Origin of the sequence: Flavobacterium macacae, assembly GCF_003865365.1 — a bacterium.
Lineage (GTDB): Bacteria > Bacteroidota > Bacteroidia > Flavobacteriales > Flavobacteriaceae > Flavobacterium > Flavobacterium macacae.
In genome coordinates this window covers 1-57671 of the sequence record NZ_RQVR01000013.1, presented here as the reverse complement: position 1 = coordinate 57671, position 57671 = coordinate 1, and the positions used below count along the sequence as shown (strand labels likewise).

Genomic DNA, 57671 nt, shown 5'->3' with positions numbered 1-57671 from the left:
TCAAGTAGCCTGCGTAAATAGCTCAACAACAATATCATTTAGTTACAGTGATGGTACAGAATATACCTATCAATGGAAAAAACTTGACGCAAGTGGAGTTTGGTTGCCCTTAGCAAATGGAGCCATGTATTCTGGTGTAGATACAAATACCTTGACAATAAATCAGGTTTCAGTTGACCTTGACGCATCGCAGTTTTATTGCGAATTAGTTGCAGCTCAAGCCACAATTGTTACGAATGCCGCACAGATAAGAATAAGTGACGGAATGCTCCCGATTACAGATTTCTCATATTTTCCTATAATCTGTCAAAACAGCACCACAATAGTTCCCACGACAGTTACTGGTTTTACAATTGGGGGAGTTTTTTCATCTGATTCAGGATTAGTTATAAATCCAAATTCAGGAGCGATTAATCCTTCTTTAAGTTCGCTGGGATTGCATGTCATTGAGTATTCATATGGTCAAGGAGCTGAAGATTGCAACGGAGCTGGTACAAGTTCTTTTGAAATTTTTATTGAAAATTCGAATGAATACATTACAGATTTTTCATATCAGACTCCTATTTGTATAACAGAAGGGAATAGTTAGATTTCGCCAAATTTAATTACAGGTTTTAATTCAGGAGGAACTTTTTCATCTGATTCAGGATTAGTAATTGATTCCATTACGGGCGAAATTTCTGTAGCATTGAGTTCACTTGGCGTTCATGTTGTAACTTATACAGTTGCTGAAACAATTCCTAATTGTGATGTTGGAGGCACAACGTTTTTTGAAATTTTAATCGAAGAAATGCCCGATTTAACGCCAAATCAAGGTGATGATTCTGTTTGCGTTGGAGAAACAATTGCATTTTCTAACGCAGCAGCTGGTGGAACATGGTCAACTTCTGATGTCACAATTGCAACAGTTGAGATGAATGGTGTTGTTACAGGAATTTCTTCCGGAAATGTAAATATAATATATACGTTAAATAGTTCGTGTACGGCTGTTGAAACCAGTTCCATTACGGTAGGCGAAAAGCCAAATCCAGAGTTTGAAGACACTTATTTGTGTGTGAATAATGCAACTGGAGAAATTGAAAATTTTGTAACGTTACATAGCGGGATTTCAAATTCTGGTTTTGTTTTTGAATGGCGACTTAATGGGAATTTACTGGTAACAACCGGCAATTCTCATAATGTTATTCAGGCAGGACTTTATGAAGTTGTCGCAACAAATACAGTAACAGGATGTTCAGAATCTACTTCATGTACGGTTTATCCTTCGGCAACAGCTGTTGCGACTGCAATTACAACTGATTTTAGCGCTAATCAATCGGTGACAGTGGTGGTTGCGCAAGGATCCGGAAATTATTTGTATGCTATTGATAATGGGCAATTTCAAGAAAGTAATTTATTTGAAAACGTGAGTTCTGGGGAACATGTGATCACGATAAAAGACCCTAATGGTTGTAATGATTTATTCTTGAATGTTTATCTATTAAACTATCCTAATTTCTTTACTCCAAACGGGGATGGTGTAAATGATTTTTGGAGAATTAATGGGCTGAGTGGGCGAGATGCTAAGATCTACATTGATGATAGATTTGGAAAACTGTTGAAATATCTAAACGGGAGTGCGGATGGATGGGATGGAACTTTTGAAGGTCAGCCCGTCTTTTCATCTGATTATTGGTTCAGAATTTTATATAAGTGAGAAGATGGAACGAACAAAGAATTCAAATCACATTTTTCTTTAGTTAGGTAATTATTTATAAATATTTCAGAGGCTTTAAGTTTGCAAAAACAAGAAACCCGATAACTTTCGTGATCGGGTTTCAATATTTTAATCTTTACTTTTTTTAATCATTTAATTTAAGAACCGCCATAAAAGCTTCTTGCGGAATCTCAACATTACCAACCTGTCTCATACGTTTTTTACCTTTTTTCTGTTTCTCCAAAAGTTTACGCTTTCGAGAAATATCTCCACCATAACATTTTGCAGTAACGTCTTTTCGCAACGCCTTAATGGTTTCACGAGCAATAATTTTTGCTCCAATTGCCGCTTGAATCGGAATGTCAAACTGTTGTCTCGGGATCAATTCTCTTAATTTTTCGGTCATTTTCTTACCGATGTTGTAAGCGTTATCTTCGTGAATCAAAGCCGAAAGTGCATCAACACCTTGAGCATTCAGCAGAATATCTAATTTTACCAATTTTGAAGTTCGCATTCCGATTGGAGAATAATCAAATGAAGCATACCCTTTAGAAACAGTTTTTAATCTATCATAAAAGTCAAATACAATTTCAGCCAAAGGCATGTCAAAAGTCAATTCAACTCTGTCGGTAGTCAAATAAGTCTGGTTGGTAATTACACCGCGTTTTTCAATACAAAGTGACATTACGTTTCCTACAAAATCAGATTTTGTGATGATAGTTGCCTTGATAAAAGGCTCTTCCACACGGTCTAATTTTGATGGTTCTGGCAAGTCAGAAGGGTTGTTTACTATAAAAGCCGTTTCTGGATCTTTTTTAGTGTAAGCCAAATACGAAACGTTGGGAACTGTAGTAATCACGGTCATATCAAATTCACGTTCCAATCTTTCTTGGATGATTTCCATGTGCAACATTCCCAAGAAGCCGCAACGGAAACCAAAACCTAAAGCGGCTGAACTTTCTGGAGCAAAAACCAACGACGCATCGTTCAATTGCAATTTCTCCATCGAAGCTCTTAAATCTTCGTAATCTTCAGTATCAACCGGATAAATTCCAGCAAAAACCATTGGTTTTACGTCTTCAAAACCAGTAATCATATTGGTTGTCGGTACTTTTGCATCTGTTACCGTATCACCCACTTTTACTTCTTTTGCTTCTTTAATTCCAGAAATCAAATAGCCAACATCTCCGGCAGAAATCACTTGTTTCGGAACTTGGTTCAATTTCAAGGTACCAATTTCATCTGCAAAATATTCATTTCCGGTAGCCATGAATTTAATTTTTTGGCCTTTTTTGATTTGTCCGTTGATTACTCTAAAAATAACCTCAATTCCTCTAAAAGGATTGTAAACTGAGTCAAAAATCAAAGCTTGAAGCGGTTCATTTGGATCTCCTTTTGGTGCAGGAATTTTTTCAATTACGGCGGCCAAAATATTCTCTACACCAAAACCAGTTTTACCTGATGCATGGATGATGTCTTCTAATTTGCAACCTAATAAATCGATAATGTCATCGCTAACTTCTTCTGGATTAGCACTTGGTAAATCCACTTTGTTTAAAACGGGAATAATTTCCAAGTCATTTTCTAAAGCCAAATACAAGTTAGAAATCGTTTGTGCTTGAATACTTTGTGCCGCATCAACGATTAAAAGCGCGCCTTCACAAGCGGCAATCGAACGAGAAACTTCATAAGAAAAATCCACGTGTCCAGGAGTATCAATTAAATTTAAGATGTAATCTTCACCTTTATATTTGTATTCCATTTGAATCGCGTGGCTCTTGATGGTGATTCCACGTTCTCTTTCAAGATCCATGTTGTCAAGCAATTGTGCTTTTTCTTCACGAGCCGTTACGGTTTGCGTAGCGCCAAGCAAACGGTCAGCAAGCGTGCTTTTTCCGTGGTCAATATGTGCAATAATGCAAAAATTCCTAATATGTTTCATCTTCGTTTTGTATCAATTTTTTACGCGTTCACGACCGATCTGTTTCCAAAGTTGCCGCTTTCCCCATTATCTCCTTTAAAGGTAAGGATTTAATCCGCAAATATAGTTTTTTAGTTGCTAAGTTGAAAGAGGAAAAAAAGTCGTGGAATTTATTTTTTTTTTAAGATAAACCGAACAACTGCATCACTAATTTTCTTGTTAAAATTTTATTAAAAAATCTTATAAATTATCAAATGATTTTCTTATCCTTGCATGTCGAATTAAAATCCCCGATAAAATGAAAAAAAAAATACTTAGTAGTATCTTGTTTTTAATGGCTTTCACTGCTTTTGCGCAGAAAGAACTTTCTAAAGATTATAGTTACACGGTTAGTGAGCCTTACAAAGTTTTTGACGCTGATGAAAAACATTACTTTGCAAAAGACGGTGAATTGATGACCGTTAAATTAGACAAAAGAGATGTATTGATTCAAAAATTTAGAAATGAATCAGAGAAACCAGCCTTTACTGGAGAAAAACTGTATGAAGATTTCCCAAAGAATATCCAATTCGAAGATATTATCGAATTTAATGATAAATTTTATTTTTTCTATTCTTCTTGGGATGGAGGCAATGTTGAAAAAGAACAGCTTTTTGCAAGAGAAATTAACTTTAAGACAGGAGAATTCGTTGGAGAAGGAAAATTGCTTTTTAAAGTTGATGGAAAAGTAACAGGTTCTCCTTTATCGCAAATTTTTATTGGGTTTGCACCGGGAATCAATATAGGTGTTAAAGACAAGTTTGATTTCTTGGTGTCGTATGACAAAAAAAGAATGTTGATCCAATACCGTAAAAAGCCTGAAGTAAAAAGTGACGTAAAAAGTTATGACATCATCGGAATGAATGCTTTTGAAGGAGATCTTAAAATGACTTATTCTAACGAGGTGAAAATGCCTTATACCGAAAGAAGAATGGATAATTTAGATTATTCAATTGACAAAGAAGGTAATGCGTATATCTTGGCAAAAGTGTATCACGATGATAGCAATGATGACAAGAAAAAAAGAAAAGATAAAGAAGCAAATTATCACGTAGAACTTTTAAGGATTAAGGCAGGTTCTAAAGAGATTGTAAAAACAAAAATCGAGATCAAAGACAAATTTATTAATGAAATTTGGCTGTTCGAAAGTTCAGAAAATTATATGGTATGTGCTGGTTTTTACAACAAAGGAAAAACGGCAAGTAATGCGGATGGAATAATGGTGTTTAAAGTTAAAAAGGATGGAGATGTTTATGATAAATATACACATGAAATTCCGGTTGAAGTCTTAAACGATTATGTGAAAGAAAAGACTAAAAAGAAAAATATTGAAAAAGACGAAGACGAAGATGGCATTGAATTTAAAAATCTGGTTTTAAGAGATTTGTTTATTGGCGAAGACGGGAGTATTGTTTTAACAGGAGAGCAATACTTTAGTAAAGTGCATTATAACGGAAAAACAACTTATACTACTTACCACTACAATGATATCTTAATTACTAAAATTGATAATAAAGGCGGTCTGGCTTGGATGAAAAAATTACCAAAACGCCAAGTTGGAACAAAAGGTCAAGGCGGTATGTCGTTTAAACACATTGCGGCAAACGACAACCATTACCTTCTTTTCTTAGACAATGTAAAAAATTATGAATTGCCTTTAGATAAAACGCCAGCACTTCACTCTGACGGGAAAGGCGGTTATTTTACTTCTTATAAAATCAGTGATACAGACGGTTCGTCAACAAACAGTTCGGTTTTTAATGTTCGAGATGTTGAAGATATGACTATCTATCAATTTGGAATTGGTAGAATTGTTCAAAGTAGCGAAGATGAATTTGTGGTAGAGGTTTACAAAAAGAAAAAAGAAGACGTAATGATCAAGATTAAAATCAAATAAAGCACTCTATTTCTTAAAATTCCTAAAACCCGATTTCCATAATTTGGAATCGGGTTTTGTGTTTCCAAATGTTAAAAAAATATTAGATGTTTGTGGTGTTTTTTAAGATGTTGCTTTTAATTGGTATATTTATTAAAAACAAAAACAATCCTATGAAAAGAATATTTTTAATTTTATTGATCTCCCTGATGGCTTCTCTTTCGGTGGTTTCTTGTAAAAAGAAAGAAAAAGATTTGTCAGATATTGAGGTAAATCCCGAAGACAGGGTCATTCAGTTTGACAGTACCGAAGTGGCTGGTTTTTTTACTAAATATCCTGATTACAAAGAATTCGAATCAGATATTAGGCAGCTTTACAAAAAGCACGATTATCATTATTTGTGGTTTGACAAAGGCGGCGTGATCGAATTTGCTGAAGCCGTTTTTAATCAGGTAAATCAAATTGATGCGGAAGGAGTTCCGGTAAAAGTGCCTTACAAAGACCAAATTGACACTATTTTCTACGAAAACTCAAATAAAAAACCAAATGCAAATTCTGAACTTTTGGTTTCGGCCATGTATTTTTTTTACGCTAAAAATGTGTACCAAGGTTTGGATACAAAAGAAAGCAAGCAAACCGGATGGTATCTACCTCGAGAAAAAACATCTTTTGTAGCCTACTTGGATACGTTGATGAAAGATCCGACGCTTTTGAGAAAAGATGATTCAGAGATGATTCCGCAATATTACAACTTAAAAAAGGGATTGCAGAAATACAGAGAAATTGAGAAAAAAGGCGGTTGGGGAACAATTGCGTTAGAAGAAGGGGTGAAATCTTTAAAGCCCGGCGACAGTTCTGCCACAATTTTGCAAGTCAGAAAACGGCTTGTTGCTTCGGGTGACTTGAGCAAAGATTCGGGTTCCAACGTTTATGACGAAGAATTAGTAAAAGCAATCACAGCTTATCAGTTGAAAAACAATCAAGTTCCGGATCAATTGATCGGGTCCAACTTGGTCAAAGATTTGAATATTTCGGTACAAGAAAGAATCAAAACAATTGTGGTTAATATGGAACGTTGCCGATGGATTTCTCCAAATTTCATCAAAGGAGGAAATTATATTGCGGTAAACATTCCTTCGTATAAAATGCGCTACATTAAAGACGGAAAATTGAAATTAGAATCAAATGTGGTGGTCGGAAAAGAACTGCATCAAACCGTTGTTTTCAGCGGCCAGATGAGTTATTTGGTATTCAGTCCGTACTGGAATATTCCGAAAAGTATTTTGGAAAACGAAATCAAGCCCGCAATTGCCAAAAACAGCAATTATTTGGCGCAGCACAATATGGAATGGAACGGAAACACGGTTCGCCAAAAGCCTGGGCCTACCAACTCTTTAGGTTTGGTAAAATTTATGTTCCCCAATTCAAATAATATTTACCTGCACGATTCGCCGGCAAAAGGGCTGTATGAAAAAGAAAGCCGCGCATTCAGCCATGGTTGCGTTCGCGTGGAGAAAGCAAAAGAATTGGCGAACGCGATTTTAGAAGATGACAAAAACTGGAATTCTAAAAAAATTGACGAAGCGATGAGCGCCGGAACAGAGAAAAATTATGGATTGAAGAAAAAAATCCCGGTATATATTGCCTACTTTACTGCTGGAGCTGATGAAAACGGAAATGTAAGCTTTTTTGAAGATGTTTACAAAAGAGACGGCAGATTGGCATCGCTATTATATAAATAAAAATTTTGATAATTATAGAGTAAAAAAGCGACTGTTTATTGCAGTCGCTTTTTTTTGGTATTAGTTTTTGATAAACTTTTTTGTGGTGCTGAAATTGTTTCCGTCTAATTTCAAGATGTAAAATCCGTCCGAAAGATGATTAACCGGAATGATGTTATTTTCAGAAGTAATAGTTTGCTCTGCCAAAACTTTTCCTGAAATGTCAATAATGCTGTAAGAAGTAAATTCTGAAGAGTTTCCTAATTCTAAATTCAAGAAATTTTTTGCAGGATTTGGATACAGTTTTATAGTTGAAGCCAATTCAGGATTGTCAATACTTAAATTACATTCTGAATTCATATCCACAACAATCGGCTGGCCAACATTAGAGTTAGAATTCTGAGGGCAAACACCCGCATATCCAACGGCATGATAAGAACCGGGGCCTGTAATCAAATAAGTGTTTCCAGTTTCTCCAGGAAGTAATACTCCGTCTTTGTACCATTCCATATTGATAAAAAATTCGTTGGTAGAAAGTAAAACAGTTGCACCCTCACAAAGAAAAAAACCTTCTGTATCCGGATTGTAAGTCATTGTGTCATTGTCAATCGGGTAATTAACGCTAAAGCCCATCCAGTTATAGCTATCAATTTGAATGGCATTTGACTCAAAAGTTTCATTGTTTAGGGTAACCACCACTTTAAATAACGATTGGTCATAAGTAAACCAGTCATAAGTAAAGGACGCCGCAGTTGCTCCTTCAATCGCAACATACTCATCCTCTGTAAACCAAAATTTAGAAAACCACTGGTAAGAATCATAGGTGATTCCGTTGGTAATTGTTGCCGTTCCATCCGTGTAAGGACACATCATGGTATCTCCCGTAATTGTTGGAGCTTGAGCCAAAGCTGCTTGTAAGCCGCCAAGACATAAAAGCAATAGTAAAATTCTTTTCATAAGTGCTGTTTTAATGTAATTTGTTTGTCATCTGATTTGCATCATAATAAGAGTACAATTTTACTCCAAAATAAACAAAGGTCAGTCTTTTCAACCATTACAAAGTGTGACAGAAAGTGTGACAAAGTGTGACACCTCTAAATTTGCTGCAATTTATCAAAGTATTTCAGTGCAGGCTGCGAGGCAATTAAGGTTTTCTTAAATCTAAATTTTGTAATTTTGCACCAAAATAATTGAAGATGGTCAAGATTGGCAACATAGAATTACCCGATTTCCCTTTGCTTTTAGCTCCGATGGAAGACGTCAGCGACCCGCCTTTCCGCAGGTTGTGCAAGCTTCACGGTGCTGATATGATGTATAGCGAATTTATTTCTTCCGAAGGGCTGATTCGCGATGCCATGAAAAGCCGCCAAAAGTTAGACATTTTTGATTATGAACGCCCAATCGGAATCCAGATTTTTGGAGGCGATGAAGAAGCGATGGCGCTTTCTGCAAAAATTGTTGAAACCGTTCGCCCTGATATAGTAGACATCAATTACGGCTGTCCCGTAAAAAAAGTAGTTTGCAAAGGAGCCGGGGCTGGCGTATTGAAAGATGTGGATTTGATGGTTCGCTTGACAAAAGCGGTTATCAAAAGCACGCATCTTCCGGTAACAGTAAAAACCAGATTGGGTTGGGACGAAGATTCTATAAATATTGATGAGGTTGCCGAAAGATTGCAAGACATCGGAGTTCAAGCTTTGACCGTCCATGCACGCACGAGAGCGCAGATGTATAAAGGTCATTCAGACTGGACGCACATCGAAAGAGTGAAAAATAATCCGAGAATCACGATGCCGATTTTTGGAAACGGAGATATTGATTCACCAGAAAAAGCATTAGAATATAAAAATCGTTTTGGCCTTGACGGAATGATGATTGGCCGTGCGGCAATTGGTTATCCGTGGATTTTTAATGAAATCAAGCATTATTTTAAAACCGGAGAAAAATTAGCGCCGCCAACAATGGAAGATAGAGTGGAAGCAGCCAGAAATCACCTGACTTGGTCAATGGACTGGAAAGGCGAACACATCGGGATTGTGGAAATGAGAAGGCATTATACCAATTATTTCAAAGGAATTCCAGGTTTTAAAGAATACAAACAACGCTTGGTTACAACAAATGATGCCGACGGATTGTACAAAACTTTAGAAGAAATCACTGAAGTTTTCGGAAGCTTTCAGTTTGTGCAGCAATAAATAAATTTTTAAAATATAATGATATTAGAAAAAGATTCTAAGAGGTGAAGTGCTAAACTTTGCAACTTAGAATTTTTTTTAATTTATAACTTTTTAAACCTCAATCGTCTTCCATTTTCCTTTCTTGAACAAAATATATCCGGCAATGGTTATCGCTGTTTCCGCAATCGGTATGGCCAAGAAAACGCCAGTCGGTCCCATATTTAAAACCTTCGCCAAGACATAAGCCATTGGAATTTGGAACAGCCAAAATCCGAAGAAATTAATCCAGGTCGGTGTCCACGTATCGCCGGCTCCGTTAAAAGTGCTGATTAACACCATCCCGATTCCGTAGAAAATATAACCTAAGCTCATAATTCGAATCGCTTCCACAGCAATGCTTTGCACCAAAACATCGTTCGTGAAAAAAGCGGCAATATATTCAGCGCCAATTAAAGTGATGACCATAATGGTTGCCATAAAAATCACATTGTATTTTGCGGTCTGCATTACTGATTTCACGGCTCTGTCGACTTGTTTTGCACCTAAATTTTGCCCCACCAAAGTTGCTGCGGCATTGCTCAATCCCCAAGCGGGCAAAATGAAAAACATCATGATCCGCAGGGCGGTTTGGTAACCTGCCGAACCGTGGTCACCACCAGTTTCGGCCACTAATTTCGCCAAGAAAATCCAACTGCAAGACGCAATTACAAATTGTAAAATCCCCGGTGCGGCCACTTTTACAATTGCTTTAATTTGGTTAAAATCTGGAATAAAATAGCTTCCGATAATTTTTAAAACGCCTTTTCCGTTGAATAAATGATAGGCTTGATATAAAACGCCGATCGTTCTTCCGGTCGTCGTTGCCATTGCGGCGCCAGTCAGCCCAAAAGCAGGAATCGGTCCGAAACCATTAATTAAAATCGGACATAAAATAATATTGCAGATGTTGGCAATCCACAAGCTTTTCATGGCGATGGCAGCGTTTCCGGCACCACGAAAAATTCCGTTGATCAAAAACAACAATACGATCGAACTGCTTCCGGCCATCATGATCTGCATAAAAGCGGTTCCGTGCAGGGCGGCTTCTTCCGAAGCGCCCATCAACATTAGGATTTCTGTTGCATAAATGAATCCGAAGAAACTGATTACTGCATTTAATACTAATGAAATTACAACTGCCTGCATTCCGGCTTTTGCTGCTTTTATTGGATCTTTCTCGCCAATTCTTCGGGCAACCACTGCTGTTGCAGCCATGCTTAATCCGATGGCAAGTGAATAGATGATGGTCAGGACGGATTCGGTCAGGCCAACGGTCTGTATGGCGAAACTGCTGTTTTCTAAATGGCCTACGAAATATAAATCGACCAAGGCAAAAACCGATTCCATCATCATCTCTAAAACCATCGGAATCGCTAATAAAATAACGGCTTTTCTGATGTTTCCGGATGTGTAATCAAAGTCGGCTTCTCCGCGAAGCGATTGTTTGGTAACAGTAATTATTCTGGATAAAAAATTGGGTTTTTCTGTCTTTGTCATAATTTGATAATAAAAAGTGAACGCCGCCAGAAGTTGTTTTGGCAACAATAAGAGCTAATCAAATGACCTAAAAAGGGCTAGGCCTGGACAAAAACAATCATAAGGCAGTAATTTTGTGTACAAATGTAGAATTATTTTTTGAGTAAAAGATTACTCCAAGAGTTTTTTAGTGACTCTGCTTGAGGCGATTAACGAAGAAATAAATCCTAAAGTGAAAATCGTGGCCAAAACAAGCAGCACATTTTCAATATTAAAAATCACAGGATAAGGCATGCTGCTGGTAATCATTACGAGCAAAAATTCTTGCTGCAGCAAAACGATTCCAATTCCTAAAGCCAATCCTATGGAGCCGCCTACAACAGTCAAGATGGTGCCCTGAAGTAAAAATATTTTTCTCAAATTTTTGACTTCCACACCCAAATTGTAAAGTGTTTTTAAGTTTTTCTGCTTGTCAATGATCAGCATGATTATGGCTCCGGCCAAAGTGAAAAGCGTCAGAATAATCACCAAGGTAAAAATCAAATACAGCGCGGTTTGCTCGGTATTCAGCATTTTATAAAGCGAATCATTCATCTGCTCCCGGTTTTTAATCGTGATTTTATGGGCAAAAATCGTTTGGAGCTGATCTGAAATTGCGCCTTGGTTTGCACCAGATTTTAATTTAAATTCAATTCCCGATACTTGATTGGGCTTAAACTGAAGCAATTCTTGCGCCAGGCCTAAATCGGCAAAAACATATTTATTGTCTAATTCTTCGCTCACTGCGTAAATTCCAGTAGGCAAAATTTTCGAAACATTAAAAGCCTGTTTCGGGTCAATTGCGCCTTTTCCAGGTTTTGGAACATATACTTCCAACGGAATGCTATAATCAAAACTCAGCGAAAGTTTTTGGAAAATGCCGTGGCCAATCACCACTTCAGGCGAATTTGGTTGCAACCAATTTCCCAAATAAAGGCTTTTTTCAACATTATTTACTTTTGAATACAAGCTGTCAACGCCTTTTAAATAAGTGACAACTTCCTTTCCGTTGTATAAAAAAAGCACGCGTTCTTCAATGGTTTTGCTGTAAGAAACAACGCCATCAATCGCTTTGATTTCCTTTTCTTGCTGGTCAGAAACCACCAAAGATTTGCCCAGCGTATTCGTGATTTTCAAGTCGGGGTCAAAATCATTTGAGAACGAAAGGCTGAAATCGCGCAAGCCGCTAAAGACTGAAAGCACCACAAACAAAGCGCACGCACCCACAATAATCCCCAGCGAAGCAATTCCAGTAATGATATTAATGGCGCTGCTTTTGCTGAAACTGACGGTGTAACGTTTTGCTATGTAAAATGGAAAATTCAATTAGGCTTTTCTTCTTTTTTCTAACAAGTCACGGTTCTCAATCGGGTTTTCTTTCCCTTTCAACGCATTGTTGATCTTCTCGATATAATCCAAAGAATCGTCAATATAAAACGTCAAATTCGGAACTTTGCGCAATTGCAAGCGAACTCTTTGCGATAAATCGTGCTTGATCAAAGGCGTATTTGTCTTGATTGCAGCTAAAATTTCTGCAGCCCTTTCCGTCGGAAAAATGCTTAAATGCACTGAAGCCACTGATAAATCTGAAGTCACATTCACTTTAGAAACCGAAATTATCAAATTTGAAATTCCGTTTTTTCTCACCTCTCCCTGAAGAATATCTACCAAATCATTTTGCAGTACGCTTCCAATTTTTTTCTGTCTATTTGTTTCCATTTTGCAAAAATACGATTTTAAGTCGAAAGTCTTAAAGTCAAAAGATTGAAACTCTCTTAACCAATAAAATTTTATATTTGTTTCAAGATCAGAAGCCCAACTAAAGGCGTTTTTTAAATGAAATTCCCGCTGCTTTTCCAAAGCTTTTATGGCTGACAGCGCCACAAAAGGCTTTTCCCTTGCATCGGGGCTATTTCCAGACGTTCAGGCTTCTTTTAAACTTTTGCAACCGTTGGCGAAAAACTTTTAGACTTTGTAACTTCGCCACACAGAAACTAAAACCATGAGAAAAATAGAACACATCGGCATTGCCGTCAAAAATTTAGAAATATCAAATGATCTCTTCGAAAAACTCTTCGGAGCACCGCCCTACAAGCAGGAAGAAGTGGCCAGCGAAGGCGTAAAAACCTCTTTTTTCATGAACGGCCCAAACAAAATCGAACTATTGGAAGCTACAACTCCCGATAGCCCGATTGCCAAATTCCTGGAAAAAAAAGGCGAAGGGATCCACCACATCGCCTTTGACGTTGAAGACATTGTTTCAGAAATCGAAAGATTAAAATCAGAAGGCTTCACCGTTTTAAACGAAATTCCTAAAAAAGGAGCCGATAACAAACTCGTAGCCTTCTTGCATCCAAAGGGAACTAACGGGGTTTTGATTGAATTGTGCCAAGAAATCAAATAGATAGGTTTTCTAAACGCAATTATTTTTAGCTTTCCCATAAATCAATCAGAAAAACATTTGGAGTGAACAAAAAATAGTGGTAATATTGCATCCTCTAAACCGGTCCTATAGCTCAGCTGGTTAGAGCACCTGACTCATAATCAGGTGGTCCCTGGTTCGAGCCCAGGTGGGACCACATTTTTAGAATAAAAAGCCTTTACAGCAATGTAGAGGCTTTTTTTTATTTATAAATAATTTAGTAAAAGCTAAGCAACGCATTTTAATTAAAAAAAGACGGCATTTACATCAGGTTCAGGTTAAAGGGCAAATCAATATCGCCAGAGATTTCTCCTGCATTTTTGCCGTGCTTTACAACTTATGCAACTTTAGAGCGTGTGGTTCATCCGTTTTTCAAAGCGGTTCCAGAACTGCTTTTGATTTTAAGAGACAAGAAAAAAATAGAAAAAATTATTTGCAGTCAGGACAGATTCCGGTAACGATGCACTGAATTTCTTGAACTTGGTATTCTTTTGGAAGATGAATTGTGGGTTCGCTATTTTCAACACACGAAACTTTTTGGCATTTCACGCAGTTGAAATGGATGTGGTCGTGGCGGTGTTTGTCCATGCATTGTTTGCAGAGCGCATATTGAACCACGCCTTCAATGCCTGTAATTTTATGGATTTTTCCTTCTTCGTGCAACCGGTCAAGTGCTCTGTAAATCGTCACCCGGTCACAAGAATCTTTCAGAATCGCTTGAAAATCTTTGTGCGCTAAAGCTTCCTTTTTTTCGGATAAGATTTTTAAAATCTGGTTTCTGACAGCAGAACTTCTTTCTCGAACAACTTTCTTTTCCATTATACAAAGGTATAAAAATAGAATTGCAATTGTGTTGCGTTTAAGATTTAAGTTTATATATTTGCAACAGCATTTCGTTTAATAAATTTAAAACTATGAAAAACAAATCCGCCTTTTTAGATATTTTAGGGATTTCAAGTGCCACACTTTGCCTCATCCATTGCATTGTCTTTCCGATGTTGACCATAATTCCGTTGGGATTAAGCCATAATCATTGGATTGATTTAGTATTTGCCTTAATCGGATTGTATGCCGTGATCCGAATAGGGCAGAAGCAGGCTAACCGCTATACTATGCTACTTTTTTGGGTGTCAATTGTTCTTATTATCGGATGCGTGATTTTTGAAATCGTTTCACATCATCATAGTAATTTGATTTATTTCGGCGCTTTTGGTTTGATTACGGCACACTTTTTAAACTATAAAAAACACAGAGAAAATGAATCCAAATCTTAATCCAGAAACGTTTGAAAATCCTACTTTTTTCGACGTAATTATAGTTGGAGGTAGTTATTCTGGACTTTCATCGGCAATGGCACTGGGTCGTTCGCTTCGCAAAGTATTGATTATCGACAGCGGTAAACCGTGCAATATCCAAACGCCATATTCTCATAATTTTTTAACCCAAGACGGAAAATCTCCGAAAGAAATTTCAGAAATAGCCAAATCGCAAGTTTCTAAATATGAAAACGTAAAATTTCAAAACGGAATTGCGGTCAATGCCGAAGAAACAACTTTCGGTTTTGCCGTTGAAACCGATTCTGGTGCGATTTTCAATGCGAAAAAACTCATTTTTGCGACAGGTTTGAAAGATATTTTCCCGGAAACTGAAGGTTTTGCGGAGTGTTGGGGTATTTCGATTTTGCATTGTCCGTATTGTCATGGTTATGAAGTACGTAATTTAGAAACCGGAATTATAGCCCATGGAGAAATTGGCTTTGAATTTTCTAAAATGATTTCAAATTGGACTAATAAGCTGACCTTATTCACCAATGGAAAAGCCACTTTTACCGAAGAGCAATTTGAAAAGCTTTGTGAAAAGAATATAAAGGTTAACGAGAAAGAAATTTCAATGGTACTTCACGTTCACGGAAAAATTAGCGCTATCGAATTTAAGGATGGTTCGCAAGCAAAGGTGGAAGCGGTTTATCCCAAAATAGATTTTGAACAGCATTGTAAAATACCAGAAAAATTAGGGTGTGAAATTAATGAACAAGGATTGCTTCAAGTGGATCAATTTCAAAAAACAACCGTTCCAGGGATTTATGCTTGTGGGGATAATTCAGCAATGCGATCTGTGGCATTTGCTGTTTCAAACGGGTCAATGTCTGGAGTTATGGCTAATAAAGATTTAATTTTTGAAAGTTTTTAAGCTATTTTTTCTCTTGTTTAATCGGCAACAAAAGAACAAATTTGGCTCCAAAGCTATCACTTCCTTCGGCAAAAATGGTTCCGTAATGGTTTTGGGCAATTTTTTTGCACATTGCCAATCCAATTCCGGTTCCTTCGTAGTCGGTTTTTCCGTGCAGACGTTGAAAAATGGCAAAGATTTTTTCGGCATATTCTTGCTTGAAACCGATTCCGTTGTCAGTAAAGGTGATTTTAACATATTTGGTTTTCGCAAAAGGTAAATTGTGTTTGATAACTTCTTCTTGCGATGCGTTTTCAGAGGTCAGCGTAATTTCTGGAGCAATTCCTTCGCGACTGTATTTGATTGAATTTGAAATCAAATTACTCAAAAGTTGAGAAATCTGCAACGGAATTGCTTCAATAACGGGCAGTTCCGTCCAATCCAGGCTTACATTTTTCTGCTCGATAATAAGTTCATAATCGGTAATTATTCTTTTTAAAGATTTGTTTAAATCCACTTTTCTGAAAACATCAGTGTCTTTTGAAAGTTGTGAATAGCCCAAAATATCTTTAATCAAATTCGACATTCTTTGCGTCGAACGGTTAATTTTGTTCATATAATTTAAAGAACGGTCGCTCACATTTTCCAAGCTTTCTTCTAACATTTTTCCGAAAATCGAAATCTTTCGCAACGGTTCTTGAAGGTCGTGTGACGCGATGTATGCAAATTGCTCTAATTCAGCGTTGGATTCTTTCAGGCTTTTGTTGGCTTCGGCTAAATCTTTTGTTCTGGCCGAAACAACTTCTTCAATTTTTCTGCGTGCCAGAACTTGTTGCGTAGTGTCGCTTGCTACCACAACAATACTTTTTACTTTTCCCGAAGCATCTTTTATAGGTTCATAAATGTAACTCGTATAGATGGTTTCTTGGGAATCTCCACGAGGCAAAATGAATTTCTGCTCTTCTGATTTATAAGAAGTTCCATGAATCATAATCTCGTCTAGAATTGGTTTTAACCCGTCATTTATCATCTCGGGCATGGCTTCAAAAAAAGGTTTTCCTTCTAAAAAAGAAGCCTTTCGTCCAAGAATTCTTTCCATTAAAGAGTTTATTATTCCAAATTTATAGTCTTCTCCATGGAAAATGCAGATGGCTACAGGGGCTTGAAGAATTATCATTCTAAAATTATTTTCACTCTTTTCGAGTTCTTTTTTTATGAGTACTTGTGCCGTAACATCAACAGCCATATGGTGGATTCCATAAATATGGCCATCTTGATTTCTGAGCGGTTTGTAAGTGAAGTTAAAGTAGGAATCTTTAAGTTCTCCGTCAATTAAAAGGGTTGCCATTTGTTCAAATCCGGTGTATTCTTCTCCGGTTTCATAAACCGCTTTCATCAATTTTGGAAAATCCTGATTTAGAAGTTCTGGAACGGCATTATACAGCGATTTTCCAATTGCTGAAGCGTCTTTTCCCCAAAAATTAAGCATGATATTGTTGGCATATTGCAAAATCAAATCCTCCCCTCGATACAGCGCAGCAGCAACAGTTGAATTTTCAATGAGCGTTCGATAGCGGTCTTCGCTTTCGGCTACTTTTTGTAGTGCAACATTAAGGTCAGTAACGTTTGCGGCGGTATTCATCACGCCATACACGTTTCCAGATACATCAAATAAAGGGGTAAAACTATAGTTGAAATAAAAAGTCTTGAGTTTCTTTTTGTGTTCTAAATCAATTCTTTGGTTTTTACTGTGGAAAGCTTTTCCGGTAGTGAAAACGGTATCAAGTTGTTGAAAAATTTCTTGATTTTCAAGTTCAGGTAAAATTTCAGAATAGGTTTTTCCGACTACCTCTTTTTTACCCCAAACGTCAATTATAGCTTGGTTTGCAAATGCAATTCTCATTTCTTTTCCAATGTAAATGCCAATCGGAAAAGGAGCACTTTCAATAAAACTCTGCAGTCTTTCGTCTTTTTGTGTGGCTTGAAAATTGTTTTTTTCTAAAATTTCTTCAGTGATATCTTCTAAGGTGAGAAGAATCATTTGTACTTGATTGTCTTTTAAAATGGGTTTGTTTGTAATCTTCCAATATTTTTCAATAGATTTTCCGGAAACATCGATGGTATCGTGACGATATCGGGTAAGTTTTGAAGTACTTTTTTTTGAAATACAGCGTTGAAATGCTTCTTTAAGTTTTTGTGAACTTTCTGTAAAGTTTGGATTTCCAATAAAATTTTTAAAAATGCTAATTCCAATTAGTTCTTCGCGAGATGTTGTAGTGAGTTGAACATAAGTTTCAGTTATTGAAATTAGTTCAAAACTATCATTTAGCGCATTTAACAACGCACATTTTTTTGGCATTGATTCAAAGATATTTTGGTAATCAATTGTAGGATGTTGCAATTTTATTAGATTTTGGAAAGGTATTGAGAATCAATATTAAAAATAATGTTTTTTTAAGCGACTCACAAATTATTTTTGATAGTTTAAGATAAAAAACTGAATTGTAAGGACTTTGAGGTTTTTGTTAACATATTAAGCTGTATTTAAATAGTTTTTTTTAAATAAATGACAAAATGTGATTTTCCTACAAAATTTATTTTTTGACAATGCTTTCATTTATATTTGGAATAGGTAGAAATAAAATCACATCTTTAAAAAAAGGATCTCTTTTTTAAGAACGAAGATGGTTTTTAGTTTAAGTTAATAGTTGTAGTTAAAGACCTATGGCATTAAAAAAGCTGTAGGTTTTTTTATTTATAAGAAATCAAATTACTATTGATTTTACCTTGTAATCTTGTGTGAAAATAAAGGATGTAAAAGCTGATGTTTGTATCTTTGTTGCATAATTTACGAATATGACTTCTTCTGATACAACAGTTCATCCCATTTATAATATTCAATTTGGACTGGTTTGTTTGAGCTCCCTTTTATTTTCGGCTAGTTTTAATATGCTGATTCCAGAATTGCCTGAATATTTGAGCAAAATGGGTGGCGCGGAATATAAAGGTTTGATTATTGCTTTGTTTACTTTGACGGCTGGAATCTCAAGACCTTTTAGTGGAAGACTGACCGACACTTTAGGTCGTGTTCCTGTAATGGCTGTTGGTTCGATAGTTTGTTTTGTGTGTGGTATGCTTTATCCGGTTTTGACAACTGTTTCTGGATTTTTGTTTTTAAGATTGATTCACGGATTTTCTACAGGTTTTAAGCCCACGGCAACTGCGGCTTATGTTGCTGACATTATTCCAAGAGAAAGATGGGGCGAAGCACTCGGCATCCACGGATTGTGTTTTAGTACCGGAATGGCCATTGGTCCCGCAATTGGGAGTACGATTAAAATTTATTCTTCAATGAATATGCTTTTTTATGCTTCCTCTGTTTTTGCTCTGCTTTCTATTCTAATTTTGATGAATATGAAGGAAACCTTAAAATACAAGCAACGTTTTAGTCTTCATATTTTAAAAATCTCTAGAAAAGATATTATTGCCGTTGAAGTTTTGCCAGCAGCTGTTGTGACGTTTCTTTCGTATATGGCTTATGGCGTTATTCTGACTTTGATTCCAGATTGGAGCCAGCATCTGGGAATTGCAAATAAAGGAATGTTTTTTATGGTATTTACCATTGCTTCGCTTTTGGTTCGTTTTGTTGCAGGAAAAGCTTCGGATAAATATGGAAGGCTCAAATTAATTAATGTCGGATTGGTTTTTTTAATTTTTTCACTCGTAATTACCGGATTTTCCACAACCGCAACAGGGCTGCTTTTTGGAGCTTTTGTATATGGAATTGCTACGGGAATCGTTTCTCCTGCCTTGAATGCCTGGACTGTGGATATGAGTTTTCCAGAGCATCGCGGCAAGGCGATGGCTACCATGTATATTGCTCTTGAAGCAGGAATTGGTCTTGGAGCCTTGTTTTCGGGTTGGGTATATCAAGATGCAATCTCAAAAATCCCGATGTTGATGTACTTTTCTGCCGGAGTTACTTTATTAGCGCTGCTTTATGTTTGGTATCGATTAAAATATAAAGAAGCCACACTATAAAATGCGGATTTAACTTTGATGGTGATGAGATAAATTTCTCTATTAATTTAATAGGGTAAACTTAAAACTATTTAAAATTTTTTTACGATTTTCCTTAAAATGTTTTGGCAATATTATTTTTAAACAATTCATTATCGCAAGCATTTAAAGCTTTTTCATAATAAAACAAGTGCTTTCATAATGGCTCTTGTGATTAAAAGACAAACCAATCATGTTGTTAAGTGCGAAACGTACTCAGGATTAGCATTGTGTTTTAAATACGACAAAGCTTCTGTCGCAAGACTTTGTGTCAAATCAAAATCATAATTTTCCATCGCAATCTCAGACAATTTTAGTAAAACATTAGGGCCCGTGTGCTGTCTCTTGTTTTTGTATAATAATTCTTTCGCCTTTTCAAAATAGAGATAGCTACTGTCAAGACTTGCTGAGGTTGCTGCTTTTTAAAGCGAAATTTTTTAATTCGTTTAAAATTAAATGGAGACTGTCTTTTTCAATGTCTTCGGAAACTTTTAAGTAAAGTGAACTATAAAGAAAATCATCTTTATTTGAGGTTTTTGAAGAGGTACTGGTTTTGTGCTTTCATTCATTTTGTTTCTGGCAAGAAAGGCAAAAAAGAAAAAGTAACTAAAAGTACAATCGAGGAGCATTGCTTCATGAAAGAATGTTTCCCTGAAAGCACTAAATATTTTATGATTTGCTGGCTGGTGGTATAGACGAAGATTAAATGATTCATTACGTTATGTTTCTTTAGATGAGCTATTTAATAACTTGAAAATTGTGAATAATGAAGATGGTAAAAAATACGTAAGAATTTTAATTCAAAATTAATTTTATTATAATTAATTTGAATTAGAAATGAATTTGCTACGTATTTATTTTTTAAAATTGATTTTTTACTTACTTTTACAGCCATGAAAAATGCTCCAAAACTATTTTTTATCGTATTGTTTTTATTAATGCAGACTGGATTGGCATTTGCTCTGGATCCGCCTGTGCCACCAGGTGAAGACTGTTGTGTTGAATTTGAAGATGATGTAGCAGCATATAACCAATGTTTGATGGATCCTGAGTCATATTGTAGTGCTCCGCTTCCTGCAAATAATTCAATTGATATATTAATGTACGTAGGATTGCTTTTTGGCACTTTTGTAATATTCAAAAAAATAAATCATAAAAAAACTCCGATGTAAATCGGAGTTTTTTGTTTTATAAAGGTTTTGCTTATCGCAATTGATTCAATCTCGTTACATATTTACCGATGACATCAAACTCTAAATTGATTTTTGTCCCGACTTTAAAAGTATTAAAATTGGTGTGTTCGTGTGTGTAAGGAATTATCGCTACGCTAAATTCATTTTTCTTTGAATTTACAACGGTCAAACTCACACCGTTAACGGTAATCGAGCCTTTTTCAATGGTAATGTTGTTAAGATCGGCGTCATATTCAAACGTATACTGCCAGCTTCCGCCATTTTCTTCCACACTTTTGCAGATTCCGGTTTGATCTACGTGACCTTGAACGATATGTCCGTCTAATCGGTCACCGAGTTTCATCGCTCTTTCTAAATTAACAGAATCGCCGAGTTTCCAATCTCCAATATTCGTCTTGTCAATCGATTCTTTAATGGCAGTTACCGTAAAATCATCGCCCGAAATGGCGACAACTGTTAAGCATACGCCGTTGTGCGAAACGCTCTGGTCAATTTTTAATTCATTTGTAATTGATGAAGAAACAGTGATATGTAGATTTTCCTGCTCTTTTTGTATGTTTTTTATCGTCCCGAGGGTTTCAATTATTCCTGTAAACATTGTGGTTTTATTTTACTAAATTTGCACTTCAAAATTAAGCAATAATAAGGAGCCAGTAGTATGAAAAAAGCAGAAAATATAATTATTGGAATTTCAATCGGAGATTTAAACGGTATTGGAAGCGAGGTCGTTTTAAAGACTTTCGAAGATTCTCGTATGCTTGAGCTTTGCACTCCAGTAATTTTTGCCAACGTGAAAATTCTTTCTTTTGCCAAAAAAAGCCTTGATGCAGAAATGCAATTGCACGGTATCGATGGCTTGGATCAAATCATTACAGGAAAAATAAACGTCCTGAATGTTTGGAAAGAAAGTGTAAATATTGAATATGGCGTCAATGATGAAAATGTTGGTAAATATGCCATCAAATCGTTTGTTGCGGCTACAAAAGCGTTAAAAGAAGGTTTGGTAGATGTTTTGGTAACAGCTCCAGTCAATAAATATAATATACAGGCAGAAGATTTTAAATTTCCGGGCCATACTGATTATTTGGACCAAGAATTAGAAGGTGATGCCTTGATGTTTATGGTTCAGGATAATTTGAGAGTAGGTTTGATTACAGACCATATTCCGGTAAATGAAGTTTCGTCGCATTTGACAGAGGCTTTGATCAAGAAGAAAATTGAAACCATACAAAAGTCTTTGATTCAAGATTTTAGCATCAATAAACCAAGAATTGCAGTGTTAGGATTGAATCCACACGCTGGCGATGGTGGCGTAATCGGAAAAGAAGACGACGAAATTATCAAACCTGTAATAAAAAAAATGTTCGAAAGCGGGACATTGGTTTTCGGGCCTTATCCGGCGGATGGCTTTTTCGGAAGCAATCAATATGAGAAATATGATGCCGTAATTGCGACCTATCACGACCAAGGATTGATTCCGTTTAAAACGCTTTCGTTTGGCAACGGAGTGAACTATACTGCGGGGTTGAATAAAATCAGAACCTCGCCCGATCACGGAACGGCTTATGATATTGCAGGAAAAGGAGTGGCAGATCACAACTCATTTAAAGAGGCCGTTTATTTGGCAATTGACATTTATCACTCTCGAAATGAGTATCAGATTATTAGCCAGAATCCCTTGAAAATAAAAGAAAAACAGTTATAAACAAAAAAATGTTTATAACGCTTTTGGATTTGCAATTATTTTATATCTTTGCACTCCCGAAGTTTAGGGCAAATTGTTGTGAAGATGAAAGTAACCAATGCATTTTTAATTCCTTTTATAGGATTAAAGTTAGGAAAACATCAGTTTGAATATCAAATAAATAAGGAGTTCTTTGAAGACTACCAATATGACGAGTTTGAAAGCTGTGATATTAAAGTCAACATAATTTTAGAGAAAAAAAGCACCATGCTTGAACTTCACTTTAAGCACAAAGGTACGATTCACGTTCCTTGTGACCTGACAAGTGAGATGTTTGATCTTCCGATAAAAGGAAATATCAAGCTTATCGTTCAATTTGCAGAAGCTTTTAATGATGATAATGAGGAATTGCTCATTTTGCCTTTCGGGGAACATCAGATTGATGTGAAGCAGTACATTTATGAAATGATAGCGCTTTCCATTCCTCTAAAAAGAATTCATCCAGGCATCAAGGACGGAACGTTGAAAACCGAAGCTCTTGACAAACTGAATGAATTGCAAATAAATGGCAAGGAACAAATAACTGATGTAAAAGAAGAAGAGACGACAGATCCACGCTGGGATCAATTAAAAAAACTATTAACGGATAAATAATATAGTAAAATGGCACATCCAAAGAGAAAAATCTCGAAAACAAGAAGAGATAAGAGAAGAACACATTATAAAGCGACTGTTGCTCAAATTGCTACATGTCCTATAACTGGCGAAGCACACTTATACCACAGAGCTTACTGGCATGAAGGTAAAATGTACTACAGAGGTCAAGTTGTAATCGACAAGCAAGAAGCTGTTGCTTAATACAATTTTGTAGATAAAAAACTTAACTCTCACGTTGTGGGAGTTTTTTTGTTATTTGTAATTTGTTGGTAAATAACAACTTGCAACAAGTTATGTTTTAGAAATTTTTTGTAATTTCCACCTCTTATTGAATTTAGTGATTCGGTAAGAAAATTATTAAAAACTTATGAATACAATCACAGCCGCAATTACCGCTGTTGGAGCTTACGTGCCAGATTTTGTGCTTTCAAACCAGGTTTTAGAAACTTTGGTAGATACCAATGACGAGTGGATTACTTCTCGAACAGGGATCAAAGAAAGACGCATGCTGAAAGATGATTCAAAAGGAACGTCTTATCTGGCAATCAAAGCGGCAGAAGATTTAATTGCTAAAAGCAATATCGACCCAGCAGAAATAGATTTAGTTTTGCTTGGTACCACAACCCCAGACATGCCAGTAGCAGCAACAGCAGTTTATGTTGCATCTCAAATTGGTGCTGTCAACGCTTTCGCCTATGATTTGCAAGCTGCATGTTCCAGCTTTTTATTTGGAATGTCAACAGCATCAGCTTACATCGAATCAGGCAGATACAAAAAGATTTTACTGATTGGAGCAGATAAAATGTCTTCAATAATTGATTACACAGATAGAGCCACTTGCATCATCTTCGGAGATGGGGCAGGAGCCGTTTTATTTGAGCCAAATTATGAAGGTTTAGGTTTTCAAAACGAAATCCTTCGCAGTGATGGAATCGGAAGAGAATTTTTAAAAATTGATGCAGGAGGTTCTTTGCTTCCGGCAACACACGAAACAGTTGATAAAAAGCAACACTATGTTTTTCAAGACGGAAAAACTGTTTTCAAATATGCTGTTTCAGGAATGGCAGACGTGAGCGAAAAAATCATGCAGCGCAACAATCTTAAACAAGAAGATGTAAATTGGCTGATCGCACACCAAGCAAACAAAAGAATTATTGATGCCACTGCCAATAGAATGGGAGTGGATGAATCAAAAGTTCTCGTTAACATTCAAAAATATGGCAATACCACTTCAGCCACATTGCCCTTGCTTCTAAACGACTTTGAGAAGCAATTCAAAAAAGGAGATAATTTAATTTTTGCCGCATTCGGAGGTGGATTCACTTGGGGATCTATTTATATGAAATGGGCTTACGATAAACAATAAAACTAAAACCTAAATTCGAATATCATGGATATTAGAGAAATTCAAAACTTAATCAAATTTGTAGCAAAATCAGGAGCTACTGAAGTAAAATTGGAGATGGATGATATCAAGATCACTATCAAAACTACTGATGGAGGTTCATCTGAAACTACAACTTACATTCAGCAAGCGCCAATGAGCCAGGCTCTGCCACAAGCTGCAGCTCCTCAGCCAACTAGTCCATCTGCTCCAGCAGAAGTTGCTCCGGCCGCTGATGATAATGCAAAATACATTACTATCAAATCTCCAATTATCGGAACTTTATACAGAAAACCATCTCCAGACAAAGCGCCTTTCGTAGAAGTTGGAACTACAATTTCTAAAGGTGACGTAGTTTGTGTGATCGAAGCAATGAAACTTTTCAACGAAATCGAATCTGAAATTTCAGGTAAAATTGTGAAAGTTTTAGTGGATGATTCGTCTCCGGTAGAATTTGACCAACCTTTATTCTTGGTTGACCCGTCTTAATTTAGATCATTAGATTGTTAGGTTTTTAGAACGCTTGAAGTGTCTCAAATCTAATTATCCAATTATCCAATTGTCTAATTATCTAATTAAAATAAGATGTTTAAAAAAATATTAATCGCAAACAGAGGAGAAATCGCACTTCGCGTGATCAGAACCTGTAGAGAAATGGGGATCAAAACGGTAGCTGTTTATTCAACTGCAGATGCTGAAAGCTTGCACGTTCGCTTTGCGGATGAAGCAGTTTGCATTGGCCCGCCGCCAAGTAACTTGTCTTACTTGAAAATGTCAAATATCATTGCCGCTGCAGAAATTACAAATGCAGATGCAATCCACCCAGGTTATGGTTTCCTTTCTGAAAATGCTAAATTTTCAAAAATCTGTCAAGAACACGGTATCAAGTTCATCGGAGCTTCGCCAGAAATGATTGACAGAATGGGAGACAAAGCTTCTGCAAAAGCAACAATGAAAGCGGCAGGAGTTCCAACAATTCCGGGTTCGGAAGGTTTGTTAGAATCTTATGAGCAAACCAAAAAATTAGCTAAAGAATTCGGATATCCTGTAATGCTGAAGGCAACTGCCGGAGGCGGAGGAAAAGGAATGAGAGCGGTTTGGAAAGAAGAAGAGCTTTTAAAAGCTTGGGAAAGTGCGCGTCAAGAAGCAGCTGCATCGTTCGGAAACGACGGAATGTACCTTGAAAAATTGATTGAAGAGCCTCGTCACATCGAAATCCAAGTGGTTGGAGATGCATATGGAAAAGCCTGCCACCTTTCTGAAAGAGACTGTTCGGTTCAAAGACGCCACCAAAAATTAACGGAAGAAACGCCTTCTCCATTCATGACAGACGAACTGCGTTTGAAAATGGGAGAAGCTGCTGTGAAAGCGGCAGAATTTATCAAATATGAAGGTGCTGGAACCGTAGAATTTTTGGTTGACAAACACAGAAATTTCTACTTCATGGAAATGAATACCCGTATCCAGGTAGAGCACCCAATTACAGAGCAAGTTATTGATTATGACTTGATCCGCGAGCAAATTTTAGTAGCGGCTGGCGTGCCAATTTCAGGTAAAAACTATTTGCCAGAATTGCACGCAATCGAATGCCGAATCAACGCTGAAGATCCTTACAATGATTTCCGCCCTTCACCAGGAAAAATCACTACGTTGCACACGCCAGGTGGGCACGGAGTACGTTTGGACACGCACGTTTATTCAGGATACACGATTCCGCCAAACTACGATTCAATGATTGCCAAGTTGATCACAACAGCGCAGACTCGTGAAGAAGCCATCAGCAAAATGAAACGTGCCTTAGATGAATTCGTGATCGAAGGTGTAAAAACCACGATTCCTTTCCACAGGCAGTTGATGGACGATCCAGCTTATGTAGCAGGAGATTACACCACAAAATTCATGGAAAGCTTCAAAATGAACGACCCAAAATAAATAGAAAATCCCAATCGAAAGGTTGGGATTTTTTTTTGGAGCAAAAAATATTGTTTTTGTTTTTAAAAATTAATTTTAAGAAATAATTAATATATTTGATATTAATAAACTTAAAAATGTGATATTATGAAACAAATTTACAAAATTGAAAATCCTCTAAAATTTTTTAAGAGAGGATTTATTGTAGCATCGTTTGCTCTCGCTTTTACAGGAGCGAATGCGCAAGTCACAACTTTTCCTTGGACGGAAACATTTGAAGACGCTTCCCCAACAAGAGCAGCTTGGACACAAATTTATGAAGTCAATACTATGGCTTGGACTTATGTTACATCGCCAACAACAGGGGGAACCGGAATTACGGCCTATGAAGGGACAAAATTTGCCAACTATCCTGGAACGTCTCATCTTTTTGATAAAACTAAATTGGTGAGCCCAGTTTTAGACTTGTCAAATCACGAAAATGTGAGCGTAAGTTTCTATTTTAGAAATCCATATTGGAATCCTGACCAAAACTGGTTGCGAATTTTCTACCGAACTTCATCAACTTCTGCTTGGGTTCAAGTTGCAGAATACCATTCGAATGTTACAGCGTGGACGACGTCAGGAACAATTGTACTTCCAAATCCGTCTGCAACATATCAAATTGCTGTGGAGTGCGAGACCGATTATGGATATTCTACAACTGTCGACGCATTGACGGTAACAGCAACACAGCTTGGAGTCAATGAATTTGCAAAAGCGCAAGTGAAATATTATCCAAATCCTGCTGGAAACGTATTGAATTTTTCAAGCCTGGAAACAGTTTCTGAAATTCAAATTTTTAATCTTTTGGGACAAAAAGTTTTAGATCGAAAATTAAACGCGACTGAAGGTCAAATTGACTTATCGGGTTTATCATCAGGGAATTATGTTGTTCAGACAATAACTGCAATTGGAACCGAAAGTTTCAAGTTAGCGAAGAAATAATTTATTTTTAAGCATAGAAAAAATCCCGCAAGTTGATTCTTGCGGGATTTTATATTTTAAAATTTTCTACAATGTCTCTTTCAACCATCTAAAAAATTCTTTCTGCCAAACCTGAGCATTTTGAGGTTTCAAAACCCAGTGATTTTCTTCTGGCAAAAGCACAAATCTACTTTTGATGCCACGCAATTGCGCTGCCTGAAAAGCTTCTTGGCCCTGCCCAATCGGAACGCGGTAATCTTTTCCGCCTTGAAAAATTAAAATAGGAGTGTCCCATTTCGCCACATTATTTATCGGATTAAATTCTGTGAACGTTTTTTGTGCCACCGCATTGTCTTTTTCCCAATAAGCGCCACCGTGGTCCCAGTTGTTGAAGAAAACTTCTTCAGTGGTTCCATACATACTTTGTAAGTTGTAAACGCCACAGTGCGAAATAAATGTCTTGAATCTTTTTTGGTGGATTCCGGCCAAATAAAACACAGAATAACCGCCATAACTTGCTCCAACAGCACCTAATCGTGCTTTGTCAATATAACTTTCTTTTGAAACATCGTCAATCGCAGAAAGATAATCGTCCATCACTTGTCCGCCCCAATCTTTACTGATCTGTTCGTTCCATTCCACGCCATGGCCTTGCATTCCTCTGCGGTTTGGTGCTACAATAATGTACCCTTGCGCCGCCATTACTTGAAAATTCCATCTAAAAGAATAAAATTGTGTCAACGCAGATTGCGGACCGCCTTGGCAATACAGCAGGGTCGGGTATTTTTTAGTCTTGTCAAAATTTGGAGGAAGCACCACCCAAACCAGCATTTTCTTTCCGTCAGTTGTGGTTACATATCGTTTTTCAAATTTGCTCAACGCAATTTTAGAATAGGCAGCGTCATTTACTTTCGTAATTTGATTGAAACTTTTTTTCTTGAAATCATACGAATAAATCTCCGTAGCGTGATTGAAGTCAGTTCGCGTCACGATGACTTTATCGCTAGAAAAACCTACGATTCCGGTTACGTCAAAATCGCCCTCCGTAATTTGTCTTACAGTTACAGCAATTCTTGTCATCCCCGGAAAGTTTACTTCAAACAATTGTTTTGTTCCGTTAATCGGAGCCAAGAAATATACTTTCTTGCCGTCAGCGCTCCAATTAAAACTGTCCACAGTTCCGTCCCAGGCGCCGGTTAGATTCATGTCCATTCCTTTGAAACGAACAATGATGTCGTTTTTATCGGCTTCATAACCGTCGCGTTTCATCTGCAGCCAAGTCAAATCGCCATTCGGAGAAAATTGTGGTGCGGTGTCATAACCCAAGTTTTTTTCAGTTAAATTTTTAGTCGTTTTTGTAGCCAGATCATATTGGTACAAATCCGTATTTGTGGAAGTCGCATATTTTGTTCCTTCTAATTTCTTTGAAACATAAACAATGCTTTTTCCGTCAGGCGACCAAATATAATCTTCATCACCGCCAAAAGGTTTTTGGGGCGAATCAAACGGTTCGTCTTTCATAATGTCGATGAAATTCTCTTTGTCAGTCGCGTTTGAATACACCACGTGATTGTGCGTTCCATCGTTCCAAGTGTCCCAATGCCTGTAATCCAAACCGTCATAAACTTGAACGTTTGATTGGTCCAAATTTGGATAATAATCTTTTCCTAAAACTTTTCCGACCTTGATTTCTTTGCTTGCCAGCAAAAGTTTTCCGTCAGGAGAAAGATTTTTGTCATTTAATAAAGCTTCATAATCTGTAATCTCAGTGGCTTTTCCGCCAGAAACGGATACAGAATATACTTTTGAATCAGACTTGTTTTCCTCCACCGAAGGAATCGAAACTTTGTAAATAATATTTTTGCCGTCTTTTGTAATTCCTAAAGGGCTCACGCGGCCCAATTGCCAAAGCAGTTCAGGTGTCATTACGTTTTGTGCTGATGCGGATAATCCAATCATACCAATTGTTAAGAGAAGAATTTTTTTCATTATATGTATTTGTAAAGAAGCCCTAAATGTAAGCATTTTTTAGAAACTGATTTTAGACTTAAAAAAACGATATCTTTTAAAAAAGGGGGAATTTATTCGTTTTAATTCTCAAATAATTAATTTATTTACGGCTTTTTTAAAAAATATGACTATTTTCACGCACTAAAGATTTTTAATATATATGAAAAAATTGGCACTGCATTGGCAGATAATATTGGGGATGGTTTTTGGGGTAATTTTTGCCTATGTTTTGATACAATTTGATTGGGGAAAACTCTTTATATCCAATTGGATTAAGCCTTTTGGTACCATTTTTATAAATTCCTTAAAGCTGATTGCCGTTCCTTTGATTTTGGCTTCTTTAATCAAAGGGGTTTCTGATTTAAAAGACATCTCAAAGCTTTCTAAAATGGGAGGCAGAACCATCGGTATCTATATTTTAACCACTGTTTTAGCGGTTTCAATAGGTTTGGTAATTGTTAATTTAATCAAGCCGGGAAATTTTATTACAGAAGAAATACGAACCGAACTTTTAGGAAATTATACTGCAGAAGCAAATTTAAAAATTGCAGATGCTGAAAAACAAAATCAGTCAAGTCCGCTTCAAGCTTTGGAAGATATTGTTCCAAGCAATATTATTTCAGCAGCAGCAGACAACGGAAATATGCTTCAAGTAATTTTCTTTGCCATCTTCTTTGGAATAGCTATGATTTTGATTCCTGAAGAAAAATCACGTCCGGTAAAGGCCTTTTTTGATAGTTTTAATGATGTCATTTTAAAAATGATTGATTTAATTATGCTGGCAGCTCCTTTCGGAGTTTTTGCACTTCTTGCCGCATTGGTTGCCGAAGCGCCAAGTCTTGATTTGTTTAAAGCGTTAGGAATGTATGGATTGACAGTTTTAATTGGTTTGGCCTTAGTGATGATGGTTTATTTGCTATTGGTAAAAGTCTTTGCGAAAAAATCACCTTCTTTTTTTATAAAAGGAATTTCGCCAGCACAGCTTTTGGCTTTTTCAACAAGCTCTAGTGCAGCAACACTTCCTTTAACAATGGAACGAACAGTTGAAAATCTTGGAGTGGATGATGAAGTTGCCAGTTTTGTTCTTCCCATTGGTGCAACTATAAATATGGATGGAACCAGTCTTTATCAAGCAGTCGCAGCAGTATTTATTGCTCAGGCTTTTGGGATGGAATTAAGTCTCGGGGTCCAATTAGGAATAATTGTAACAGCGACTTTAGCATCAATCGGAAGCGCAGCTGTTCCAGGAGCCGGAATGGTAATGCTAGTAATTGTGCTTGCTCAAGCCGGAATTCCAGAAGCAGGTTTAGCCTTGATTTTTGCTATTGACCGACCTTTAGATATGTGCAGAACAACAATAAACGTAACCGGAGATGCAGCAGTTTCAATGATTGTAGCAAAATCTGTTAATAAATTAGCCTAAAATGGAAAGTTTCGATTGGATGCAATTATTGAATCCAGAATTTTATATCAACTTAAAAATCAGTGGCGTTCCCATCGGTATCTACGTGGTTTTATTCATCGTTTTCGCAGAAACCGGACTTTTTGCAGGATTTTTTCTGCCTGGAGACACGTTACTTTTTTTAGCGGGAATCTACAGCACAGAACTTATGTCCACCATCGTTACCATAGAAAACGATTTTGCCAATCTTGCCCTTTTAGCAGCACTGGTCGCTCTAGCCGGAATCATCGGAAACACCTTTGGTTACTGGTTTGGCGCAAAAAGCGGCTACTATCTTTACAACAAAGAAGATACTTTTTGGTTCAAGAAAAAATACTTAGTCGAGTCTCGGATCTTCTTCGAAAAACACGGCGGAAGAGCCATTATCTTCGCCCGATTCGTTCCGATCATTAGAACTTTTGCGCCAATCATCGCAGGAATAGTCGGAATGGAAAAGAAAAAATTTATGTTTTTCAACATTCTCAGCTCGATCCTTTGGTCGTTTTCGCTCATCTTTGCAGGCCATTATCTGAACGACCTGTTTATGCTGGAGTTCGGAATCAACTTAAAAGACCATATTGAAATTATCGTTTTGGTTATTGTTGCCATTACCACCGTGCCGCTTTTGCTGAATTATTTGAAGAAAAAAACAGCAATAAAAGAAGGCGAAAAAGAACTTTAGTTTTTTTAGAAGTAAAGGGACAGTGATTTTAGCCGTCCCTTTTCCCGCTTTCCGATACAATCTTTTTCATTTTTCAACCTGAAATAAATTCAGGTTCTAGAAAAAATTGAAAAAGGATTTCCCCTGCAATCGGGGCTATGAAACCAACCGTTTCAACTTTTTAAACTTCAGGCTATGAAAGCAGACCTAAGCTACTGGGAAATAAAAAATTGGTTTTCAAACGTCAATTATACCATCGTCGGCAGTGGAATTGTCGGTTTGCACACGGCTTTGCGCTTGCGGGAAAAATTTCCGGAAAGCAAAATTCTCATCCTCGAAAAAGGATTTTTGCCTCAAGGCGCAAGTACCAAAAACGCAGGATTCGCCTGTTTTGGAAGCATTTCTGAAATCATCGATGACCTAAACAATCACTCTGAAGAAGAAGTACTCCAACTGATTCAAAAGCGCTGGCAAGGAGTGCAGTTGCTTAGAAAACGTCTTGGCGACCAAACCCTAGATTTTAAACAATACGGCGGTTATGAACTTTTTTTGAAAGATTCTGAAACCCATTACAGCGAATGCTTGCAAAAAATTCCGTTTATCAATGACGTTCTTCGTCCGCTTTTTAAAGCCGATGTTTTCGCCAAAGAAATAGACCGTTTCAACTTTGGAAACATCCAAGAAAATTTAATTTTCAATCCGTTTGAAGGCCAGATTGACACCGGCAATATGATGGAAGCCTTGCTGAAATTAGCCATTGCAAATAATATTCTGCTTTTAAATCAGCAAACCGTTACTGAATACCAAGAAAATTCGAACGGCGTTCGCGTTGCCACCAACGACTTTGACTTCCAGACCAAAAAACTCTTTTTTGCCACAAACGGTTTTGCCTCCCATATTGCAAGCGGAGCTGTAAAACCGGCAAGAGCGCAAGTTTTAATCACTGAACCAATCCCGAATTTAGATATTAAAGGTACTTTTCATATTGACAAAGGCTATTATTATTTCAGAAATTTTGGTAACAGAATCCTTTTTGGCGGTGCCAGAAACGAAGATTTTGAAAATGAAACCACCACGGAATTCGGCCAGACAGATTTAATACAAAATAAATTGGAACAAATTTTAAAAGAAGTAATTTTGCCAAACCAAGATTTTAAAATCGAGCACCGCTGGAGTGGCATCATGGGAATGGGTTCGAGCAAAAAGCCAATTGTCGAGAAACTTTCAGAAAATGTGTTTTGCGGTGTCAGGTTAGGTGGCATGGGCGTTGCCATCGGCAGTTTGATTGGCCAAGAATTGGCAGATTTAGTAGATTAGTTTTTTTGTTTTCAATTTTTATGGGTAAAAAAATACTTCAGTTTTTAATAAAATGTGCACTTTGGTTCTTCGGAGTTTCGGTGTTTTTTGTCATACTTTTCAAATTTGTTCCGGTACCGTTTACGCCATTGATGGCCATTCGTGCGTTGGAACAAAAAGAAGCAGGAAAAGAAATGACCTGCAGTCACGATTGGGTTTCGCTTGATAAAATGGCTCCGAATCTTCAAAAAGCGGTAATTGCCAGTGAAGACGCCACCTTTTTAAGCCACAACGGTTTTGATTTTGGAGCGATGCAAAAAGCGTTTAAAAACAATTCAAAAGGGAAAAGACTGAAAGGCGGAAGCACTATTTCACAGCAAACGGCTAAAAATGTCTTTTTGTGGCAGGGAAGAAGCTACCTCAGAAAAGGTTTGGAAGCTTATTTTACGGTTTTAATCGAAATTTTTTGGGGCAAGGAACGCATTATGGAAGTCTATTTGAATAGCATTGAAATGGGCGACGGCGTTTATGGTGTAGAAGCGGCCTCGCAGCATTGGTATGGAAAAAGTGCCAATTCTGTTTCAAAAAGAGAAGCCGCCGGAATCGCTGCAATCCTTCCAAATCCTCGAAAATTCAAGGCAAGCAATTCTTCTGCCTATACGGAACGAAGAAAAGGACGGATTATGAAACATATGAATTATGTGAAATTAGACTATTGAAAATAAATGCTTAAGAAAATTTCCCCGCTTTTTTTCTTGCTTTTTTCTAATGCAATTTTTAGCCAGAATACTTCCGTAGAATTAGGTATTTTAGTGGATAACGATCTTTTTTCATCCACCGTAAACGATCAATATTATACCAATGGGATTGAAATTTTCTACCGTTTTTTAAACCAAAATGAAAATCAGAAGCTCAATAAAAAAATAACCGAATTCAAATTCGGGCAATATATTTACAATCCGCATACCGTGGAAGCCCGAAGAATTACCAAGCACGACAGGCCTTTTGCCGGCTATCTTTTTTTGGAAGCGGGAATGAATCGGTATTATCAAAGTGAATCGGTTTTGAAAACGAATCTTCAGATTGGAGTTGTCGGACCTTCTTCTCAAGCAGAAGAATTTCAGAAATTGTTTCACAAAGCTTTTGGGTACAAACCCGTTGAAGGTTGGAATTTTCAGATCCAAGATGCTTTTGCCTTGCAAGGAAACATGTTGTATTCAAAGAAATTATTTCCAACTCAACCTGCTGAAAAGATGGATTTCAATGTTCAGGCTGAAGTTAATTTCGGTACGGTTTTAAACGGAATTTCTTTTGGTCCTCTGACTCGAATTGCGCTTTGGGAAAAACTGGTTCCAATGTATGATTCCAATCTCCACGGCGCTTCCTTACATTCTGATAAGGAAAAATATAGAGAACAAAGCGAGTTTTATTTCTACGTAAATCCGAGTGTGAATTACCAGATATATGATGCCACCATTCAAGGAAGCATGTTTGGAGGCAATAATCCGGTGACGTATGACTTGGTGCCAATTCGATTTAACGGAGAAGCCGGTTTCAAATACCGAAAAAACCACTGGAACTTTCACTATGTTTTTGTGTACCGAGGCAAAGAAGTAGATAATTCTCGAAATGAAGGTTACTTTTATGGTTCGATCGGCGCTTCTTACCTGCTGTATTAAAATTTAAAATCAATATTTTTCCGTAACTTTAGTACTCTTAAAATAAAAATTATGGGTGCGAATTATAAATATGCTACGGTTTTAGAAGCCATAAAACAATTGCGTGATGCGGGTTTTATGGTTGATTTTAATATTGCTGGAAACGCTTTGACTGTTCATGACGCTGCTTATGAGTGCGATGATTTTGAAATTACCGAAATTTACAGATATGAAGGCGACTCCAATCCAGATGAGGAATCAACCGTTTATGGAATTGAATCAAAAGATGGCGTGAAAGGAATTTTAGTCACGTCTTACGGAATGTATATCGAAGAGGCTTCCGAAGATTTATTGAAGAAATTATCTTTGAAATAACAACAAAAAAAAGCCGCAGTTTCAAATTTAGAAACTGCGGCTTTTTAATTAAAGATAGAATTACTTCTTGCTCGGCAATTCTCTGTAACCCATATTGAATAAGGTAAATGCCATAATATCGGCTGCTTCTTCAATGGTTTTTGAAACTGGTTTTCCAGCGCCATGGCCTGCATTGGTTTCAATTCGAATCAAAACCGGATTGTCTCCTGTTTGTTTTGCTTGCAATTCTGCAGCGAATTTAAAACTGTGTGCCGGAACAACTCTGTCATCGTGGTCGCCTGTTGTTACTAACGTTGCTGGATATTTTGTTCCTTTTTTTACATTGTGAACTGGAGAATACGCTTTTAGATAATCAAACATTTCTTTTGAATCTTCGGCAGTTCCATAATCATAGGCCCAACCCGCACCAGCAGTGAACGTGTGGTAACGAAGCATGTCTAAAACGCCAACAGCTGGCAGAGCTACTTTCATCAAATCTGGGCGTTGCGTCATTGTTGCACCCACTAACAAGCCTCCGTTTGAACCGCCGCGAACCGCCAAGAAATCAGACGAAGTATATTTTTCTTTAATCAAATATTCTCCCGCTGCGATGAAATCGTCAAACACATTTTGTTTCTTTTGCTGAATACCGCCTTCGTGCCATTTTTTTCCATATTCGCCACCACCGCGAAGATTTGGTACGGCATAAACACCGCCTTGCTCTAGCCAAACGGCATTTGCGATGCTAAAAGCTGGTGTCAAACTCACATTAAAACCGCCATAAGCATAAAGAATTGTTGGGTTGTTGCCGTCTAATTTCAGGCCTTTTTTGTGCGTGATGATCATTGGCACTTTTGTACCGTCTTTTGAAGTATAAAAAACTTGTTTGCTTTCATACTCTTCAGATTTGAAATCCACTTTTGGTTTTTGATATTCTTTCGAGATTCCGGCTTTTGGGTTGAACGCATAAATGGTTCCTGGAGTGATGTAATTTGTAAACGAATAATACAATTCTGTATCTTCTTTTTTACCGCTAAAACCTCCGGCAGAACCAACTCCTGGCAATTTAATTTCGCGAAGCATTTTTCCGTCATAATCAAATTGTTTGATTTGAGAAACGGCATCTTTCATGTAATTTGCAAAAATATATCCGGCACCAGTGTTTACTGAAAGCACATTTTCAGTTTCTGGAATGAAATCTTTCCAGTTTTCAGGTTTTGGGTTTGCGGCGTCAACAGTAACCACTCTTTGGTTTGGAGCATTTAAATCTGTTGCGATGTATAATTTTGAGCCAACATTGTCAATCACGTTGTTATCGCTATTGAAATTGTTTACAACGTTTACAATTTTACTATTCGGAACACTTAAATCTTTGATGTAAAGTTCGTTTCCGTACGTAGAATTAGCTGCGGAAATAACCAAATATTTGTCGTCTTCAGTTACATAACCGCCAACATAACGGCGTTTTTCATTTTGTCCGAAAATAACTTTATCTTCTTTTTGTGCCGTTCCAAGTTTATGGAAGTACAATTTGTGCTGGTCTGTTTTTGCAGAAAGCTGGCTTCCTGTTGGCTTGTCATAACTTGAATAATAAAATCCTTCGTTGCCAATCCAAGCAATACCGCTGAATTTTACATCCACCAATTCAGTTTCTAATTTTTGTTTGGTAACCGCATTTAAAATAACTATTTTGTTCCAATCGCTTCCGGCTTCAGAAATCGAATAAGCAACTAAAGAACCGTCTTTTGAGAATTCTACAGAAGATAGTGAAGTCGTTCCGTCAGCAGAAAAAGTATTTGGATCTAAGAACAATTCTTCTTTGCTACTTTTGTCTTTTCTGTATAAGACAGATTGGTTTTGAAGGCCGTTATTTTTGAAATAATACGTAAAATCTCCTTCTTTAAACGGAGCAGAAATTTTCTCGTAGTTCCACACTTTTTCCAATCGTTCCTTTAATTCTTTTCGGAATGGAATTTTTTCTAAATAGCCAAACGTAACTTCGTTTTCTGCTTTTACCCACGCCGCAGTTTCAGCAGATTTATCATCTTCTAGCCAGCGGTAAGGATCTTTTACTTCGGTTCCAAAGTACGTGTCAGTCGTGTCGACTTGTTTTGTTTCAGGATATTTCAGCACGATTTTCTCTTCTTTAGTGGTTTCTTCTTTACAAGATAAAAAAGCAGCTGCCACAATCACTGTCAATACTAATTTTTTCATTAAAATGTTTTTTGATTCTTACAAAAATAAGCAATTGAAATGTATTACTTAGTTAAATAGCGGACGGTATTGTGGCCAATGTTTATAAATCAAAATGATATTTAAAACGGAAACTAAAATGGCGCCACCGATGCTTGGCAAATCTAAAAAGAAATGAAAAAGTAAAATATTTATAGATATCGGAACCAATACTATTAATGCAAAAGCAATCCAGTTTTTAGTCAAAAGCATTAAGGCAATAAAAATTTCAAGAATACCAACAATTGGTAAAACATAACCTGTTGCCACAAGTGAATTCATAAATTCTGAAGCGCTTTCTGGCAATTGAGGTGCTGGTAAAAAAGGCAATGGATAAAATTTGTTGAGGCCAAAAACCAGCAAAATAATTCCTAATAGTATTCTAACAATGGAGGTAAATTTTGAATTCATAGTTTGATAATTTATTGGTTGTTAAATGTTTATTAAATTTCCTAAATTACTAAAAATAGGTTAACAAAATTACATTCTCAATAAATTAATCAGATTGTATGGGTGTAACAATTAAATTATTTCCGATTTTAGAATAAAAAAACCGCTTTTTATAGCGGTTTTTTTATTAATTGTGCAATCTTATTTATTGAACGGTAATCGGGAAGCTGACTTGAATGTCAGTTTCACCGCCTGCGTTTGCGATATTGCCTGTTGCAACTCCTGCAGCGCTTTTATTTGGCTGGTGTCTTAAGATGATGGCCAGCGTTCCGGTTCCTGCAGTTGCGCCCGTTGTGAACGTGAAATTAACTCCAACCGGATTTCCGTTTTCATCATTTGGCAGCGAATATCCAAAAGCGCCTAAACTATTCGAAACAGTAAAGAAAAATTGGTGGTCGCCTGCTTCTTCTAAAATCTCTTCGGTAATACTTTCTGCTGGCGAAGCCGCTTCGTTTAATAAATCCAAGTTTCCGGTGTACGTTGTATTTGCCATAAGATTTCCAGAAACGGTCACCACGGGTGCCAGCGGACCTTCTGCTCCGTCTAGATCTTGAGATTTTAATATGATAACTTGTCCGCCGCCCGTTAAAGTTGCGGTCAAAGTGGTAATTACTTCGTCTTCATTTACAGCGCCAGCTGGACTATCGTCGCTACTGCAAGATGTAAAAAATAAGGCTGTGACAAGGCTAAGGGATAAAAATTTAATTTTTTTCATTTTGATAAGGTTTTAATTTTAATAATTTAATTTTAGTTGAACCCTGAAATTACGTCCCAAATCATCTGAATAATAGCGTGTTCGGTTCAAGTAATCGCGGTAGTTCGTGTTTAAGATATTTTGGATAGTAAATCCAATGGTCATTTTAGATTTTTCAAATACATCGAAACTCATTTCTGAATTAAAATGCAACAGACTATATCCCTTTGGCGGTTTGCTGATTGCAACCAAAGTACTTACGGGTTCTCCGGTATCGAGCAAATCCACAAAAAAATCATTGTTTGGATATCTTTTTTGGGTCAAAACGGTTTCGTTTTTTAGGCTTACAACAAGATTGTTCCAATTGGCTTTTTTGAAACGTACGGTATTGTTGAAATTAAACGGAGGCATATCAATCAAAGCTGAATTAGTGGTCAAATCTTCGCCATATACAAATGCTGCTGTGGAATGCCAATTCCAGTTTTTTGCAAAATCATAATCGGCAGTAATATCGACTCCCAAAAGGCGCGCGTCCACTTGACGGTATTCCCAAACCGGGAAAGGCCCGCGATTTGACAAGATAATGGTCATGGGAATCAAAACTTTAAAATCGTTAACAAAATTGGCATACGGATTTATTTCTAGAGAAAACCTACTTGTAGAATAATTTAAAGCCGTAGAAAATTTAGTCGAAACTTCTCTTTTTAATCGTAAATCGCCCAACTCGATTTGTCCGGTTGAATGGTGCAGGCCGTCGCTAAACAATTCGGATGGATTCGGATTTCTGCTCGTCACACTTACGTTGGAAGTCAAATTCAATTTTTCGTTTATTTCATAAATGCTTCCTGCGCTACCAGAAAAATTATGGTAACTAAAAACCGGATTGGTGTACCATTGCTGTCCGTCTTCGCCAATTATAAAATGGCTGAATTCATTATCATAGCCCCGTTCTGTCCATCTTGATTTCAAAAAATATTTCTTGGCATCAATGTGGCTGAAATCATAACGCAATCCCGTTTCTATAGAAAGCCTGTCATTGACAGTGTAATTTCCAATAGCATAAGCGCCCGCGTCAAACTTGTCATAATTTGGAATCAAAGCGCGAACATTGGTGTTTTCAGTATCGGCAAAATTATTTTGGAAGCCACCATTTATTCCGACTTTATACTTAAAGTTGTCAGCATGATTTCCTTCAAAATCAGCGTTTAAGGTATGGGTTTTCAAATCTAAATCTAATGAAGGCCTGTCTTTGTCATCGCCACGGCGGAGGTCAAATTCCAAACGATTATTAAACTGAAACGAATATTGAAGCGACAGTTTTCGATTGTTTGAAAATAATTTATAGTAATTTATTTTTCCCAAATGATGTTGCAACTGTTGTTTTGGAGCATTGATATCATGCGTAAAATCTGAAATATATTGCGGTTCGCCACTGTTGATGGCACGAATTAAATCAGATGTACTGCTGATGTGCGAGGCTCTCAAAATTCCAATATCGGCATTAAAATAGCTGTAGAAAAAACTAAAACCTTGATTTTCTCCTTTGTATCCAAGGCGTCCCGAAAAGTTTTTTTCACGGTTTCCTGTATTTGAAAGTACATAACCAGGAGCTTCAAAATCACCAAGATATTTAAAAGTTCCTTGCAGATTCCAATTCCAGCCACTTTGATAACCTTTAAATAAGGAAGAAGTAATGCTGCCGCCACGACCATTTGACTGGCCGTTTAAAATGGTTTTTCCAAAAATGGTATCCTTAATTGGAATAACAGGCGGATCAATCACAACCGTTCCTCCGATGGCATCACCACCAAACTGCAATCCGTTTACGCCTTTGATCACTGAAATTTTTCCAGCCGTGTTGACATCCATATTTGGTGCATGTTCGGCTCCCCATTGCTGGTCTTCAAGACGCACATTATTGTTTATAATCAAAACACGGCTGCTGTGCAAACCGTTGATAATCGGCTTGACAATTGTATTGCCTGTCTTTAAAGACGACACGCCGCTGATTTCCTTCAAGGCATCGCCCAGACTTTCGCTGCTGTATTTTTCAATTGTGGCCGTTTTAATTTCCTGTGCTTTGTTTTTAACAAACGTTTCTTTCAAAACTACTTCCTGCAACTGCGATACATCAGGTTTTAGCGGAACATTTAAGGTGCTATTTCCTTGGAAATCTAAAATAGTATCCAAAGTTTTGTAACCCAAATATTCTATAAAAACTTGTAAACGAGCATTCGGAATTCCAGTAATTGCATAATTTCCAGACTCGTCGGAGTTTGCAAAAAAGGCAGCAACGTGAATGTGGCTTCCTGCCAAAGGTTGATTTTTCTCATCGGTAATTTTCCCTGACAATGTGTTTTGGGAATATACAAGAGATTGATTTCCAATAATTAGGAAAACAAATAAAATGATATAGCGCATTTTGAAATGATCTAAAATGATAATTAGGGCTAATTCCAATAATGGAAAAGCCAGAAAGCAGGGAAGTTCCCTATTCGATAATTAGCAATTAGAAGGCGGACCTCGATGTGAGAAAAGGCTTCCTGAAAAAAAATCAGGAGTAGCTGCAGTTGTAAAATTAACTTGGGCAAAAGCCTCAGGAGTAAATTTTGGTTGGAAAGTTGCAAATTCAGCAGCAATGAAACTGCTTAATGTAAATTCGCAGACAAAGCATTTTTCGTGATTGTGATCGAGAGTTTGGATTTTAGTGGAACCATCATCTGAATTGGTAACAAATTCCGTTTCTTGGTCTAAAAAATGCTCATAAGAATGGACAGACTGAAACAGTATTGAGAACAATACTACCAGCATTAAAGAAAGATTTAGTATGGCAAATTTCTTTTTCATCCGATGCAAATGTAGGGAAGAGAAAAGAAAAATTTTGCGTTTTAACAAAATTTAATAATTTGAGAAAAGGGGAGGCCGACAAGTTTTCGGGGTTTAAGAATCTTTCTAAGCCTAAAAAAAGGCTGCAAATTATTTTGCAGCCTTTTCTATTTTATAAAAATTTGATATTAAACCAATTTGTTTGCGACTAAATATTCAGCAATTTGAACCGTGTTTGTAGCGGCGCCTTTTCTTAAGTTGTCTGCAACAATCCACATATTTAAAGTGTTTGGCTGTGATTCGTCACGGCGAATTCGTCCTACAAATACATCGTCTTTTCCTTGCGCATACAAAGGCATCGGATAAGTGTAAGTGTCATTATTGTCTTGAACCACAATTCCTGGTGTTTCGTAAAGGATTTTTCTAACGTCATTTACGTCAAAATCATTTGTAAATTCTACGTTTACAGCTTCACTGTGGCCGCCAACAATTGGTACACGAACCGCAGTTGCTGTTACGGCAATCGTTTTATCGCTTAAAATTTTTTGAGTTTCACGAACCAATTTCATTTCTTCTTTGGTGTAGCCGTTGTCTTCAAAAGAGTCGCATTGCGGAATTGCATTTCTGTGAATTTGGTACTTGTAAGCCATTTCACCTTTTGCTCCCACATATTCATTTTCCAATTGTTTCACTGCTTTTACGCCGGTTCCGGTGATCGATTGATAGGTAGAAACAATGATTCTTTTGATATTGTATTTTTTATGCAAAGGTGCCAAAGCCAAAACCATTTGGATCGTCGAGCAGTTGGGATTTGCAATAATTTTATCGTCTTTCGTCAATTCCGAAGCATTGATTTCAGGTACAATTAATTTTTTGTCAGCGTGCATTCTCCAAGCGGATGAGTTGTCGATAACTGTTGTTCCGGCTGCTGCAAATTTTGGTGCCCAAGCTAACGAAGTTTCACCGCCAGCAGAAAATAAGGCAATTTCTGGTTTTAAGGCCACTGCCGTTTCTAGTCCGACAACGGTATATTTTTTTCCTTTGTATTCAATTTCCTTGCCAACAGATCTCTCTGAAGCCACAAGAATCAACTCGGTTATAGGGAAATTTCTTTCTGCCAGAACTTGAAGCATTACCTCGCCAACCATTCCAGTGGCGCCAACAACAGCAACTTTCATATCTTAAATTTTAATTGTTAAACTGATTTTCTGATGCAAAAATAGCTAATTAACCAATCAAAAATACGTGTTTTAAAATTATAACAAAATGTTATGAAATTTAATTTAAAACAAAAAAACCGTTCTTTTCAGAAACGGTTTAAGTAAGAATATATAATGAAACGGTGTATTCTTAAGGTCTGCTTTTTAAGGCATCGCGAATTTCCATCAACAATTTTTCTTCATTTGAAGGTGCTGGCGGTGCCGCTGGCTGTGCTACTTCTTTTTTTCTTGCAGCATTAATTCCTTTGATTACTAGAAACAAAACAAATGCAACGATAATAAAATTAATTACGGAAGAAAGAAACATTCCGTATTTTACAGAACCAAAAATAGTAAGATCTTCAATTTTTTCCAAACTGGCTGCCTCTAAAGCGGGCTTAAGCAATAATGGCGTGATTACGTCCTCAATAAATGAAGATACAATTTTTCCAAAAGCGGCTCCAATGATAACCCCGATCGCTAAATCTACTACGTTACCTTTTAAGGCAAATGCCTTGAACTCTGATATCATTCCCATAATTTTAATTTTTTGGTTGATTTTTAAATTTGTTCCTACGAAATTAAACAAAAATTTTAACATTTTTAATAAAAATATTATTCCCTATAAAAAACCCTTTTTACGCGATGCGATATTCCGGTCAAGATTTCATACGGAATTGTTCCTAATTTTTCTGCAATCAAACTCACGCTCGGATTTTCTCCGAAGATAATCACTGAATCGCCTTCAAGGCATTCAATATTGGTTACGTTTACCATCAGCATATCCATACAAACGCTTCCGACAATGTTCGCTTTTTGGTTTTTAATCATCACAAAACCCGTTTCATTTCCCCAGCTTCTTGGAATTCCGTCGGCATAACCAATCGGAATCGTGGCAATTTTAGTTTCAGAATCTGCCATAAAACGGCGTCCATAACCAACACTTTCGCCTGCTGGAATGGTTCTGATTTGTGAAATTATGGATTTTAAAGTGCCTACATTTTCCAAATATTTTGTTTCCGAAGCATCGTTAGAAACGCCATAAACACCAATCCCCAATCGAACCATGTCATATTGCGCTTCAGGATAATTGCTGATTCCAGATGTATTCAAAATGTGGCGAATCGGATTGATGGAAAGTTCGCTTACAATTTTTGAAGACAATTTTTCAAACAAAGCAATCTGTGATTTCGCAAATTCGTGATGTTCCAAATCATCGCTGGTCGCCATATGAGAAAGGATACTTTTTACTTTTATCGAAGGCGTATTTTTTAAAGTTGAAATCAATTCTTCCAAATCATTTTCTTGAAAACCAAGACGGTGCATTCCCGTATCTAATTTTATGTGAACCGGATATTTTTCTAGATTTTTCTGTTCGGCAATTTTCAAAAAAGCACGCAAGCCTTTAATCGAATAAATTTCAGGTTCCAATTGATGCTCAATAATTGCAGAAAAGCTAGTGTTTTCTGGATTCATAACCATAATTGGCAGGGTGATTCCGGCACTTTTTAGCGAAATTCCTTCGTCTGCGAAAGCGACTCCAAGGTAATCAACTTTGTGGTATTCTAATAATTTTGCAATTTCAAAACCGCCACTTCCATAGCCAAAAGCTTTGACCATCACCATCAATTTGGTTTCAGGTTTTAGTTTTGACCTGAAGAAATTTAAATTGTGGCTGATGGCATTTAGGTTGATTTCTAAAACCGTTTCGTGTGTTTTTTCTTCTAATAAAGTCGTGATTTCTTCAAACTGAAAAATTCGGGCACCTTTGATTAAAATCGTTTCGTTTTCAAAAATCAGGTTCTTGAAATCGGCTAAGAATTCTGCTTTATTTTTATACGTAATTATGTTTTTAAAATGACCTGAATAAACCGAAATTTCTTCGCCAATGGCAATAATTCTGTCAATTTTATTGGAGGTAATCAACTCCGAAACTTTGTGGTACAATGCATCAATTGGCAAGCCACTTTGAATGATATCCGAAAGAATTATGGTCTTTTTCTTGTATTGTTTTTGCTGTTCTAAAAAATCTAAAGCAATTTTTAAAGATTGATAGTCAGAACTGTAACTGTCGTCAATCAAAGCCGTATTGTTGATGCCGTTTTTGACTTTCAAGCGCATTTCTACCGAATATAAAAGTTGCATTCTCTCTTTTATAACTTCCGGAAGATAGCCCAAATACAACAATGTCATCAGGCAATTGATGGCATTTTCAACCGAAGCTTTATCTTGGAAAGGAATTATTGCATCAAAAGAAATTGCGCTGTATTGTATTGATAATTGGGTTTTGCCAGCAATTGATTTCGGTGCTATTAAAACATTCGCTTTTTCATCCGAAAAACTCCAAGTAAATGTTTTTGTCTTTTTATTTATAATTGAATCGACCAAGTCATTTTTCTGATAGATAAGAATTTCAGAATTCTCAAAAAGGCGAAGTTTTTCTATAACTTTTTCTTCTAAATTTAAAAAACCTTCATCGTGCGCAGAACCGATATTGGTCAAAATTCCGATGGTTGGCTGGATGATTTTTTCCAGTTTTTCCATTTCATTTTTCGTTGAAATTCCGGCTTCAAAGATTCCTAAATTGTGTTTTTCATTAATAGAAATAACCGAAAGAGGCACGCCAACTTGCGAATTGTAACTTTTTGGACTTCGAATAATATTATAATCCGGACTCAAAAGAAAATTGAGCCATTCTTTTACGATGGTTTTTCCGTTGCTTCCGGTAATTCCGATAATTGGGAAATGGAAAGATTTTCTGTAATAAGAAGCAAAATCCTGTAACGCTTTTAAGGTGTTTTCTACAACTAAAAAATTGGCTTTTTCTTCTAAATTATTTGGAATATAATTCACAACAAAATTCTGGACGCCTTTTGAAATCAAGTCTTCAATGTAGTGGTGTGCGTCATTATTTGCGCCAGTTAAAGCAAAAAATAAAGTCCCAGAATTGTTTTGGAGCGAACGGCTGTCAATGGAAACAGTATCAATTTCTAAATTAGAATTTCCATGGAAAACAGCTTGGATTTCAGGAACGATGTGTTGGATTTTTAGGCTCAAAATTTATTTTATTTAGTTTGAAAGTTCAGCTCGCAAAGTCGCATAGAAAAAAATCAATCTTAACGCCTTTGTGACTTTGCAAGATTCGAAATAAGTCTAAATTTCCTTCTTTTTACTGAAAAAACTTTCCTCATTATCTTGCAGCTCTTTCATGGCATTAAAATAAGCGGCACGGCTCAACGGTTCATATTCTTCGGTTTCACCAAGCATCACTAAGTTGTTATTGTTTGCTTTTCTGAAACTATAATTGGCTAAATTTCCGGTTCTCGTGCAAACAGCGTGCACTTTTGTCACATATTCAGCCGTTGCCATCAATGCCGGCATAGGTCCAAACGGATTTCCTTTAAAATCCATATCTAATCCGGCAACAATCACCCGGATTCCAGAATTGGCCAAGTCATTGCAAACCGAAATGATTTCATCGTCAAAAAACTGTGCTTCGTCAATACCCACAACGTCACAGCCTTGCGCCAAAATCCTGATATTAGCGGATGCGGGAACAGGCGTGGAGCGAATTTCGTTTGAATCGTGAGAAATAACCATTTCGTCGTGATAGCGCGTGTCAATGGCAGGCTTGAAAATTTCCACTTTTTGTTTGGCAAATTGGGCTCTTTTCAAACGGCGAATCAGCTCTTCGGTCTTGCCCGAAAACATCGAACCGCAGATTACTTCAATCCAGCCAAATTGTTCTTTATGATTTACTGTATTTTCGAGAAACATTTTGTATTTTTCAGCCTTAAAAAGGATTAGTTTTTTTTACTTTGTGACAGAAACAAATTTATTAAAAAACCGTCGCTTTACTCAATATAATATCAAAAGTTATGAAGAAAAAATTGGAAGCCGAATTAATCAGCATTGCACACAGAATCTTAAAGCTGAAAAACAAATCAGAATTGGTTCAATTGCACCAAGAAAGTCAAAAACTCTATGAAAAGCTGTCTGTTTTGCTTTTTGTGGAAGAAAATTTCGCTGGTTCACAACCCACAATCGGGAAATCTCAAGCTTATGAAGTTTTAGAAACTGCTTTTGATGAAGAAATTCAAGAGGAAAATGTGGCGGACGTAGCTGAAAATGTAGCGAGTAAAGAGAAAGTTTCGGAAGAAATTAAGGAAGAAGAAACTGTTGAAGAAAGCGAACCTGAAAAGGAAGAAGTTGCCGAAGTTGAAGCTGAAAAGGAAACGGAAGAAGTAGTTTCGGAAGAAAACGATTCTGAAGAAGAAACTAAAGACGAAGAAAATACGGAAGATGAAAAAGTAGTGGTGGGCCAAATTGAACTTTCGGAAGAAGATTTAGACGAAGAAGAAGAGCCGACTGTTTTTGAATCAGAAGAGCCAACTTTAGAAGAAATTGCAGAAGCGGTTGACCAAGAAGTAGAACCAAAGGTCGAAGAAATTGCTTCGTTAGAAACGGAAGAATCAAAGAAAGAGGGCGATGATTTTATGCCGGCTTTTGAATTGGCTTTCGATAAAAAAGAGGAAGAAACGGTGGAAGAAGTGGCAAAAGAATCAGGTCACCAAATCATTTTTGAAGATTTCTTAGGAGATGATTATAAAGATTTGGAATTTGTAAAAGCGGAGATCGAGAAAAAGCACGAACACGATCACGAAGAGGAAAATAAGGCTGAAGTAAAACCAGAAGAAGAAGAAGTAAAAGTTCAAGAATCCGTTCAAAACGAAACTCCGAAAGAAGAAGAAAAAGTAGAAGCTCCGAGAGAAGAACCGAAACCGCACGTTGAAAAAGTAACCAAAGGAATTACCATTGGCTTGAACGACAGAGTTGGTTTTGTAAACCACCTATTTGGCGGAAGCAACGAAGATTTTAACAGGGTTTTATCGCAATTGAACACTTTTGATACGTTTCAAGATGCCAAAAATTTCATTGAAGATTTGGTAAAACCAGATTACAACGAATGGAAAGGAAAAGAAGATTTTGAAGAACGTTTCTTGGAAGTTGTTGAAAATAAATTTAAATAAGTTCAGCACAGATTTCACGGATTTGCTCAGATTAAAAATTAGAAAAAATCGGTGCTAATCTGTGAAATCGGTGTGTAAAAAATAATAAATGTCAAAATTATACCTAGTTCCAACGCCAATCGGCAATCTTGAAGATATGACTTTCAGAGCGATAAGAGTTCTGAAAGAAGTTGATTTGATTTTGGCAGAAGACACTCGAAACAGTGGCAAATTGCTGAAACATTTCGAGATTGGGACGCACATGCAAAGCCACCACATGCACAACGAGCATAAAACCGTCGAGAATTTAATTGCAAGATTAAAATCGGGCGAAACGATTGCTTTGATTTCTGATGCGGGAACTCCGGCGATTTCTGATCCTGGTTTTTTACTGACGAGAGCTTGTGTGGAAAATAATATTGCGGTAGAATGTCTTCCAGGCGCGACTGCTTTTGTGCCCGCTTTGGTGAACAGCGGATTGCCCAATGAAAAATTCGTTTTTGAAGGTTTTTTGCCAGATAAAAAAGGAAGACAGACACGTTATTTGGCTTTGGCCGAAGAAACCCGAACGATGATTTTATATGTTTCGCCACACAAATTGGTCAAAACATTGGCGGAATTTATCCAATATTTTGGCGAAGACCGACCGATTTCTGTTTCAAGAGAATTGTCAAAATTGCACGAAGAAACGGTAAGAGGAACCGCAACTGAAGTTTTGAAACACTTTGAAGCAAAACTTCCAAAAGGAGAAATTGTGGTGATCGTTGGCGGAAAGCCTACAAAGTAAAGACAAACACCAAATTGCACGATTTTTCACTAATCCATTTATGGTATTCGTGGAATTTGTGTTGAAAACAAATAATTATGAACACCCACCAAGTAACAACAAAATGGCTCGGAAATAGATCTTTTGAATCTACAAATCCGGGTGGAATTATAAAGATAGATTCTGATACCGAATTTGGAGGAAAGAACGACGGACTTCGTCCAAAGGCAATGATGTTGGCTTCGCTAGCGGGTTGTTCCGGAATTGATATTGCTTCGTTGATTGAAAAAATGCGCGCTGAAATCGATACGTTTACAATTGATGTGGAAGGCGATTTGACTGAAGAACATCCAAAGTTTTACCACACCGTGCGCGTGGCTTATAATTTCTTCGGAAATGATTTAGACCAAACCAAACTTCAAAAAATCGTTGATTTGTCTGTAGAAAAATATTGTGGCGTGATGGAAATGTTCCGTCATTTTGCAAAAATAGAAGTAAAAATTAATTATTTCAATGCTTAAAAATGAATCTTATTTCTTTTATAAAACAACTCCAAGAAAATCCAAAAACCATTGCTTTTCAAGATACGATTCAAGTTATTGAAGAAACGTATGATTTTAATCCGACGGCTTTCAAAAATGGAAGCCATTATAATAACATAGGAGAAAATAACGGATCTTGTAAGATATTTGCTTTCGCTAAATTGCAAAATCTTTCAGAAGAAGCAACTTTGGCTTGCTTCGGAGCGTATTATTTCGAGGAGGTGCTGAATAATCCTGATGGGAATGACCACCAAAATATCCGCAATTTTATGCAAACAGGTTTGAACGGAATTCAATTTGAAGGCGAAGCGTTAGCTCCAAAAAAATAAAGACTTTTTTAGTTTTTATAATCATAAATACTATAAACCATACAGAAAATGCGTTGGAAATTAAAACCGAAACCTGATTCCGATCAAGTTAAAAGCCTGCAGAATTTACTAAATGTTGATGAACTGACTGCCACACTTTTGGTACAGCGCGGTATTAAAACGTTTGAAGAAGCGCGCCAATTTTTCAGGCCAAAATTAGAAGATTTGCACGATCCTTATCTGATGAAAGATATGGACAAGGCGATTGTTCGAATTGAAAAAGCCATCGAAAATCAAGAGCGAATTTTGGTTTTTGGAGATTATGATGTGGATGGAACTACGGCTGTTTCTTTGGTTTCTTCCTATTTGAAAAGCTATTATCCCAACGTTGATACTTACATCCCGGATCGTTATGACGAAGGCTACGGCATTTCTTTTAAAGGAATCGATTATGCCGAAGACAACGAAATTACCTTGATTATTGCACTCGATTGTGGCATAAAATCCGTCGATCATATTGCATATGCAAATGCAAAAAAAATCGATTTTATCATCTGCGATCACCACCGTCCAGGAAATTCTTTGCCTGATGCGGTTGCGATTTTAGACCCAAAACGTCAAGATTGCGATTATCCTTATGATGAACTTTGCGGTTGCGGTATCGGTTTTAAATTGATTCAGGCTTTAGGTCAAAATCGGAATGAGACGATTGAAGATTTGATTCCGTATTTAGATTTGGTTGCCACGGCAATTGGTGCTGACATTGTTCCGATTACGGGTGAAAATCGAATTTTGGCTAAGTTTGGCTTAGACGTAATCAACTCTAACCCGCGTCCGGGTTTCAAGGCGATTACGCAAAATGTAAAGAAAAAAGAATTGACGATTACGGATGTTGTTTTTATAATTGCTCCTAGAATTAACGCCGCCGGAAGAATCAAACACGGCAATTATGCGGTTCGTCTGTTGACAGAATTTGGTTTTGAAGAAGCAGAAGCTTTTGCCAAGGAAATCGAGACTTTTAACGCAGACAGAAAAGAATTAGACAAGCAAATTACGATTGAAGCGTTGTCTCAAATTATTACGAATAAAGAAGAAAAACGTTTCTCAACCGTTGTTTATCAAGAAGATTGGCACAAAGGCGTGATCGGAATCGTGGCTTCTCGATTGATTGAAACCTATTATCGTCCAACTTTAGTTTTTACAAAAAGCGGCGATAAATTGGCTGCTTCGGCACGTTCAGTAAAAGATTTTGATGTTTACAATGCCTTGGAAGCGTGTTCAGAATATTTGGAACAATTTGGAGGCCATATGTATGCTGCCGGATTGACGTTGAAGGAAGAGCAATTTGAAAATTTCAAGAATCAGTTTGAAAAAGTTGTTTCTGAAACCATTGCGGAAGAACTTTTAGTTCCGGAACTATTGATTGATGCTGAAATAAACCTGACAGATATCAATGAAAAATCCATGCGAATATTAAAACAGTTTGAGCCTTTTGGTCCGATGAATATGACGCCTATTTTTATGAGCAAAAATTTGATCGATACCGGTTTTGGAAAGACAATTGGGCAAGATGATGAACATCTGAAGCTTTTTGTAAAACAAGGAAATTCTGAAGGTTTTGGAGCTATTGGTTTTAAAATCGGAGCTAAATTAGACTTGACGGCAAATAGACAATTGTTTCAAGCAGCATATTCTATCGAGGAAAATGAATACAATGGCAATGTGAGCTTGCAAATGCGGCTTCGAGATATTAAGGAAAACTAATTATTTTGCGATAGAAATCTTTTTGCTAAAATTAACATCGATTAATTTAGAATCATTTTAAATAGTTCTTATATTTGTTTGAAATAATTCAGGTTATGAAAGAAATTGAGCAAATCTATTTTAATGAATTTGGTGTGGCTTTTCATTGGAAAAAAGAACAAAAAGTATTAAAAAGCAAAGTGCAATTGGTTTTTAAAGAAACGGGTTTCTATCTGTCAAAAGAAGAATTGACTATTTTTGCAGGAAATATTGATTTGACTTGCAACGAACTAAGTTGCAACACGTGTGAATTCCAAAGAAAATGCCATAAGTTTTTATTGAAAACGCCCTTGCAACAAATTGACCTGGCTGTTTCTGTTGATGAATTGATGCAGATCAAAGATTTAGTCGAAGGAACGATTTTCCAAATCCAACTGAAAGAGTATTTGGATGAGGTTTGCCAGAATTAGATTTATTATTTCTTATCCCTTTTAATTAAAATTTCTGCTTGTTCTTGTGTCTTTCTGTTGTAAAAATATCCTCCGCCTGTAATAATCCATTCTTCTGTAAAGTCTACACTTATTGAATTTAAGCAAGTACGTCCTGTCTTTAGGCATTTGAAAACTATTAGTTTTGTTTTTGAGTAGATTGATTTGTCCATTTCCATAGCAATGCAGTTATAAATTTTTATATTCTTTCAGCTCAAATTTTTCCCCGTCAAAAACGCCGTAGGTAAAATAACCAATCCAATCGCCCAAGTTAGCATACGTTGCATTTTCTCCCACTTTTATGGTCATTGGCAAATGCCTGTGGCCAAAAATGAAATAGTCATAATGTTTTGTTTCTAATTTTCTTTTAGAATATAAAACCAGCCATTCTTTTTCTTCTCCTAAATAAACTACGTCTTCATCGCCTGAAATCAATTTGTTTTTTACCGAAAGGTATTGTGCCAAACGAATTCCCAAATCAGGGTGAAGCCAACGAAAAAGCCATTTTGAAAACGGATTCGTGAAAACCTTCTTCATTCTTTTATAGCCTTTGTCGCCCGGACCCAATCCGTCGCCGTGGCCAATCAAAAATAATTTATCGTTGAAAGTGAATTCTTGTGTGGTATGATAAACAGGAATGTCTAATTCTTTCTGGAAATAATCTTCCATCCACAAATCGTGGTTTCCCACGAAGAAATAAATCGGAATGCCAGCATCACGAAGTTCAGCCAGTTTTCCTAATACGCGAACAAAGCCTTTTGGGACTACCGTTTTGTATTCAAACCAAAAATCGAATAAGTCTCCTAATAAAAAAAGTGCCGTGGCATCTTTCTTTATTTCGTCAAGCCAGGCCACAAATTTTTTCTCTCTCGGAAAACTCAATTCTGCTGTTGGAGCGCCAAAATGTTGATCAGAAGCAAAGTATATTTTTGTGTTTAAAGCCAAGATATAGTAATTAAAAGTGCAAAGATAGGAAAGATTAAGCACTTTTGTGAATTTAGGAATTTCTTAACACAAGGCGAAAAAAATGTTTCAAATGTCTATTAATGAGATTATTGTTGAGATATAACTTTGTGTTAAATTTTATTTTTCTTATTTTCGAGATCTATAACCAAACTAAAATTTTCTGTCTATGAAAAAAATTACATTATTATTCTTAATGTGCTTTTCATCTTTTCTCGGCTTTGCCCAAGTGGCATTGAACGAAGGATTTGATAGTACAGCTAATCCATCGGGCGGAACTTGGGTCTTAAATTCTGGGACTTGGGCTATTTTCGACAATGGTGTCGGAACACAAGGTAGTTGGGCACCGACTTCATCCCCAACTTTAGTTCATCAAGGCACGCGTTCAGTACAAATGAATGGAACAAATGACAATCTTGGAATAGGAAATACTTCTCAAGATTGGATGGTAACTCCAGCGGTTACAGTTCCGACAAATGGTCAATTGAAATTTTTTACCAGACTTCAAACGGCAGGAAACCAAGGTTCAATTTTTCAAATTAGAGTTTCTACAACTTCGCAGACTGATGTGTCAACATTTACAGTTTTACAAGAGTGGAATGAGTTGACCTTAATGGGGACATTTAATACTTATGAAGAAAAAACGGTTCCTCTTAATCTTCCAGCAGGATCAACTGTGTATGTTGCTTTTGTAATGTTAAATACTCAAATTAGTAACACCGTTTCTTCTGAAAGATGGCTTGTTGATACCGTAAAGATTTTGGAACAATGTGTTGATCCTACGAACTTAGGTACAGGAGCAGTAACTCCCACAAGTGCGAGTTTAACTTGGGGTAATCCTGGGGGTGCAACAGAATGGGAAATTGAAATTGTTTCTCAAGCAACTCCAGCTCCAACAGGGCACGGTATTGTTTATAGTGGTCTGCCGCCTTACGCATCAACAGGAACGGCGACAGGATCTCCTCTACAACAAGTTCCATATATCTCTGGTGAAGACTATAAATATTATGTAAGAGCCATTTGTTCAAGTGTGGGTACTACGAGCAACTGGGTTGGGCCATTTAGTTTTTCAATTAGTGCAATAGGCGAAACGTGTAGTTCTGCAATTCAAATTACCTCATTGCCGTTTTCTACAACTGACGATACTTCAAATTATGCAGATACAATTGAAGGAACTCCCGGAACAAGTTGTAATGTAACCAGTAGCTATTTAAATGGTGACGATGTTTTTTATGCTTATACCGCTACAGAAACAGGTGTAATTAGTATTTCAATGACACCTACTGCAACATATTCAGGTATTTTTGTATACAACGGATGTTCTAATGTGGGCGTAAGCTGTATTGCCGGTGTTGGTAATTCAGGAACAGGGATTAGAGAGATTCCTTCTTTGGCAGTAACTGCAGGGCAAACGTACATTATTGTAATTTCAACTTGGGCGACGCCGCAGTCAACACCCTATACTTTAATTATCCAAAAAGTGAATTGTACGCCGCCAACTGGTCTGGCTGCATCTAATATTTCGACAACAGCAGCAACTTTATCATGGGCAAATCCAGGAAATCTTGCTTCATCATGGCAAGTTGATGTTCAAACAGCGGGAACTCCAATTCCTTCAGGAGCAGGAGTGACTACAACAAACAATGCGGCTTATCCAGCAGGAGGCTTGTTGGCTTCAACAGCTTACAGGTTTTATGTAAGAGCTGATTGTGGCGACGGTACTTTTAGTACTTGGGCTGGTCCGTTTTTATTTAATACGCAGTGTGCTTCTTTCAATGTTCCTTTCTTTGAAGGATTCAACAGTACTTCACCAACCCAGTTTTGCTGGACGGTTTTGAACTTAAATGGAGATACCGATGCTTGGAATATGGATTATGCAACAAATCCTTTTGAAGGAAATCAAAGCGCTGTCATTTTAACGGACGGCAACGCCGGAAATAATAACGATTGGTTGGTTTCTCCAACAATCAACTTAACAGGAAATCAGAGATTAAAATACCACTATAGAGTTCAATCGGTTGGAGAACCGGATGCATTTGAAGTAAAACTTTCGACTACAGGTGTAGGGCAAGCTAATTTTACAACAACTTTAGTGCCATTAGCCACTTACAATAACATTACGTATGTGGAACGAATTGTGAACATGAATGGAATCACAGGTCCGGTAAATATTGCATGGCATGTACCTCAAGGAGGGCCTGACGGATGGAGATTGTATATTGACAGCGTCATTGTTGAAGACATTCCTTCATGCCCTGTTCCTTTTAATTTGACGGCTACAAACTTTAATACAAACAGTGCCCAATTATCTTGGACAGCTGGGAATGTTGAAACCCAATGGCAGGTTGTTGTTCAAGCTCCAGGAACTGGCGTACCAGCGGCAACAGCAGGAGGAACTCCGGTTGGAAATAATTATGTAGCAACGACTACAGCAGCAGGTGTGCCATTAACAGCAGCCACACAATATGAATATTATGTTAGGGCTTATTGTGCTGCAGATGATGTCAGCTTATGGGTGGGTCCATTTCTATTTAATACGGCGATTTGTGATTTAGTGAATCAATGTAACTATAAATTTGTCATGACTGACAGTTTTGGAGACGGATGGAATGGCAATACCATGTCGATCAGGCAGAATGGAATCGTTGTTGCCACAATCGGCTCCACATTTACAACAGGAGCTGGTCCAATTACCATAAATGTACCGCTTTGCAATGGAATTCCTTTTGAATTGTTTTGGAATTCAGGCGGCAGCTTTGCCGGAGAAGTCGGTATTCAGGTAATTGATGCGTTTGAAGAAGATGTGTACACAAAACTGCCAGGGCAAGGAACCGCAAATAGTTTACTATACACAGGACTTGTTGACTGTACGCCGCCAACGTGTCCGAAACCGCAAAATTTAACCGTAACAAATATCGGTTTGACGAATGCAGTTTTAAACTGGACGGAAATGGGCAGTGCAACTTCTTGGGAAGTAATTTACCAACCTGCAGGTTCAAATACGCCAACAGGAACTAGTGTGATTGTAACAACAGCACCACCTTATACCTTAGAAGGTTTAACTTCGGGAACGGCTTATTCGTTTTTTATAAGAGCTTTATGTAGCACTACCGATTTAAGTAATTGGTCAGGACCACGAAATTTTGCAACAGCAATTGCCAACGATGATTGTGCAAATGCAACTGTGGTACCTGTTAATCCTGATTTAAATTGTACGCAAGTTGTTTCAGGAATTTTAATTGGAGCCACAGCTTCACCAGAGGCAAATACTTGTTTTGGTAATGATGATGATGATGTTTGGTTCGAATTTGTAGCAACCGCCACCTCGCATTTAATTAGTTTAAACAATGTTGCAGGAAGCACAACAGATTTATTCCATGTTCTTTATCAAGGAGATGTCTGTGGTTCTTTGACTCAGATATATTGTAGTGATCCCAACACAAGTCAAGCAAATGGGCTTACGATTGGAAATACATATAAAATTAGAGTATATTCCTATTCGTCAACACCTCAGACAACATCATTTGATGTCTGTGTAAGGACACCTGTTCCTCCGATTGCTGTAAATGGCACCCAATATACTATTGAGCAATTGGTTCAAGAGGTATTAATAGGTTCTGAATGTGCTATTGTAACAAATGTAACGTCAAGAACAGGTACAAACTTTGGTCAGTCTAACGGAATTGGATATTTCGAGCAAAATGGATCAAGCTTTCCATTTGCCAATGGAGTTGTTTTGTCTACAGGAAATATATCGGAAGCCGAAGGTCCATATCCTGGGGATAACACAGGAACTGAATCATCAACTTGGCTTGGTGATGCTGACTTAAATGCATTAATTGTTCCAGGAGGAAATACTGCAGGCTTGAACAATGCTTCTGTTTTAGAATTTGATTTTGTGCCTTTAACAGATGAAATTAGTTTTGATTTCCTTTTTGCTTCAAGTGAATATGGAACTTTCCAATGTTCTTATTCGGATGCTTTTGCATTTATACTTACCGGTGCAGACGGAGTTTCTCAAAACCTTGCTGTAATTCCAGGAACAACTACACCAGTTTCGGTAGTAAATATTAGAGACGCACAATATAACTCAGGTTGTGCTTCTGCAAATGTTGAATATTTTGGACAATATAATGTAAATGATCCAGAGGCTTCTGCAATTGGTTATGGTGGGCAAACAGTTGTAATGACTGCGCAATCACCTGTAAATATTGGTGAAACTTACCATATTAAATTGGTAATTGCTGATTATAATGATTCTAGCTTTAATTCAGCAGTATTCTTAGCCGGAGGAAGTTTTAATATTGGAGATATCAATTTAGGTGTAGATTTAACTGTAGCCGGAGGAAATGCAGTTTGTGGAGGAGAACCTTTCACAATCACTAGTGGTCTTGATCCAAACGATTATGATTTTGTATGGACAGATGAAAACGGTGTAGTTATTCCTAATGAAAACGGACCAAATCTGACTGTTACACAAACAGGTACTTACACACTAGCTGCTGCCTTTTCAGGTTCAACATGTGCGGTATCAGCTTCGGTTCGAATTGAGTTTTATGATGTAGTGGAAATTGTTACAGGGGTTCCAAATGACCTTACGGAATGTGATCCAGATGGATTTGCAACATTTGATTTGTCTGAAAACACATCAGTTCTTTTAACAGGATTAAATGCTGCGGATTATGATGTTACTTATCATGCCACTCAGGCTGATGCTGATGCAAACGTGAATCCTTTGCTTTTATCGTTTGAAAATACGGTACAATTTATACAGCCGATTTTTGTTAGGATTTATAATAATGTAACAGAATGTTCAGGTTCAAAAACATTTAACTTAGTTGTTCAAGACCTTTCACCAGAGTTTACATTAACTTCAGATTTCTCTTTATGTGAAGGAACTTCGGGAACGATCACAGTAACTCCAAGTAATTTCAATGTAGCCGATGTAACTTTTACATGGACACTTGATGGTGCAACAACGCTTCCAGACACAGGCAGTTCAATAACGGTTTCTGATGAAGGATATTACGAAGTAACAATCAATAATAATGGTTGTTCAGTAACAGATGGTACGGCAGTATTGGTTGTTCCTATTCCGGTTGCAGTTGCTCCACTAAGTTCAACTAATTGTGAAAGTTATGTACTTCCAGTTCTTGCTGAAGGAAATTATTTTACAGCAACAGGAGGAACGGGAACACAGCTTGCGCCAGGAAGTCTTATAACTCAAACTCAAACAATTTTTGTTTACGCACAATCAGGAACAACACCAAATTGTACAGATGAAGAAAGTTTTGTTGTAATAATTATTCCTGCATTACAAGCATCGGTAAACGGATCTTGTGAAGGTTCTAATTATGTAATGGAAGTACTTCCGATTGAGTCAAGTTTCGACCCTGCAACAGTTAGCTATGCTTGGGCATTAGCTTCTGCTCCAGGTACCGTTTTAGGTACAGGTCAAACGCTTACTGTTACAGAAGCAGGAAGTTATATAGTAACTGTTACTACTGCTGGAGCTATAGCTTGTTCTGAAACTTTCGAATTCACCGCCAACGGTACTACGTGTATGATTCCAAAAGGGATTTCACCAAACGGTGACGGAAAG

50 protein-coding genes and 1 tRNA gene (1 of these 51 running past the window's edge) are annotated in these 57671 nt (G+C 37.1%); 31 read left to right on the top strand and 20 right to left on the bottom strand.

The features are described from left to right. Both EG849_RS11700 and EG849_RS11695 read left to right on the top strand, forming a co-directional pair. Positions 1–589, top strand: the 3' portion of a protein-coding gene (locus tag EG849_RS11700; RefSeq protein WP_158611948.1) for a lamin tail domain-containing protein. It extends 1292 nt beyond the left edge of the window; the window shows 589 of its 1881 coding nt (coding positions 1293–1881); its start codon lies beyond the left edge, outside the window; its stop codon occupies positions 587–589. A gap of 99 nt (positions 590–688) precedes the next feature. After that, positions 689–1696, top strand: a complete 1008-nt coding sequence (locus EG849_RS11695; RefSeq protein WP_125013269.1) for a T9SS type B sorting domain-containing protein — start codon at positions 689–691, stop codon at positions 1694–1696. 145 nt (positions 1697–1841) lie between these two features. Here the strand turns inward: EG849_RS11695 and lepA are convergent, their stop codons facing one another. Continuing rightward, a complete protein-coding gene (lepA, locus tag EG849_RS11690; RefSeq protein WP_125013268.1) occupies positions 1842–3638 on the bottom strand; it encodes a translation elongation factor 4 in 1797 nt (598 codons plus the stop codon). Between the two features lie 277 nt (positions 3639–3915). Here lepA and EG849_RS11685 point away from each other — a divergent pair, with 277 nt between their 5' ends. After that, on the top strand, positions 3916–5553 hold the full coding sequence (locus EG849_RS11685; RefSeq protein WP_125013267.1) for a hypothetical protein: 1638 nt from the start codon (positions 3916–3918) through the stop codon (positions 5551–5553). A gap of 152 nt (positions 5554–5705) precedes the next feature. After that, entirely contained in the window at positions 5706–7274 is a 1569-nt protein-coding gene (locus tag EG849_RS11680) for a L,D-transpeptidase family protein (protein WP_125013266.1), read from the top strand. A gap of 60 nt (positions 7275–7334) precedes the next feature. On the opposite strand, the gene EG849_RS11675 is transcribed toward EG849_RS11680, so the two are convergent. Continuing rightward, positions 7335–8210, bottom strand: a complete 876-nt coding sequence (locus EG849_RS11675) for a T9SS type A sorting domain-containing protein (protein ID WP_125013265.1) — start codon at positions 8208–8210, stop codon at positions 7335–7337. Between the two features lie 239 nt (positions 8211–8449). On the opposite strand from EG849_RS11675, the gene dusB reads away from it, so the two are divergent. Further along, a complete protein-coding gene (dusB, locus tag EG849_RS11670) occupies positions 8450–9448 on the top strand; it encodes a tRNA dihydrouridine synthase DusB (protein ID WP_125013264.1) in 999 nt (332 codons plus the stop codon). A 93-nt stretch (positions 9449–9541) separates the two neighbouring features. Here dusB and EG849_RS11665 read toward each other — a convergent pair whose 3' ends face one another. The 3 genes from EG849_RS11665 to rbfA form a co-directional block, all read right to left on the bottom strand. Continuing rightward, positions 9542–10966, bottom strand: coding sequence for an MATE family efflux transporter (locus EG849_RS11665; RefSeq protein WP_125013263.1), 1425 nt, complete (start codon positions 10964–10966; stop codon positions 9542–9544). A gap of 150 nt (positions 10967–11116) precedes the next feature. Continuing rightward, positions 11117–12310, bottom strand: coding sequence for an ABC transporter permease (locus tag EG849_RS11660; RefSeq protein ID WP_125013262.1), 1194 nt, complete (start codon positions 12308–12310; stop codon positions 11117–11119). Beyond that, the gene (gene rbfA, locus EG849_RS11655; RefSeq protein ID WP_125013261.1) at positions 12311–12703 is read right to left on the bottom strand and encodes a 30S ribosome-binding factor RbfA; all 393 of its coding nucleotides are present in this window, start codon (positions 12701–12703) and stop codon (positions 12311–12313) included. 283 nt (positions 12704–12986) lie between these two features. Between rbfA and mce the strand changes: the two genes are divergently transcribed. After that, positions 12987–13388, top strand: a complete 402-nt coding sequence (gene mce / locus EG849_RS11650) for a methylmalonyl-CoA epimerase (protein WP_125013260.1) — start codon at positions 12987–12989, stop codon at positions 13386–13388. Positions 13389–13489: 101 nt separating this feature from the next. After that, positions 13490–13563: transfer RNA gene (locus EG849_RS11645), tRNA-Ile, on the top strand. A 272-nt stretch (positions 13564–13835) separates the two neighbouring features. Here the strand turns inward: EG849_RS11645 and EG849_RS11640 are convergent. After that, the gene (locus EG849_RS11640; protein WP_125013259.1) at positions 13836–14225 is read right to left on the bottom strand and encodes a Fur family transcriptional regulator; all 390 of its coding nucleotides are present in this window, start codon (positions 14223–14225) and stop codon (positions 13836–13838) included. Between the two features lie 95 nt (positions 14226–14320). Between EG849_RS11640 and EG849_RS11635 the strand changes: the two genes are divergently transcribed. Both EG849_RS11635 and EG849_RS11630 read left to right on the top strand, forming a co-directional pair. Beyond that, the gene (locus EG849_RS11635; protein WP_125013258.1) at positions 14321–14680 is read left to right on the top strand and encodes a MerC domain-containing protein; all 360 of its coding nucleotides are present in this window, start codon (positions 14321–14323) and stop codon (positions 14678–14680) included. Continuing rightward, positions 14664–15596 carry an NAD(P)/FAD-dependent oxidoreductase gene (locus tag EG849_RS11630; RefSeq protein ID WP_125013257.1) on the top strand — a complete coding sequence of 311 codons (933 nt, stop codon included), beginning with the start codon at positions 14664–14666 and terminating at the stop codon, positions 15594–15596. Before EG849_RS11635 ends, EG849_RS11630 begins: the two co-directional genes overlap by 17 nt. A gap of 1 nt (position 15597) precedes the next feature. Here EG849_RS11630 and EG849_RS11625 read toward each other — a convergent pair whose 3' ends face one another. Further along, entirely contained in the window at positions 15598–17976 is a 2379-nt protein-coding gene (locus EG849_RS11625) for a PAS domain-containing protein (protein WP_125013256.1), read from the bottom strand. A gap of 455 nt (positions 17977–18431) precedes the next feature. On the opposite strand from EG849_RS11625, the gene EG849_RS11620 reads away from it, so the two are divergent. Continuing rightward, positions 18432–19616 carry an MFS transporter gene (locus tag EG849_RS11620; protein WP_125013255.1) on the top strand — a complete coding sequence of 395 codons (1185 nt, stop codon included), beginning with the start codon at positions 18432–18434 and terminating at the stop codon, positions 19614–19616. Positions 19617–20527: 911 nt separating this feature from the next. Continuing rightward, positions 20528–20806: a hypothetical protein gene (locus EG849_RS11615; RefSeq protein ID WP_125013254.1), complete on the top strand. Its 279-nt coding sequence runs from the start codon at positions 20528–20530 to the stop codon at positions 20804–20806. Between the two features lie 31 nt (positions 20807–20837). On the opposite strand, the gene EG849_RS11610 is transcribed toward EG849_RS11615, so the two are convergent. Then, on the bottom strand, positions 20838–21425 hold the full coding sequence (locus tag EG849_RS11610; RefSeq protein WP_125013253.1) for a riboflavin synthase: 588 nt from the start codon (positions 21423–21425) through the stop codon (positions 20838–20840). Between the two features lie 60 nt (positions 21426–21485). Here EG849_RS11610 and pdxA point away from each other — a divergent pair, with 60 nt between their 5' ends. The 7 genes from pdxA (at position 21486) to EG849_RS11575 (ending at position 27450) form a co-directional block, all read left to right on the top strand. Then, complete coding sequence (gene pdxA / locus EG849_RS11605) at positions 21486–22532, top strand: 4-hydroxythreonine-4-phosphate dehydrogenase PdxA (protein WP_125013252.1); 1047 nt, start codon at positions 21486–21488, stop codon at positions 22530–22532. A gap of 84 nt (positions 22533–22616) precedes the next feature. Continuing rightward, positions 22617–23165, top strand: coding sequence for a YceD family protein (locus EG849_RS11600; protein ID WP_125013251.1), 549 nt, complete (start codon positions 22617–22619; stop codon positions 23163–23165). A gap of 9 nt (positions 23166–23174) precedes the next feature. After that, entirely contained in the window at positions 23175–23369 is a 195-nt protein-coding gene (gene rpmF, locus EG849_RS11595; RefSeq protein WP_125013250.1) for a 50S ribosomal protein L32, read from the top strand. A 166-nt stretch (positions 23370–23535) separates the two neighbouring features. Next, entirely contained in the window at positions 23536–24534 is a 999-nt protein-coding gene (locus EG849_RS11590; protein WP_125013249.1) for a beta-ketoacyl-ACP synthase III, read from the top strand. Between the two features lie 24 nt (positions 24535–24558). Then, positions 24559–25041, top strand: coding sequence for an acetyl-CoA carboxylase biotin carboxyl carrier protein (gene accB, locus EG849_RS11585; protein WP_125013248.1), 483 nt, complete (start codon positions 24559–24561; stop codon positions 25039–25041). 96 nt (positions 25042–25137) lie between these two features. After that, positions 25138–26484 (top strand): acetyl-CoA carboxylase biotin carboxylase subunit, encoded by a 1347-nt coding sequence (gene accC / locus EG849_RS11580; RefSeq protein WP_125013247.1) that lies wholly within the window; start codon positions 25138–25140, stop codon positions 26482–26484. Between the two features lie 126 nt (positions 26485–26610). Then, positions 26611–27450 carry a T9SS type A sorting domain-containing protein gene (locus tag EG849_RS11575; RefSeq protein ID WP_125013246.1) on the top strand — a complete coding sequence of 280 codons (840 nt, stop codon included), beginning with the start codon at positions 26611–26613 and terminating at the stop codon, positions 27448–27450. A gap of 66 nt (positions 27451–27516) precedes the next feature. Here EG849_RS11575 and EG849_RS11570 read toward each other — a convergent pair whose 3' ends face one another. Beyond that, positions 27517–29418, bottom strand: a complete 1902-nt coding sequence (locus tag EG849_RS11570) for a S9 family peptidase (RefSeq protein ID WP_125013245.1) — start codon at positions 29416–29418, stop codon at positions 27517–27519. 181 nt (positions 29419–29599) lie between these two features. On the opposite strand from EG849_RS11570, the gene EG849_RS11565 reads away from it, so the two are divergent. From EG849_RS11565 to EG849_RS11540, 6 genes are all read left to right on the top strand, one after another. Continuing rightward, a complete protein-coding gene (locus EG849_RS11565; protein ID WP_125013244.1) occupies positions 29600–30862 on the top strand; it encodes a dicarboxylate/amino acid:cation symporter in 1263 nt (420 codons plus the stop codon). A 1-nt stretch (position 30863) separates the two neighbouring features. After that, positions 30864–31562: a DedA family protein gene (locus EG849_RS11560; protein WP_125013243.1), complete on the top strand. Its 699-nt coding sequence runs from the start codon at positions 30864–30866 to the stop codon at positions 31560–31562. Between the two features lie 174 nt (positions 31563–31736). After that, positions 31737–32858, top strand: coding sequence for an NAD(P)/FAD-dependent oxidoreductase (locus EG849_RS11555; protein ID WP_125013242.1), 1122 nt, complete (start codon positions 31737–31739; stop codon positions 32856–32858). 20 nt (positions 32859–32878) lie between these two features. Further along, positions 32879–33556: a monofunctional biosynthetic peptidoglycan transglycosylase gene (gene mtgA / locus EG849_RS11550; protein WP_125013241.1), complete on the top strand. Its 678-nt coding sequence runs from the start codon at positions 32879–32881 to the stop codon at positions 33554–33556. A 6-nt stretch (positions 33557–33562) separates the two neighbouring features. Then, a complete protein-coding gene (locus EG849_RS11545) occupies positions 33563–34516 on the top strand; it encodes a lipid A deacylase LpxR family protein (protein ID WP_125013240.1) in 954 nt (317 codons plus the stop codon). Between the two features lie 51 nt (positions 34517–34567). Next, positions 34568–34870, top strand: coding sequence for a hypothetical protein (locus EG849_RS11540; RefSeq protein ID WP_125013239.1), 303 nt, complete (start codon positions 34568–34570; stop codon positions 34868–34870). Between the two features lie 60 nt (positions 34871–34930). On the opposite strand, the gene EG849_RS11535 is transcribed toward EG849_RS11540, so the two are convergent. The 9 genes from EG849_RS11535 to EG849_RS11495 form a co-directional block, all read right to left on the bottom strand. Then, positions 34931–37063, bottom strand: a complete 2133-nt coding sequence (locus tag EG849_RS11535) for a prolyl oligopeptidase family serine peptidase (RefSeq protein ID WP_125013238.1) — start codon at positions 37061–37063, stop codon at positions 34931–34933. A gap of 48 nt (positions 37064–37111) precedes the next feature. Continuing rightward, positions 37112–37492: a DoxX protein gene (locus EG849_RS11530; protein WP_125013237.1), complete on the bottom strand. Its 381-nt coding sequence runs from the start codon at positions 37490–37492 to the stop codon at positions 37112–37114. Positions 37493–37676: 184 nt separating this feature from the next. Further along, the gene (locus tag EG849_RS11525) at positions 37677–38246 is read right to left on the bottom strand and encodes a type 1 periplasmic binding fold superfamily protein (RefSeq protein WP_125013236.1); all 570 of its coding nucleotides are present in this window, start codon (positions 38244–38246) and stop codon (positions 37677–37679) included. 18 nt (positions 38247–38264) lie between these two features. Continuing rightward, positions 38265–40646 (bottom strand): TonB-dependent receptor, encoded by a 2382-nt coding sequence (locus EG849_RS11520; RefSeq protein ID WP_125013235.1) that lies wholly within the window; start codon positions 40644–40646, stop codon positions 38265–38267. A gap of 81 nt (positions 40647–40727) precedes the next feature. Beyond that, a complete protein-coding gene (locus tag EG849_RS11515) occupies positions 40728–41072 on the bottom strand; it encodes a hypothetical protein (RefSeq protein ID WP_125013234.1) in 345 nt (114 codons plus the stop codon). A gap of 167 nt (positions 41073–41239) precedes the next feature. Continuing rightward, complete coding sequence (locus EG849_RS11510; RefSeq protein ID WP_125013233.1) at positions 41240–42229, bottom strand: aspartate-semialdehyde dehydrogenase; 990 nt, start codon at positions 42227–42229, stop codon at positions 41240–41242. Between the two features lie 172 nt (positions 42230–42401). Continuing rightward, positions 42402–42788, bottom strand: coding sequence for a large conductance mechanosensitive channel protein MscL (gene mscL / locus EG849_RS11505; protein ID WP_125013232.1), 387 nt, complete (start codon positions 42786–42788; stop codon positions 42402–42404). A gap of 77 nt (positions 42789–42865) precedes the next feature. After that, positions 42866–45307 (bottom strand): bifunctional UDP-N-acetylmuramoyl-tripeptide:D-alanyl-D-alanine ligase/alanine racemase, encoded by a 2442-nt coding sequence (locus tag EG849_RS11500; protein ID WP_125013231.1) that lies wholly within the window; start codon positions 45305–45307, stop codon positions 42866–42868. A 96-nt stretch (positions 45308–45403) separates the two neighbouring features. Continuing rightward, the gene (locus EG849_RS11495; RefSeq protein ID WP_125013230.1) at positions 45404–46027 is read right to left on the bottom strand and encodes a thymidine kinase; all 624 of its coding nucleotides are present in this window, start codon (positions 46025–46027) and stop codon (positions 45404–45406) included. 101 nt (positions 46028–46128) lie between these two features. On the opposite strand from EG849_RS11495, the gene EG849_RS15635 reads away from it, so the two are divergent. The 6 genes from EG849_RS15635 to EG849_RS11465 all read left to right on the top strand — a co-directional run bounded on the left by EG849_RS15635 (position 46129) and on the right by EG849_RS11465 (position 51088). Then, on the top strand, positions 46129–47280 hold the full coding sequence (locus EG849_RS15635) for a hypothetical protein (RefSeq protein WP_158611947.1): 1152 nt from the start codon (positions 46129–46131) through the stop codon (positions 47278–47280). Positions 47281–47368: 88 nt separating this feature from the next. Next, entirely contained in the window at positions 47369–48046 is a 678-nt protein-coding gene (rsmI, locus tag EG849_RS11485; RefSeq protein WP_125013229.1) for a 16S rRNA (cytidine(1402)-2'-O)-methyltransferase, read from the top strand. 77 nt (positions 48047–48123) lie between these two features. Beyond that, the gene (locus tag EG849_RS11480) at positions 48124–48546 is read left to right on the top strand and encodes an OsmC family protein (protein WP_125013228.1); all 423 of its coding nucleotides are present in this window, start codon (positions 48124–48126) and stop codon (positions 48544–48546) included. Between the two features lie 2 nt (positions 48547–48548). Then, positions 48549–48896, top strand: coding sequence for a HopJ type III effector protein (locus EG849_RS11475; protein WP_125013227.1), 348 nt, complete (start codon positions 48549–48551; stop codon positions 48894–48896). A 48-nt stretch (positions 48897–48944) separates the two neighbouring features. Beyond that, positions 48945–50639, top strand: a complete 1695-nt coding sequence (gene recJ, locus EG849_RS11470) for a single-stranded-DNA-specific exonuclease RecJ (RefSeq protein ID WP_125013226.1) — start codon at positions 48945–48947, stop codon at positions 50637–50639. Positions 50640–50734: 95 nt separating this feature from the next. Continuing rightward, complete coding sequence (locus EG849_RS11465; protein ID WP_125013225.1) at positions 50735–51088, top strand: hypothetical protein; 354 nt, start codon at positions 50735–50737, stop codon at positions 51086–51088. 5 nt (positions 51089–51093) lie between these two features. Here the strand turns inward: EG849_RS11465 and EG849_RS11460 are convergent, their stop codons facing one another. Both EG849_RS11460 and EG849_RS11455 read right to left on the bottom strand, forming a co-directional pair. After that, entirely contained in the window at positions 51094–51285 is a 192-nt protein-coding gene (locus tag EG849_RS11460; protein WP_125013224.1) for a hypothetical protein, read from the bottom strand. A 10-nt stretch (positions 51286–51295) separates the two neighbouring features. Beyond that, positions 51296–52051, bottom strand: coding sequence for a UDP-2,3-diacylglucosamine diphosphatase (locus tag EG849_RS11455; RefSeq protein WP_125013223.1), 756 nt, complete (start codon positions 52049–52051; stop codon positions 51296–51298). Between the two features lie 187 nt (positions 52052–52238). On the opposite strand from EG849_RS11455, the gene EG849_RS11450 reads away from it, so the two are divergent. Then, positions 52239–57671, top strand: a 5433-nt coding sequence (locus tag EG849_RS11450; RefSeq protein WP_125013222.1) for a choice-of-anchor L domain-containing protein, incomplete at its 3' end; no start/stop codon positions are given.

What these genes read in the sequence shown, in the direction of transcription:
- accB (WP_125013248.1), top strand. Translation starts at nt 24,559, where the DNA reads ATGGATATTAGAGAAATTCAAAACTTAATCAAATTTGTAGCAAAATCA.
- EG849_RS15635 (WP_158611947.1), top strand. Translation starts at nt 46,129, where the DNA reads ATGAAGAAAAAATTGGAAGCCGAATTAATCAGCATTGCACACAGAATC.
- EG849_RS11630 (WP_125013257.1), top strand. Translation starts at nt 14,664, where the DNA reads ATGAATCCAAATCTTAATCCAGAAACGTTTGAAAATCCTACTTTTTTC.
- EG849_RS11640 (WP_125013259.1), bottom strand. Translation starts at nt 14,225, where the DNA reads ATGGAAAAGAAAGTTGTTCGAGAAAGAAGTTCTGCTGTCAGAAACCAG.
- EG849_RS11615 (WP_125013254.1), top strand. Translation starts at nt 20,528, where the DNA reads ATGAAAAATGCTCCAAAACTATTTTTTATCGTATTGTTTTTATTAATG.
- dusB (WP_125013264.1), top strand. Translation starts at nt 8,450, where the DNA reads ATGGTCAAGATTGGCAACATAGAATTACCCGATTTCCCTTTGCTTTTA.
- rpmF (WP_125013250.1), top strand. Translation starts at nt 23,175, where the DNA reads ATGGCACATCCAAAGAGAAAAATCTCGAAAACAAGAAGAGATAAGAGA.
- EG849_RS11535 (WP_125013238.1), bottom strand. Translation starts at nt 37,063, where the DNA reads ATGAAAAAATTAGTATTGACAGTGATTGTGGCAGCTGCTTTTTTATCT.
- EG849_RS11565 (WP_125013244.1), top strand. Translation starts at nt 29,600, where the DNA reads ATGAAAAAATTGGCACTGCATTGGCAGATAATATTGGGGATGGTTTTT.
- EG849_RS11555 (WP_125013242.1), top strand. Translation starts at nt 31,737, where the DNA reads ATGAAAGCAGACCTAAGCTACTGGGAAATAAAAAATTGGTTTTCAAAC.
- EG849_RS11635 (WP_125013258.1), top strand. Translation starts at nt 14,321, where the DNA reads ATGAAAAACAAATCCGCCTTTTTAGATATTTTAGGGATTTCAAGTGCC.
- rsmI (WP_125013229.1), top strand. Translation starts at nt 47,369, where the DNA reads ATGTCAAAATTATACCTAGTTCCAACGCCAATCGGCAATCTTGAAGAT.
- EG849_RS11675 (WP_125013265.1), bottom strand. Translation starts at nt 8,210, where the DNA reads ATGAAAAGAATTTTACTATTGCTTTTATGTCTTGGCGGCTTACAAGCA.
- EG849_RS11560 (WP_125013243.1), top strand. Translation starts at nt 30,864, where the DNA reads ATGGAAAGTTTCGATTGGATGCAATTATTGAATCCAGAATTTTATATC.
- EG849_RS11545 (WP_125013240.1), top strand. Translation starts at nt 33,563, where the DNA reads ATGCTTAAGAAAATTTCCCCGCTTTTTTTCTTGCTTTTTTCTAATGCA.
- EG849_RS11590 (WP_125013249.1), top strand. Translation starts at nt 23,536, where the DNA reads ATGAATACAATCACAGCCGCAATTACCGCTGTTGGAGCTTACGTGCCA.
- EG849_RS11530 (WP_125013237.1), bottom strand. Translation starts at nt 37,492, where the DNA reads ATGAATTCAAAATTTACCTCCATTGTTAGAATACTATTAGGAATTATT.
- EG849_RS11520 (WP_125013235.1), bottom strand. Translation starts at nt 40,646, where the DNA reads ATGCGCTATATCATTTTATTTGTTTTCCTAATTATTGGAAATCAATCT.
- mtgA (WP_125013241.1), top strand. Translation starts at nt 32,879, where the DNA reads ATGGGTAAAAAAATACTTCAGTTTTTAATAAAATGTGCACTTTGGTTC.
- accC (WP_125013247.1), top strand. Translation starts at nt 25,138, where the DNA reads ATGTTTAAAAAAATATTAATCGCAAACAGAGGAGAAATCGCACTTCGC.
- EG849_RS11610 (WP_125013253.1), bottom strand. Translation starts at nt 21,425, where the DNA reads ATGTTTACAGGAATAATTGAAACCCTCGGGACGATAAAAAACATACAA.
- EG849_RS11510 (WP_125013233.1), bottom strand. Translation starts at nt 42,229, where the DNA reads ATGAAAGTTGCTGTTGTTGGCGCCACTGGAATGGTTGGCGAGGTAATG.
- EG849_RS11600 (WP_125013251.1), top strand. Translation starts at nt 22,617, where the DNA reads ATGAAAGTAACCAATGCATTTTTAATTCCTTTTATAGGATTAAAGTTA.
- mce (WP_125013260.1), top strand. Translation starts at nt 12,987, where the DNA reads ATGAGAAAAATAGAACACATCGGCATTGCCGTCAAAAATTTAGAAATA.
- mscL (WP_125013232.1), bottom strand. Translation starts at nt 42,788, where the DNA reads ATGGGAATGATATCAGAGTTCAAGGCATTTGCCTTAAAAGGTAACGTA.
- EG849_RS11465 (WP_125013225.1), top strand. Translation starts at nt 50,735, where the DNA reads ATGAAAGAAATTGAGCAAATCTATTTTAATGAATTTGGTGTGGCTTTT.
- EG849_RS11460 (WP_125013224.1), bottom strand. Translation starts at nt 51,285, where the DNA reads ATGGAAATGGACAAATCAATCTACTCAAAAACAAAACTAATAGTTTTC.
- EG849_RS11570 (WP_125013245.1), bottom strand. Translation starts at nt 29,418, where the DNA reads ATGAAAAAAATTCTTCTCTTAACAATTGGTATGATTGGATTATCCGCA.
- EG849_RS11480 (WP_125013228.1), top strand. Translation starts at nt 48,124, where the DNA reads ATGAACACCCACCAAGTAACAACAAAATGGCTCGGAAATAGATCTTTT.
- EG849_RS11525 (WP_125013236.1), bottom strand. Translation starts at nt 38,246, where the DNA reads ATGAAAAAAATTAAATTTTTATCCCTTAGCCTTGTCACAGCCTTATTT.
- lepA (WP_125013268.1), bottom strand. Translation starts at nt 3,638, where the DNA reads ATGAAACATATTAGGAATTTTTGCATTATTGCACATATTGACCACGGA.
- rbfA (WP_125013261.1), bottom strand. Translation starts at nt 12,703, where the DNA reads ATGGAAACAAATAGACAGAAAAAAATTGGAAGCGTACTGCAAAATGAT.
- EG849_RS11540 (WP_125013239.1), top strand. Translation starts at nt 34,568, where the DNA reads ATGGGTGCGAATTATAAATATGCTACGGTTTTAGAAGCCATAAAACAA.
- recJ (WP_125013226.1), top strand. Translation starts at nt 48,945, where the DNA reads ATGCGTTGGAAATTAAAACCGAAACCTGATTCCGATCAAGTTAAAAGC.
- EG849_RS11680 (WP_125013266.1), top strand. Translation starts at nt 5,706, where the DNA reads ATGAAAAGAATATTTTTAATTTTATTGATCTCCCTGATGGCTTCTCTT.
- EG849_RS11575 (WP_125013246.1), top strand. Translation starts at nt 26,611, where the DNA reads ATGAAACAAATTTACAAAATTGAAAATCCTCTAAAATTTTTTAAGAGA.
- EG849_RS11685 (WP_125013267.1), top strand. Translation starts at nt 3,916, where the DNA reads ATGAAAAAAAAAATACTTAGTAGTATCTTGTTTTTAATGGCTTTCACT.
- EG849_RS11475 (WP_125013227.1), top strand. Translation starts at nt 48,549, where the DNA reads ATGAATCTTATTTCTTTTATAAAACAACTCCAAGAAAATCCAAAAACC.
- EG849_RS11620 (WP_125013255.1), top strand. Translation starts at nt 18,432, where the DNA reads ATGACTTCTTCTGATACAACAGTTCATCCCATTTATAATATTCAATTT.
- EG849_RS11495 (WP_125013230.1), bottom strand. Translation starts at nt 46,027, where the DNA reads ATGTTTCTCGAAAATACAGTAAATCATAAAGAACAATTTGGCTGGATT.
- pdxA (WP_125013252.1), top strand. Translation starts at nt 21,486, where the DNA reads ATGAAAAAAGCAGAAAATATAATTATTGGAATTTCAATCGGAGATTTA.
- EG849_RS11665 (WP_125013263.1), bottom strand. Translation starts at nt 10,966, where the DNA reads ATGACAAAGACAGAAAAACCCAATTTTTTATCCAGAATAATTACTGTT.
- EG849_RS11515 (WP_125013234.1), bottom strand. Translation starts at nt 41,072, where the DNA reads ATGAAAAAGAAATTTGCCATACTAAATCTTTCTTTAATGCTGGTAGTA.